Source organism: Nocardia sp. XZ_19_231 (assembly GCF_015355705.1).
In the GTDB taxonomy this organism is placed as follows: Bacteria; Actinomycetota; Actinomycetes; order Mycobacteriales; family Mycobacteriaceae; genus Nocardia; species Nocardia salmonicida.
Genome location: NZ_JACUZI010000005.1, coordinates 340,741 through 397,639, shown reverse-complemented (window position 1 = coordinate 397,639; position 56,899 = coordinate 340,741). Strand labels below are relative to the sequence as shown.

Genomic DNA, 56,899 nt, shown 5'->3' with positions numbered 1-56,899 from the left:
CACCCCGACGGTCCGACGAACGCGACGATGTCGCCGGCTTCGATCTCGAGGTCGAGGCGCTCGACAGCGGGCGTGTCCTGGCCCTTGTACCGCTTGACGACCCCGTCCAAGGTGATGGAATCGCCGGTCACATCGCGCTGCCGTGCCGTCGGCGCGGGCTGGCTGGTCACATCGGTCATCACAGTCCCTTGGCAATCGTGAGGCGTCCGAGCAGGACGAGGAGCGCGTCGAAGACCAACGCGATGGCAACGATGAGAATGGTTCCGGTGAATGCCATTTCCAGGGCATTGGCGCCGCCGAGGCGGGACAGGCCGTTGAAGATCAGCGAGCCGAGGCCGGGCCCGAGAACGTAGGCCACGATCGCGGCGACCCCGACGATCATCTGGGTCGAGACCCTGATGCCGGTGAGAATCACCGGCCAGGCGATCGGGAGTTCGACGGTGAGCAGGATCCGCCACCGCGAAAGTCCGATGCCGCGCGCGGATTCGACGACCGTGGCGGGCACCGATCGCAGGCCGACGATCGCGTTGCCGATCACCGGTAGGGCCGCGAAGAACGCCAGCATGATGAACGACGGCACGACACCGAGACCGAACGGGACGAGCAGCAACGCCAGCAGTGCCAGCGAGGGAATCGTCAGCGCTACCCGGCTCGAGGTCAGGGTCAGTGCCGACCCCAGCGGCAACCGATACACCGCCACCGCGATCAGGATCGCGACAACGGTTCCGACCAGCACTGTCTGAATCGCCAGTGACGCGTGCTGATAGGTGAGGAAGGTCAGTTCCTCTCCCCTGCCCTGGACATAGCTCCACAAATTCACGGCATTCCCGTCGTCGGACTGGGCCAGTGGGTAGCTGTTCGCGCGTGCGCAACCGTCGGATATGCCGTCGAAGAATAGTTGATCTCGAGTGTTGTTCCCGGGACGCGCGCGAGGTGGTGGCGGTCGATGACGGCTATGCCGCGCGCTCGAGCGGAGCGGCGTAGGGCTCGGCGTCGCCCGCGATCACCGTGCTCGTTGAGCCGTCGACGCCCACGGGCACCGGCCCGCCCAGCGTGATGCGGGTGAGCCTGCGGTGCTCGCTGCCGTCGTAATCGTCGATGGCGTAGTGCTGGGTGGCCCGGTTGTCCCAGATCGCGACATCGCCCAGCGACCAGTTCCAGCGGGCGGTGTGCTCGAGACGCGTGACCCGGTCCTGGAACAGTCGGAACAGTGCCCGCGACTCGCTGCTCGACACCCCGACGAACTCCTTGACGAAGCAGCCGAGCAGCAGGGCTCGCTCGCCGGTCACGGGGTGCACCTCCACCACGGGATGCTCGGTCTCGAAATAGGTGGACTCGAACTCGCGACGGTAGGCGCGGTCGGTATCGGCCGATCGGTCCTCGATCTCGGCGGCGTAGTCATAGCGGTTCGAATGCCGCGCGCGCAGGCTCTCCGCGAGTCGCTTGAGCGGCTCGGGCAGCGCGTCGTACGCGGCGACGGTCGAGGCCCAGGTGGTCGAACCGCCGTAGCCGGGCAGCGCGACCGCACGCAGGATCGAGGCCTGCGGGACACGATCGACGAAGGTGACATCGGTGTGCCAGACATTGGAACGGGTCTGGTGCGAATCGATGGCCAGACTCTTCGCACCGGCGGAGGTCACCGTCGGGTGCGGAGTGGTCGGATCGCCGAGCAACTGCGCGAAGTCGTACTGCCCGTCCTCGGTCAGGTGGTGCTGGCCGCGGAAGAAGATCACCTTGTGCTCGTCGAGCGCGGCGCGGATGGCTGCCACCGACAGCGCGTCCAGGTCACCACCGAGCCGGACACCGTCGATCCGCGCGCCGATGTGGGCGCCGAGCTTCACCACCCGAACTCCTGGGGCGGCTGCGTCATCGACGGACATACGGTGGCCTTTCGCTCGAACCTGGACGATCTGGTCACACGAAACCACCAGGAACGGGCCGCGACCAGCATTGAACTCAGGCTGAGCGGAATCGACGAGCCGACCGCAGCGGGGATTACGGAATGCGCAACTCCGCCGTTTCGTGCTCAGGCGAGGCCCACTTGCTGAATCGCATTTCGGCGGCTTCCGCCGAAGGCTCGCCGATCACTCGGGCAACCGCTTCCCACGACGCTCCGGACGAGCGCACGAACCGGACGGCTTCGACGAGGCGCTGCTCTGCCGACGCCGTGTCCGCGAATGCCAACCGCACCGGGATCAGGGCCTGCATCTCGAGCTGGTGGTAGTCCCATTCCGCGAGCACCAATCGGGCCAGGTCCGTGTCGAGTCTGCCGGTCGAGCAATGCAGGACCCGCGCGGACGGCGCGTGGTCGGCGAAACGGTCGGCGCGTAGCCAGGTTCGCCCGTGCCAGCTGTCGCAGGAGCACAGCGCGCGCCACCCGATCACCTCTTCCGGTCGGCGCGGATACCGATCTTCGGACGACAGCGGTGGGGTGAAGATTTCGGCAACCCATCCGCGATGGTTTTCGAGCAAGCTGTTCATCCTGACTCCGATGTCGAATCCGAAAAGCTCGATCCCGAACCGGCCTGTCATGAAGCGCTTACCAGCGGTTCGGTGTGTGGGACGAATACTCCCACATACTCACGATCGACCTTGTCGACGCCATCGGCAATCACTTCGCCGCATTGTTGTACCTAGTCACATATTGCCTGATCGTGGCCTGTGCCCCGCGAGCGATCGGAGCGAGTCGCGAGGTAGATCGTCGCGCCGGATTGCCCACGGGTCAGCGGGTTGTCGAACACGATCGACTGCGCGTCGACGTCGATGAAGGCGGATTCGAGTGTCGCGCAGAACTCGTCATCCGGTGCGTCGTCGGACCACATGGCGAAGGTGCCGCCGTCGACGAGGTGGTTCGCGACCGCGCGCAGGCCCGCACCGGTGTAGAAGGCGGCGTTCGAGCCGTGCAGGACGTGGCGTGGCGAGTGGTCGATATCGAGCAGGAGGGCGTCGTACTTGCGGCCGGGGCGGGTCGGATCGAAGCCCACCGGACCCGCGGCCGCGGCGAAGAAGTCCGCGCAGACGAGCTCGACCCTGCGGTCGGCGGCCAACCCGGCGGTGTCGGGCAGCAGATCACGTCGATGCCAGTCGACGACCGCGTCGGAATACTCGACAACGGTGAGCTCACGAATTCTCGGGTCCACCAATGCTTCTCGCGCGGTGTATCCCAATCCCAGGCCGCCGACGACCACATCGAGCCGATCGCCCGAGGTCCTGGCCAGCCCCAGCCGCGACAGCTCTCGCTCGGCGACGGTGAACAAGCTCGACATCAGGTACTCGTCGCCGAGTTTCACTTCGTAGACATCGGCACGCACCGTCGGATCGAACCGTCGACGCAAACTGATCTCGCCGATCGGGGTCTGCCGCCAGCCGAGTTCTTCGAAGCGTGCGCTCATCGCCGTCACGGTAGTCCTGCGATCACCAGAACCCGGCCGACAACGTGCCCGCGCCGCCGTCAGATTTGCTATGGGCGTGGCTTTTACGGCATGTTTACGGGTCGACGAGTCGGGAAGTCTGGTCGACAACCGGCTCGAGCCCGATCGAGTGGGTTCTACCGGTAACGGGTACGCACCCGTTCAGCCAGGAGTACCGCATGACACACGCACTCACTCACCTCAGCATGGGCCTCGGTTGGGACCCCGCCCACGGTTACGGAACGCACCCCCGCCGTGAGGACATCGATCTCAACGCCGCGGCGCTGGCGTTCGCCGGTGACAACTTCGTCGATGTCGTCTTCCACGAGCAACTGACCTCGCGTGACGGCGCACTGCACCACCTCGGCGACAGTGTCACCGGCGACGGACACGGCGACAACGAAGTCATCGTGGTCGACGTGTCCCGCCTCGATCCCGCCGTCACCACGATCGTCTTCCTCGTCACCTGCTACACCGGCCAACGATTCGACCAGATCGTCAATGGTTTCTGCCGTATCGTCGACAACGTCACCGGCATCGAATTGATCCGCCTCGACCTCGATAGCGTCGGCGCCCACACCGGCATCGTCGTCGGCAAACTGCACCGCCCCCACCAGGATTGGGCCTTCACCATGATCAGCCAACCGATCATCGCTCAGCACGTGGTCGACGCGGTCCCCCTCCTCGCCGTCTACCTCGACTGAGGTCGACGATCTGTTCGTCCTCACTCCGACAATCGGTCGCGGGCTCGTAGTCGGGTCTCGAGCGCGTCGAGTACGTGCGTCACGTCCGCGTCGAACTCCTCGGCCAGCATCTCCAGTAGTGCCGCGCCGATCAGCAGCAGTGTGGTGAAGACAACGGGGGCGATGGGTTCGGTTGCCTCGAGCAGAGGTCGGGTCCGGGGCGCTCCGCCGCGATGCCAGGCGTCGAGAAGTGCCAGTGCGCCCTGGAGATAGATCGGCGGGTCCGGTCGAGCGCTCAGTGCGGGGATCGCCCGGTCGGCCGCTCGGCGCAGGATATCGTTGGTAGCCTCGATGCCCGGCGCCATGGCCTCCACCGCGCAGCAGGCCAAACGCAGGGCACCGTCCAGATGTCGCGGGGTATAGCGGGCCGATTCCGGAATCTGATCCCAGGGCAGACGCAGTACATGCAGCAGCTCGGCGGTGATCGCGGTCGATGACGGTGCCTGCACTGTCGTCGGGGCAGAACCCGACGTGTAATCGACTCCGAGCATGATTTCCAGCCCGATCGCCGATGCCATGAGATCGCTTCGGCTGCTGCGGGATTCGCGGCGATGGCGGCGATCCTCGACCAGCAACCAGCCGACCGTCTGCGCGTCGTCGGTCCGCAACAGTTTCGCGTCGGCCTGCCAGCCGTTCGCGGTATCGCACCGCGACAGCGCGCAGACGAGATCGGCCATGACGTGATTGCCGGTGACCAGCGTCGGCTGATGCTGCGGACGGCGCGACACCACCGGAAGATCACCCAGCCTGGCCGACGAGGACACGAACGACATCGCGGTGAGCGCCGCCGCCGCCATGCGCGCGGCGGACACGGCATCGGCGGCGTTGGTGCGCAGCAGCGCGCGATGGATCGAGTCCGCCAGTGGCGCGATGCCGAACTCCGCGTAGTGCAGCAACAGCCAGGCCAGCGGCATCTCGCCGAGGACGGGGGCGAGCCGTTCGTTCAGCTCGTAGAGCAACGCGGCCGACTGCTCAGGTCGACGAGATCGCGGCGCTTCCCCGGTGAGGTCACGCCATTCCAGCAACGCCAGATAATTGGGGAGCAGCAAGCTATCGACCAGCTCACTCACCTGAGCGATCACGAATTCGAAATCCAGCTCCGTCATCGTGCCCGGGCCGACCGAATTCTGGACGGGATTACCGTCGAACGGGTCGAAACCCGTATCGCCGAGGGCGAGATCGAACAACAACTCCGCGTGCCCGAGCCTGCCGACAACCCGGCCGACAAACGGCACCACCCCACCGTCTTCTACGGCTGTCGCCGCACCGAGGAGGCAATTCACCATTGCGCCTTCAGCTTTCGCGTGCGCGCAGAATCTCCGCAGCCGCTGGTGCACGGTATCTTCGGCATCGAAACCCGTCCGCACGATTTCCTCGGCAATCGTCACGATCGCCGCGTCGACGACATATTCGGGTCTACCTCCGACGCCCTCGGAGGCCGACGCGGGGCCCGCGAAATAAAGCCGATCACCGAATGCGTCGCCCATTCGTCGCCTCACCACAACCTCCACTCGGATGCGCAGTATGCCGTCCCCCTTGACAGCCTTCCAGCAAATTGTTCGCAAGTCGCGGCTCACACCTCACAAGGCGATAACGGGATGAGCTCCACGCGCCTCGGCTTGGCCATCTGCGTGCACGACGCGGCGAGCCGAGGCCCTGTCGGGACACTATTTGCCCGAATTCGGGCAGGGATGTTGGAGAACCCGGTCGGGCGAGGCAAGATCGTGCGAGTGAATGACGGGGTACCCACCGAGCTGGTCCGCTACGTCGTGGCTTCCACCGGCCTACCCGAACGCGTGGCCGCCCGGGTCGTCGCCGACATCGTCGGGTACTTCGACGAGACGGCCGAGCAGTTCGTCCGGCGCAGGCACGCCGAGCTGCAGTCTCGGGAGATGCGCAACGCCGAGATCTGGCGGCGGCTCGAAACCGAACTCGCCGAGCGTCCGGTCGCGGCGCCGTCATTCACCGAACGGCAACTTCGTCGCATCGTCTACGGGTAAGGGGTTCACGCCATGTGTGGAATCGTCGGATACATCGGTCACCGGCAAGCTGTTCCCGTGCTGCTCGAGGGCCTGCATCGACTCGAGTACCGCGGCTACGACTCGGCCGGGTTGGCTCTGCCGCATCGCGGGAAGGCGCGTGTCTGCAAAACCAAGGGGCGGGTGCAGGATCTTCGCGACAAGGCCGATGCCACTGCCCTGCGCGGCACCGTCGGGATCGCACACACCCGCTGGGCCACCCACGGCGAGCCCAGTGATGCCAACGCACATCCGCACACCGATGTCAGTGGGCGAATCGCCGTGGTACACAACGGCATCGTCGAGAACGCCGAGCAGCTGAGGGCCGAGCTCACCGCGCTCGGCATCGAACTGGTCTCCGATACCGATACCGAGGTGATCGCCCACCTCGTCGCCCGCGAACTCGAGGACGCCGAATCGCTCGAGGACGCCGTTCGCCTCGCGCTGCACCGGGTCCGAGGCACCTACGGACTGCTGGTGCTCGACGCGCGCCGCCCGACCGAACTGGTGGTGGCCCGCAACGGCAGCCCCATCGTGCTCGGCGTCGGCGACGGCGAGATGTTCGTGGCCTCCGACGTCGCGGCCCTTGTCCACCACACCCAGCGCGTGGTGTTCCTCGACGACGGCGAACTCGCCACAGTCCGTGACGGCGAATTCCGCACCAGCACACTGGGAGTCGAGTCCGAGCAGACCGACAAGATCCCGACCACCATCGACATGGTGGCCGAGGACTACGCGCTCGGCGGATTCCCCGACTTCATGCGCAAGGAAATGGCCGAACAGGGCGAGGCGGTCCGCAGAGCACTCCGTGGCCGCCTCGACGACCGCTTCGCCACTGCTCACCTCGGCGGGTTGAACATGGACGCGCGTGAACTGCGCAGCATCAGCAAGGTCGTTTTCCTCGGTTGCGGTTCGGCCTACTACGCCGGTCAGCTCGGCGCCCAGCTGATCGAAGAACTGGCTCGCATCCCGGCGACCGCGGAGCCCGCTTCGGAGTTCCGCTACCGCAATCCGGTCGTGGACCCCGACGCGCTGTATGTGGCGATCAGCCAGTCCGGCGAAACCCTCGACACTCTCGCCGCGGTGCAGGAGCTACAGCGCAAGGGCGGCCGCGTGATCGGTGCCGTCAACGCGGTGGGCAGCGCGATCGCTCGCCAGTGCGGGGCAGGTGTGTTCCTGCACGCGGGTCCGGAGATCTCCGTCGCCTCGACCAAGGCGTTGACCAACATGACCGTGTCGTTCACGATGCTGGCCCTGCTGCTCGGCCGGGTACGCGACCTCTCGGCAGCCGACGGCAACCGGATCGTCGACGGGCTGCGCGCCCTGCCCGAGGCCATCGACCAGGTCCTCACCGACGAAGACGCCATCGCCGAGATCGCACACCGCTACGCCAAGGCCCGCAGCATGTTCTTCATCGGCCGGGTTCGGGCGTGGCCGGTCGCCCGCGAAGGCGCACAGAAGCTCAAGGAGGTCTCCTATGTGCATGCCGAGGCATACCAGGCCTCCGAGCTCAAACACGGTCCGCTCGCCCTGATCGACCCGGAGATGCCGAGCGTGGTGATCGTCCCCGACGACGAACTGCTCGCCAAGAACATCAGCACCATCGAACAGATCAAGGCCCGTGGCGGCCCGGTCATCGCCGTCACGAACGCGGACCTGCCACCGAATGTGGCCGACGACGTGATCCGGGTCCCCAGGGTCGCACCGGAATTGGACCCCATGCTGCTGACGATCCCGCTCCAGCTGCTGGCCTATCACACAGCGCTGGCCCTCGGTCGCGATGTCGACAAGCCACGCAACCTGGCCAAGAGCGTCACCGTGGAATAGACACTCCCGCAGCCGGCGGTTCGGCTGGCAGGATCCAGGTATGAACACCGCGAACCTGACCCGCTCCGAGACCGCCGCGCGATCGGCGGTGGTCACCGTCCGCGACTACCACGTGGAACTCGACCTGTCGGAGGCCACGGACCAGACCCGGACCGATTTCGCCACGACGACGACCGTCACGTTCGATGCCACGGTCGAGCAGACGTGGCTCGACTTCATCGGCCCTGCAGTGGAGTCGGTGACGGTAAACGGTGCGGACGTGGCGGTCGACTACGACGGGGCTCGGCTCACCATCGGTGGCTTGACCGAGACCAATGTCGTCGTCGTACGCGGCACCGGTGCCTACAGTCGTTCGGGCGAGGGACTGCACCGGTTCCTCGATCCGGTCGACGGCCTGACCTACCTCTACACCCAGTACGAGCCCGCGGACGCGCGCCGCGTTTTCGCGTGCTTCGAACAGCCGGACATGAAGGCGCCGTTCACGTTCGCGGTGACGGCCCCGGCCGACTGGCAGGTGGTGTCGAATCGGCCGTATGCGGCGATCCAGAACAACGGTGTGATTCAGAACGTCGTCTTCTCCCCTACGCTGCCGATCTCGACCTATATCACCGCGGTGGCGGCCGGGCCGTACCATCGTGTCGAATCCTCCTGGACGCGAGGCGAACTCACGATTCCACTCGGAATCTACTGCCGCGCCTCGCTGGCCCGTTATCTGGACGCGGACACGATCTTCGAGGTGACTAAGCAGGGGCTGGACTTCTTCGCCGAACACTTCGACTATCCGTACCCGTGGGGCAAGTACGACCAGGTGTTCGTTCCCGAGTACAACCTGGGCGCGATGGAGAACCCCGGGCTGGTCACGTTCACCGAGGCCTATGTGTTCCGTGGTGCGGCCACCGCCGCGCAGTACGAGGGCAGGGCGAACACGATCCTGCACGAGATGGCGCACATGTGGTTCGGCGATCTGGTCACGATGGTGTGGTGGGACGACCTGTGGCTCAAGGAGTCCTTCGCCGACTACATGGGCGCGCTCGTGAGCTCGGAGGCCACCGAGTGGACCGACGCCTGGGTGGCGTTCGCGAACCGTCGCAAGGCCTGGGCGTACTTGCAGGACCAGCTGCCGACCACGCATCCGATCGTCGCCGACATCACCGATCTCGAGGCCGCCAAGCTCAATTTCGACGGCATCACCTACGCCAAGGGCGCCAGCGTGCTCAAGCAGTTGGTGGCCTATGTCGGCCGGGAGGAATTCTTCTCCGGTGTGCGCCGATACTTCCGGACGCACGCCTTCGGCAACACGACCCTCGACGATCTACTGACCGAATTGTCGGCGGATTCCGGCCGCGACCTGGCGGGCTGGGCGCGAGCCTGGTTGCAGACAACCGGGGTGTCCACCCTGACCCTCGAAGAGGGTGAGATCGTGCAAACCGATCCGCGTCCGCACCGGCTCGCTGTCGGGCTCTACGACTTCGATGCCGAAGGCGACCTGGTGATACGTGAACGCGTGGAGCTCGACATCGTCGACGAACGCACGCCGGTTGCCCTCGCATCCGCTCCGCTGCGCCTGCTCAACGACGGCGATCTCACCTACGCGAAAGTTCGTCTCGATACGGCTTCGCTTGCGACCGTGCAGAGTTCGCTGGATCGGGTGACCGACCCGCTGGCGCGCGGACTGATCTGGTCGGCGCTGTGGAACGCTACCCGCGACGGAGAACTCGACGCCGAACGCTACCTGTCCATGGCTCGCGATTTCGCGCCCACCGAAACCAACATGGCGCTGCTCACCGCTGTCCTGGCGAACGCGTCTTTCACGATCGGCCACTATCTGCCCGAGGCGACGCGGGATCGTTGGCGTGGCGAGTGGATCGAATCATGCTGGGCCACACTGCATTCGTCAGCACCGGGTTCCGGCGCGCAGCTGGCGTGGGCGCGTGCGACCGCGGCCGCTGCCACAGTGGACGGGCGCCGTGCCACCGACATTCGGGCGATGCTGCTCGACCGGGCGCCGCAAGGTCTGGCACTGGATCCCGATCTGCGCTGGGCGCTGTGGACGGCGCTGGCCGCCACCGGTGTGGGCAAGGTCGCCGAACTCGACGCCGAACTCGGACAGGACAACACAGCGTCGGGACGAACCGCCCACCTGCGCACGCTCGCGGCACGACCGGAACCTGAGGTCAAAGCCTCGGCATGGGATTCAGCGCTCGGCGACACCACCCTGACCAACGATCACCTCGACGCGACCATCGAGGGATTCCGTGCCGGGCAACGCCGTGACCTGACAGCGCGCTACGACGACGAGTACTTCGCGGCGTTGCGCGCGGTGTGGGATCAGCGCAGCATCGAGATCGCCCGCCGGATCGTGGTCGGGCTCTTTCCCGCGGCTGATTCACTCGATGGGGTCGACCGCTGGCTCGCGGCGAATGCGGACGCACCTGGGGCGTTGCGTCGCTTGGTCATCGAACAGCGCGACCATCTCGCTCGTGATTTGCGTGTGCGCGCCGTGAGGTGATACTTCCCCTTCAGCGGCGGGCTAAACATTCAAGTCCGCAAATATCGCCCTGTCAAGCCCTGTCGACCGATAACGGTTTAATAACCATCGCAACGGTGAACCCTTCATTCATGACCTACTCACGTAATCGCACAACGAGTACGCCGAGCATGGATCTGACCAGCACCACCATCATGTTGGCCACCTGCGTGTTCTTCCTCTTCGGCCTGACAGCACTCACCGGATCGCTACCCGCCGCGCTCTTGGGCGCCGTCAGCCTGGGCGCGGGAATGATGATGACCTCCAGGATGCTAGGCCTTTAGCTCACCTCCCCGCCGACCCGAAGCGCACTTGAAGGCCAGGAGCTGATCCGCATGTCAAAGACCACCGACCGCATCACCTACGAACACGCCGAACCGCTGTTCGTGCACTTGTCGCTGACCGATCCCCGCAGCCCCGAACACGACGCCCTGCGGGACCGGATCATCGAGGTCTGCCTGCCCCTGGCCGAGCACATCGCTCGCAAGTACGCCAACCGTGGCGAGATCTTCGACGACCTGCTCCAGACCGCGCGCCTCGGCATGGTCATGGCGGTCGACCGCTACGACGTGACCACCGGATCACCCTTCCTCGGCTTCGCAGTACCCACCATCATGGGTGAGGTGCGCCGCCACTTCCGCGACCACATCTGGCCGCTGCACGTTCCGCGTCGCGAGAAGGAACTCCAGGGCAAGGTACGGGCCGCGACCGAACAGATGAGCCGTCGTCTCCAGCGCTCGCCCACCGCCCACGAACTCGCCACCGAACTCGAGGTGCCGGTCACCGACATCGCTCGCACCCTGGTCGCGGCCAACGCGTTCCAGACCCGCAGCCTCGACACTCCCGCACGCGACAACGACGGCGATCCCAGCATGACCGTCGCCGACACCTTCGGCGCCGACGATCCCGCCTACCGTCTCGCCGAGGACACGATCACCGTCGCACCGCTGCTGGCGCAGCTGCCGCCCGAAGACCGGCAATTGCTGATCTGGCGGTTCTACGACACGCTTTCCCAAGGCGAGATCGCCGAACGACTCGGTGTCTCCCAGATGAGCGTGTCCCGCAAGCTCACCAAGCTGCTGGGCAATCTGCGGGCCGAAGCCGCCGACGAGCAACCGGTACCCGCCTGAACTTCGGCCCGCCTGCGCCGTGTCGGGGCGGTAACGGTGCATGCTTCCACCGGTACCGTCCATTGACTCTGCGTCTACCGGGCTGCACTGTTGATGAAACAGAATCTCGCGCGTGTCGTGGCGGCGCCACCTGGTCGGCGCTGTTCACATAGTTCAACAGTGTGGTGCTCGCCGGCGGGAAGGGTGCGATGACGATGCGCGGTCGACGGAATCGACGTGACCGAGAAATTCGTGAAGTACGAGAAATCCGGGCCAGCCCGGCTCACCAGACCGCCAAGTTCTTGTTGTCGGTGCTGATGCTGGTCTGGTTCGGGTCCGGGCTCGTGGCCGCGATGCAGCGCGACTATTTCACGAATACCCCGGTCAACTGCGGCGATCTGGGCACGATCGGACTCACGGTGCTCGCGGGCCCGCTCAACTACCTCGGCATGAACCCGAGGGTCACCGAGTGCCAGTTACCGGAACCGAGCCGATGAACGCGCCACCGTGCCTCAGATGAGCTCGGCGAGTTGGTCGCGGTCGGTGGCGTCGAGCTTGATGCAGGCTCGGTAGATGTGGCCTTCGACGGTGCGCACCGAGACGCAGAGACGTTCGGCGATCGCGCGGTTGGACAGGCCGCGGCCGATGAGCGCGGCGATCTCGCGTTCGCGTTCGGTGATCGGCAGGGGGCGAGCGGCCGCGGTGATGGCGGGCGTGCCCGCACCGTCACAGCGGGCGGCCAGGGCCGTGGCACGGGCGGCGGCCTGGGCGCTGGGTCGGCGCTGTCCGGCGCGGTCGTAGATCGGCACCGTTTGTGCCTCGGCGTCGGCGGCTGACAGCAGCAGCCCTGCGGATTCGAACTCGTGGCTGACCGCGGCGAGCGCGCACGGATCACCATCGGCGAGGGCCGCGGCGTGGCGGGCGTAGATCGCCGCGACCGGGCCCTGTACGCGATCGGCGACTGTGGCGAGCCGGGCGGCGAGGGTGCGGTCACCGAATCGGGTGGCGTGATGCAGCGCTTCGGCTTCCAGCGCGTACTGACCGGCGCTGTGGGCCAGGTCGGCGGCTTTGCGGGCCAGGTCGACCGCGGCGTGCGCGCTGTGTTCGGCGGCGGCCAGCCAGGCGCGCGCGATTATCCGCTGTGGCTCGTGCAGGGCCATGTGTGGCCCGCTGTGCTCGTCGGCGTCGTCGAGGACCCGTTCGGCTTGGTCGACCTCACCCAAGGCCGCGTAGGCGCGGGCAAGCAGCAGCCGCGCCGGCAGTTTCCACGGCAGCGAGGTTTCGGCGTTGAGCGCTGCCAGCGACTGCTCGAAGGCGGCGATCGCTTCGTGGAACCGACCGCGGTAGGTGGCGACGACTCCGTCGGCGATTCGCGCGATCGCCCAGCCGACGAACTGGCCGGCCGAGGAGAACTCGCGATATTCGGTGGCGCGCCGCTCGGCGAGATCGAGGTCACCGATGGTGGTCAGGGCGAGGACGTCGCCGTAGCGGACCATCACCCGGATGATCCCGTCGGTGGATTTCTGCTGAGCCCGGCTTCGTGCCGCGATCGGCGCGAAGTCGGCGCCGCGTCCGGCCACCGGCAGCGCCAAACCCAGGGCGAATGCGGCGAAATCGACGGCCTGCCGCGGCGAGTCGGGGTCGGCGATCACCCGCTCGGCCGCTTCGATGCCCACGGCGAGGTGGTTTTCGTGCACCGCCATCGCCGCCGCCGCGGCCTCCACGGTCAGCCGCAGTGCCGGATGCTCGACGCGGGCGCGCAGCATCTCGACCAGGTCGCGGGCATGTTCGACATCGCCCAGCGACCAGAACCGCAGGCTCGCCCGCACCACACCCCACTGGACCAGTTGCAGTGGATCGAGGCGGTCGGGATCGAAGCGGGCCAGGATCTCGTCGGCGTGCTGCGGCCTGCCCTGCCACAGCAGCGCACGGGAGAGCAGTTCGGCCGCGCGCAGCCCACCGCCCCGCTCGCACGCGGCGCGCGCGAGTCGCTCGCCCAGTGGCAGATTGGCCAGTGACACCGCGTCCTTGGCCGCGTCGATCAACAAGACGATGTCGATCGGCCGGTCGCTGTCGACGCACAGCCGCGCCAGCCGGATGCGATGTGCCGGTGTGCTGAGATCCCGATCCTGCAGCGTCTCGACGAGGCGTCCGCGCCGGGTGCGCGCGGCGGCGGTGCCGACCCGGCAGCGCACCACTTCACCGAGCAGCGGATGGCTGAACCGGACGTCGGCGACACCGTTGTGGCTCGTGACCCGGATCAGGCCGGTGACCTCGGCGGCGTCCACGGCGTCGGCGCCGACGAGCTCGCTGAGGATGTCGATGTCGAGCGGCTCGTGCACGGCCAGCGTCTCCAGCACGTCGAGCACGGGCGCGCCGGCCCTGCTCAATCGCTCGTCGAGCAGCTCGACCAGACCCGAGGGCACCGCGGTGGGCCCGCGCAACTGCCAGACGCCGTTGACGTCGGTCAGGGTGCTCGCCTCGACCCCGCCCTCGACCATATTGCGCAGGAACAGCGGGTTGCCGCCGGAGGATTCCCACATCACGTCGGCGCTGAGCCCCTCCAGGGTCCCGCCGAGCACGGTCTCGACGAGTTCGGTGCACTGGGACTTGGTGAACGGCGCCAGCTCGATTCGCTCGAGGTAGCCGTCCTTCCACAGTGAAGTAACCGCGTCGGGCAGCGGTTCCCCGGTGCGGACGGTGGCGATGATGCGAGCTCGATGGTCGACGGCGATCTGGTGCACCAGCGTCGCCGAGAGGATGTCGAGCAGGTGCGCGTCGTCGACGCCGATCACCGTGTCGGGGTGGGCGAGCACGTTTTCCCTGGCCGAGTGCAGCAGCGCGAGCGGGTCACGCGACGCCGACGCGGCGATCCAGGGCGCGAACGCACCGAGCGGAATGGCTTGCGAGGACGCCGTGCAGGCCACCCAGCGCACCGCATCGGAGAGCACCGCGGTGACCAGCCGGGCCAGCGTGGTCTTGCCCACGCCCGCGGCTCCGACCAAGATCACGCCGCCGGAATCGGGGTTGGTCAAAGCTTTACGGACGGCGTCGTATTCGGTGGGGCGATCGAGCAGCTGCCAGAGTCCGCCCATGCATGAAAAGTGTAGTTCTCCTGCGGCGACGTCACAACGAATCGGCCCGGCGACACGGTTGTCGCGCCGGTGGTCCGGCGCGGCGGACGGGCGCGCCGGACGTGCGAGCGGCGTGGGGGTCATGGCGGGAGCTCGGTGGCGTCGCGCGGCTCGACGCGCGGCGCGTTGTTGACGTCGTGGCGGTAGTTGCTCGATGCCTCGTACACCCGCTTCTTGAGTCGGTTGATCGATCCGAGCGGCCGGTGCGTGTCCAGGCCACGCCAGGAGTTGAACGAGAGCACGTCGTCGCCGTAGGCACGCCGCTGCGGGGTGTACGGATCCTGCACATCGAATCGGATGGTCGCGATGGTGCGGTGCGGCGACTCGTCCTCCGGCCACGGCACGGTCGCGTCCTCGATCGGCATGGTGGCCGCGTCCGTGCACAGTTGCGCGCGCAGTTCGTAGGTGGCGCTGTGCCCGGCGAAGAAGTCGACGATCAGATCCTGGTGCGCGTTGACGCCCGCGTCCGGGTCGACCGGTTGCCCTTGCAGCGCCGCGACTTCCGGTGACACCGGGGCGTAGAGCAGCTTGGCCACGTAGTCCCCGTATCGAAGGGGCGCCGAGGTGAAGAAGGTCTCGCCGAGGATGTGGGTATTGGGTGCGACGAAGACACCGAGATTCGGTGGCACGCTCCGCCCGATCCGGCGCAGGACGTGCGTGTTGAGCGCGGCGACGAGGTCGCTACCCGCACGCAGGGCCATGTCGGGCAGCCGGGCCAGCGCCCAGGCCGTCGGCATGCCCTTGGTGAGGTAGGTGTGCGCGTCGGCGAAGAGGAACTCGCGATGGGTGACCATGATGAAGTCCTGGGTGATCGCCTCGTCGTCGGGCATCGCGCGCGGCCCGTGTATGCCGAGCACCTTGATCCCGAGTCCGCGGACGCCGCGCAGTTGATCGCTGCGGATCACCCCGGACGTGCTCGACAACCTCGCGATCACCGGATAGGTGGCCGGGGTGGCGAACATGCCCTGCGCCAGTTCTGGCGCCAGGCCCGCGGGCACCGTCAGTTCGCCGCGCAGGATGCCGTGGCTCTTGGCGTGCGCGTCACGCAAGCCACGCTTGTACTTGCGGTAGGCGCGTTCGTTGTTGTGGCGCAGCACCGCGATGATCTTGTCGATGTCGCGTTCTTCGTCGAGGCGCGGTTTTTCCAGGTCGTCGCGGTAGCGCAGGTAGCTCATCGCGGACTCCTCCACGGGGCGAACGGATTCGCGACGCCGTCGAGCGCGGGCGCCAGGGTCGGGAAATGCCGCAGCAGCACACTGCGCATCGTGGTGTCGCGTACCCAGGCCATGCCCGCCTCGGTGTAGACCTCGGGCCGGAAGTCAGTGGTGAAGAACCGGTCGGCCGACAGCCGCCGCGACGCCATCAGCACGAAGACGCGAAAGGCGGTGTCGCTGAAGCCGAAACCGGGCGGCTTGGGTTCGGCGTAGAGGCCGATCATCAGATCGACGTCGTCCACGTCGCCGTAGACCTCTTCGAGTTCCCGCGCCCACCGCGGCTCGTCGGTGAGCTCGTCGAACGAGGTGATCGGTGGCAGCCGCAGTTGGCGGCGGAATTCGTTGTAGCGCGGCACACCGCGCTCGCGGACCCGCAGGATATCCACGGTCGCGAGATCGAGCACCGGCTGGCCGGGGCGCTCGAGCTGTTGCAGGTGTGCGGGGTAGTTGTGCAGCGTCAACGCGCCGGGGTTGGCTCGGCCGAAAGAGTAGAGCAGCGTGTCCATCGGTGTCTCGGCGAGGCGTTCGCGGATGTGGGCGACGCCGAGTGCGGGAAGCGGATGCTCGGCCAGCACGGTGTCGTCGCCGAGGCTGCGGACGACGAGCTCGTCGGGTATCAGTGGATGCATGCGGTATACCGCGACGAACTCCTCGGTGAGCGAGTACGGCACGCCGCTGTCATCGCGCTCGGAACCCGGTATGCCACAGAGCACTTCGTTGCCGATGAGATCGCCGAAGCGACGCGATACCCGCTCCCCCAGCACGCCGAACCAGTTGGCGCGCATGGCGGCGACGGTGGTGGGGTGGGCGATCACGGCCGGTGTCCAGTCGACGGTGTGGATCTTCGCGATCAGCGCGGAATTGACCAGTCGCGCGGTGTCGTAGAGCTGCTGGTCGTCCATGTCGGGGTAGCGCCGGGACAGGCGGGCACAGATCGCGTTGTGTTCGCGTAGGAACAGTGAGTGCAGCAGTGCGAGGCCGACCCACGCGTTGGCCGCCTCCGGCTCGAGCGCCACCAGCCGTTCGGCATCCAGTGGTGGCAGTCCCAGTTCGTCGATCACGAGCTGTCCGTGCTTGCCCGAGCGCAGGGATGCGGCGAATTCGGCTGTGCTGCCGTAGATCTGAGAGGCGTCCCACCAGTGGGTCTCGCCGGTGACGTAGGTCGGCGGGTCGGTCGGATCGGGCGCGGCCAGCTTAGCCGTTCGCGGGATCGTCATCGGAGGGTGTGGCCACTGATCGTCGTCGTCCAGGGTGACGGTGAAGGGGTCGCGTTCGGCGGGCTCGTGGACGAACCAGTCGTGCACCTCGAACTGGATCCAGGCCGCCGCCAGCAGATTCAGGGTGGTGGCGGGCTGGAATCGCTCGCGCGTGAGCAATTGCCTGCTGACCGTGCGCGGGTTGGGTTCCATGATCCGCGCCGGACCCTCGGGGTAGGTGTGATCCAGCGGGAAATTGCGTCCGAAGCGGCAGCCGATCGACCCCGCGCGAGGGTCGTCGGGGCTGTTGTAGGTGCCGTCGACCGTGCGCGCGCTCCGGTGCTCGCCGGTGACATCCGGCGGCAGCGGCCCGGCCGGGTGCGGGCCGGTGTCGAAGAGATTGCGCGACCGCAGTCTGCTGCGCAGGCCGACCAGGACGGCCAAACCCAACGGGGTCGGCAACCGGAACCAGCCGACGCGGCGGTCGAGCGCCTCGGCGGCGGCGACCAGTGCGCGGGTGACCAGTGTCTGCTGCTGTGGGTCGACCATCGAGAAACCTCCACGGGATGGCGCCTGCTCGGCGCCTACCGGACCGATCGATTCCAGTCTCCGACACCTGGTCAGGACTGTCACGAGTAGTCGACTACGTGCGGGCCGCGCGACGTCACCGATGCGGGGCTGTCGTCGTCGATGGTCGTCCCGCGCTCCGGACGCCCGACCTGATCGGGTAGCGCACTACGCGCGCGCCGCGGCCCGTCGATGGGCGAATCTGAGTTCCAGAGCCGCTCGCGCACCGCGGGCGGCATCCGTCACAGCGACAGAAGGGCGCTCGGGTGATCACACCGATCGAAATCAAAGTGAATCTCGACGGAGATGTCGCGGGCGCACTGCAACGCCTCCGATGTAGCGATGCCGGCGCGGCCTACCGCGACATCTGGTTCGCCGAACCGCTGCACCCCGGCTCCACGGGCGCGCCGACCCTGCTGTCGAGCCGCATCGTCATCCGGTTGCGCAGCGGCGACGAAGACGATCTCACCGTCAAGCTGCGACCGTGCCTGCGTTCCCAGTTGGCGGGCCGCTGGGCGGCGCCCTTCACCGAGTCCGGCGTTCGATACCGCATCGAAAGCGATTGGTCCGGCGGCCGGCGAATGCTGTCGGCCTCGGCGATCAGCCTGCGGTCCCCCGGTTCCCTGCGTGCTGCCGTGGCCCGAGGAATCGATGTCACCGACTCGCTGAACTCGGCCCAGCGGCAGTTCCTGGTGAGCTGCACACCTCCCGGCATCGCGGTCGATCATCTGTGCGCGATGGGCCCGGTCGCTTCGGCACGGTGGACAGGGGTGCCGGTGGGAAATCTGCGGGCCGACGTGGAACGGTGGACCGCCGCCGGTCTCGATCTGGTCGAGTTGTCGCTGACAGTTGTGCCCCGACAGGGCGATTCACCTGTCGACCTGCATCTGCGCGCGGTCGACGCCCAGCGCGAACTCGAAGTCGCTCTGCACGCGCTCGGGCTGACGATCGCGACGGGCGATACCAAAACCGAGCAGGTGCTCATCGCACTGGCGGCAGCACGTAGGCCCGGGTAAACACTCTCGGCAGGAGGTCGATGGCTGGTCCTGGTCGACTTCGTCGGCGACGCGGACCTGCCGTGGGGCTGTCACGCCGGATGGTCCGAATCGACCACGCTGTCGATCCCGGCTCAGTATCAGTCGGACGCCTGACACTGCCATCGCGGCTGTTCAATTGGCGATGATGAAATTGAACAGCACTCTGATATTGCTGTTCCAGCCGACGTGATACCGCACCGTCATGGTGCCGTCGGCGTGTGGAACCACGTTCAGGACCTGGATGGTGGCCGGCCCGAGAAATGGGGTGTTGTCGGTATCGATCTCGGTGAGGCTGACCGAGATCTGGCTGTCGGCGCGCACGTCGGCGCTCGGGAATCCGAATACCCAGGCACCCGTTCCGTGGGTGCGCAGAATCTTCTGGGCCCAGCAGACCGAGGTGATATTCGTCTGGCCGATCGCCCGCACAGCTGCCTCTTCGGCACCGTAGCCGATTTTCGCCGACTCGAACGTTTCTTCTTCGGTATCGGCGCTCGCTGCCACGACCGCGTCCTCCGTATCCATCTCCAACATTTCGTTGCCTTTCTCAGCGAAAACACTGTGTGGAGCTATCCTCGCGCGCGGACACGGCCGCGCGAACGCGTAATCCACTACGCGAATACGCGCGGGTTCGGTGCCGAGTAATTCGCATTCGGTAGTCAGCCACGCGATCGAGTTCCGCACGGCCGCAAAAGAATCGACGGGGTGTCGGGGTATGAATTGTCTTGTCGCTCAGGCGGACAGCACGTGTCCGATCGTGGCAGCCACCGCGGCATGGGCGAGGTATTCGGCGATGTCGTGGGCCCGTTCCTTCGGGTTCTCGACCGGAAGGTCGCGCAGATCCGGACCCCACGCCTGACGCAGTGGGCAGCCGATGGCGATCGGGTCACCGGCGTACCAGGTGTTGAGCCATTCGCCGACCCGTTCCGGCCTGCTCGCGCCGCCGCTGAGCAGCTTGCGATAGACCCCCTCCAACCCGAGCGGGCTGCCTGCCGTCACCAGCAGGCGCACGTTCAGTTCGCGGGGCAACTGGGTGAGCAGATCCATCGCGACCACGGTGCCGAGACTGTGGCTGACCAGGATCAGTTCGCCCTCGGCGGGCGTGTCGCTGAGCACCGTGTCGAGCACACTCTTGCGGACCCGTTCGTTGTCGAGATAGGCGGCGACATCTTTGAAGATGGCGCCGATGAGCGCGGAGTCGAGGCCGCTGCGGGCGGCGATCCAGCTGAGCTGGTCGCGCAGTCGCCCCAGGACCACCGCACCGAATCCGCCGAAGAGCTCCCGCGCTTGCGGGTCGGCGGGCAGTTCGTCGACGTTCGGCATCCCGACACGATGTGCCGCCTCGGCGACCAGGCTCTCGTACAGTGCCGGACCTGTCTCGACGGCCTCTCGGGTGTTCATGCTCTCGATGAGTTGGTCACCGTAGAAGGGAAAATGGACGTCGACGGGGTCGATGGGGCTCAGACCGGCGAGGGTGAGTCCCTTGTTCAAGCCGGCTGTCCAGTTGCGGCGCAGCTCGACCGGGTCGCGACCCTCTTGTCCGCGCCCGTGCAGGAACAGCACGCTGCGGTGACCGCCGAACGCGGTCGACTTGCCGCGAAGGCCGCGCACCAGGCTTTCGTCGGCCGAGATCGGTCGCGGCACCGGCATTGTCGCCGCCGCTTCACGCGATGGGATCGCCGCGAGCCCGAGTTCGTCGAGCAGGGCACGCTGTGCCGAATCGAACTGACGCGATCCCAGATCGTGCAGCAGCACGCTCACCCGCGCGCCCTCGTTAGCGATCCAGTCGATCGCGTCGTCGCCGTCTCCGGACTGCCACAGCTTGCCGTCCTTGCGCAGTACCCGGCCCTTGTCGTCCTTCTTCGGCACTCCGGCATGGTGCAGCGCGACGATCTCCCACTGGTCGTTGAAGACCGGCGAGCCCGAATTCCCCGGCTCGGTATCGGAGGCGTAATGCAGGAAATCATCGAGTTGCAGGTCGAGGCGGTTGTGCCGGATCGAGATCTCCTTGAGCCGCCCCGAGGGATGCCCGACGACGTTCATCGCCTCGCCGATCACAATCTTGCCCGGCTTGGCGATCAACGGGTTCCAGCCGAACGTCATGCCGGGCGCCACGCCGTCCGGACCCGGTGCCACACGGACCACGGTGTAGTCGAGGTGTTTGTCGGTGACGAAGAAGTCGGCAGGCGCGAGCCGGAAGCGCGTCGTCGGTCCCGGAACATTGTCGATATCGGCCTCCGCGCGGAACTCGATCACGACCGATTCGGCCGCCCCCGGCGTGGGCAGCACGTGATTGTTGGTCAGCAGCAGTTGTGGTGACACCAACGAACCGGTGCCCATCGGCACCTCACGCCCGTTGTCGGCCAACGAGATTCGCGCCACCGCGGCGGCGGCTCTGGCACCGCGAGTCAGGAAGTTCACCGCCTGTAGCTCGTTGGCGAAGCCGATGACCCGCTCGAGCGAGCGGATACTGCCCACCGGCTCCTGTCTGCCCAGTTCGATCACCGCCTGCGCGGGGACTTCACCGGTGACGAGCAGTCGGTCGGCGCGGGCGAGAATCTGTTCCTCGGTGTCGACGACATCGGACTCGCTCACCTCACGGCGGCGGGCCACCTCGTCGCGTTCGGCCTCGGTGTCGTCGAATCGCCGCGATGCGGCGTCCATCTGTTCGTGCCATGCGGCAGTGCGTGCTTCACTCTCGGTATCCATGGGTCACCTCGCCCGGAGAAATGTGTGCTGGGGTATTCAGCGTGGGCGCGGACACGGTGCCGGGCACGAGTAGTGGACCACTCGACTTCACCACGCGGCTACCTGCGCCGATGTCACGGGTAGATCGCGTGGACGGCGTTCACATCGCCGACCGAGAGCGCGGAGCGCTGGCCCATCGTCACGCCCGGCGGCACGGGAACGCGCGCGAGGATCGTCGGCTGCCCGGTGATGCTGAACGCCGTCGCGGGGTAATGCATGATCGAGCCGAAGTCGTACCGGCCGACGTCGTCGCCGTCGCTGATGTGCTGGTCGAAGTTGTGCCGGTGGGCCGGATCGACCCGGTCCAGCCGCACCGCGACGAAATTCCCGCGATCCTCCCTGCTCTGTTCGTGCCACAGTCCGAGCGCGTGCCCCATTTCGTGCACCACGGTGCCCACCGGCGCGGTGGCGGCGAGTTCGATCGTCTGGCGTCCACCCCGCCGCCCCACCGGCGACCGACTCGACATGCTCGGCACGAATCGCACGAAGTCGCCGTGGGCGCCGGTGCGCGCGACGAATCGGATCCTGGTGCGCGAGTTCCACTGCGCGATCGCGTCGAAAACCCGCTGTGGCGCGGGCAGGGCCGGGTCGACCTCGAAGGGGACCACGCCATTCGGCCAGCGGAATACCGCACCGGAGATCACCGCGCCCTCCTGTCGACGGCGGGCATCGATCTCCTCGACGGTGCCGAGCACGATGTCGCCTTCGAAGATCGCGAGATCGTCGACCACCGCGTAGCGCAGTTCGCGCACGCCGTGCGTGACGCTGCCGATCAATGCCGATCCCGCCTCCGGGCCGGAGTGGAATTCGCCGGTGTCGATGGTGTCGGTGGCCGACCGAACAGTGTCGTCGATGATCATGGGTCTCGCGCTTCCTGTGTCGGGTTCGACGACGGCGGATTCCGTCGCGCCTCTCCAGGAAGCGTGGTCCGAGGACCACCCCCACGCGCGAGTAGCGGGCTACCCGATCACGCGACCGTCATCGGGTCGGCACCAGCCACTGACTACGCTGACGGCAGCCACCGTACGAGTCCGACGGGGCATGTGCGCCGACCCGCGAGGAGAACTACCCATGTGGCCGTCCGATTGGCCCTCGTCAGCCCGCGCGATCGCGACCGCCGTCGAGGCCGCCGTCACCGCGGCGAAGGCGGCCGACGAATCCGGGTTCCGTGCGACCACCGCGGACCTGTCCGAACTCCCCGCCGATCAGGTCACCTCGGTGCTGGCGGCGATCGTCAGAGAACTGCTCGAGACCGCGCATCCGGACGGCCTCACCGGTGACGATGTGCGTGCCGTGCTGGAATCGGTGATCCGGCGATCGGCACCGTGGCTGTCCGGACTGGATGCCACCGCGGTCATCAGCGCGCTCACCGGGGCGCTCGGGGTCGACGAGTCCGCGGAACCGGACCACGCATGGACGAACCCCCAACCCGCAGCGGTACTGCTGATCGAATACCTCGCCGATCTTTCCCGCACATCGCCGCAGCAATCCGTTCAGCGCGCCATCAACGAGATCGCCAGGGCCGAAACAGTCGAAATGCCTTGATGGCATCGCGAGTTCAGCGGCCTGCGGCGATCAGTCGGTAATCGGCTTCGAGCAGCATCCATCCGCTCAGCTGCACCGACAGGTCGCGGCTCAGATTCGCCGACGACGCAGCGGACGTGTCCGCGAGCTGGAGGAAGATTCCCGGATGTTCCGGGACAACGACCGGACGGTTCCAGTCCGTACCGAACAGGGGCAGGCCGTCGACCTCGGCGCGATTCGCCCAGGCCGCCTGGGCGGAGGCGTGCACGATATTCGCGGCGGTCGTATTCCCCAGCGCCAGTGCGGTTTCGGCCAGATATCGCGCGAGGATTCCCATGAAGAGCCCGGAGTCGTTCCCGGCTGCCGCGGCGATCACTCCGGAGTCGGTGAGCCGGTGCTCGACTGCGGTCACGAGTGCTGCCGCACGGTAGCCGTGCCCGGATTCGCCGGTGCGCAAAGCCAATTCGGTTTCCAGCCCGATGGTCACGCCCTGGCAGTAGGTGTGAACGGTGCGATCCACCTGACCCCCTGGCTCGTGGACACCATCGTGGATCAGGCCGCTCTCGGTGTCACGCAATCGAATGTCCAGGAAATCGGCGAGTTCACCGGCGCGGGAAATATCGCCGAGGCGAGCCATCGCGAGACCGGTCGGACCGATCGCCGCGGTGTTGTAGAAATCGTCGCCGGACCGCCATGGCACCGCGCCCACGTCGGGGTTCCATCCACCGATCAAAGCGCCCCGCAGATCGCCTATCGCGTCGTCGAACCGGATATCGAGCAGCCGGTCGGCCCGTTCGAGCGTCAGCACCAGCCACGCCATATCGTCGTAATACCGATTGGTCCAACCGGTGACATTGCGGGTTCGGATTCCCCGCGCGAGTGCGACCACCCGATCGACGCGGTCGGGGGTAGGTGCGCGGTGGGTAGCATCGACCGCGCAGTCGAGCAGATGTGCCTGCCACCAGTAGCACCATCGCCCGAATGCCCGTTCCGCCAGATCCGCGGGCCACACCAGCGCACCCAACCGGCGCTGCGGCAGCCCCCAGAGCGAGCGCACATGTCGCGCCACGATCGCCTGTTCCGCCAGATCCGCCCGCTCCCCCGCACCGAGGTCGCGGGAACGGCCCCGGATGATCGTCCCCGCCGGTGTCGGCGGCGCCACCGCCGCCAGCGCGATCGCCGCCCCCGCCGCATACAGCACACTGCGCCGACTGAACTCGTGGTTGCGGCGATCCATCCGCTCGGGCTCCTCCTCGTGGACATCGGCGTCGGCGCCGATTCTCCAGGATCCCGTGTGGGGATTGCCAGAGCCTGAACTGCTCCGGTGAGCCGCGGAAACGTTTGCGCAACCAACCAGCCGAACCTGCCCGAGCCACTACCTGCCAGGCGGTTCCCGGGCTAGGACTCGCCGGTCTCGGTTCCCGGGGAATACGGCGAGCTGAAGCCGGAAATCCACTCGAAGGACGTCGCACCCGGTTCGGCGGCCCGCTCGGCAGCCGCGGCGAACGGAGCGTTGTTCTGCGTCAATCGGACGATGGCGCGTTCGAGTGCGGGCAGGATCTCGGTGATCGCGATATCCCCGTGCGCGAAACGTGCCAACAGGGCGTAGACCATGTTGGTCAGCACGAGGGCGAAATCGGCGGCGTAGTCCTCGTCGAGACTGGCGAACATCGCGCCGACTGCGGGCAACACCGCGGCGAAACCTTGGGCGTCGAGTCGTTGCCCGCCGGGACCGGAACGAGCATGCGAGTAGGCGGCCAGCATCCGGGGGTGACGCTCCCACGGTTCGAACACGTAGCGGGTCACCCGTATCAGCACATCGGCGAGTGATTCGCCGACTCGTGGCGGGTCGAGTTCGGTGTAGGTGTTGGTGGCCATCCAGTGGGCGACCGCCGTGAGGACGAGTTCGTCGCGGGTGGGGTACAGCTTGTAGACCGTGGTCAGCGATACCTGCGCGAGGCGAGCCACCCGGCGCAGCTGAACCGCGTCGTAACCTTCCGATTCCAGCAGCGACAAGGTGGTTTCGGTGATCTTGCGCGCGGGATCACCATCGCCCTTTCTGGCCACCATGTCACAGTAGACCATCCACTTGTGCTGCCACCGAAGCGATCCGCCCTCAGATCCGGGTGCCCACATCCTCGGCGACGAGATCGTCCATGGCCCGCTCCGCGACCGCCGCGATGGTCATCGACGGATTGCATGCGGCGGCGCTGCCCGGCAGCAACGCACCGTCGAGAACGTAGAGACCCGGCTGGTCATGGCCGCGCCCGTTCACGCACGCCGAGCCCATGCTCGCCCCACCGAGCGGATGCCAGGTCGGGGAACATCCCGCTCGCTGTTGCCACGGCAATCAGCATCCAGCGGCGGGAATGTTCCTCACACTCAGATCCTTGTTCAGGCGATACTGCAGCCGGAGACCGGCTTGTCCGCAAGGCGATCGAGAAGATAGGTGAACGCGTTGTCAGGACCGAAACCGTCGATGATCTCCGGCCCGAAGTGATTCGGGATGGTGGTTCCGGGCAGGATCGGCGGCAGGTCGTTCGTGCGGAAGGTGACCGTCGCGCCCTTGCCGCACCAGTCTTCGGCGAGTCGGCGAGCCTGCCCGTACGGGACGGTGTCGTCGTTGAGACCGCTCGTGATCAGGACCGGCGTGGCCGGGGTGGAGTTGCCGATGCGCAGTTCGGCCAGTACCGGTGCGGCTTCGGGCATTTCCCTGAGGTGCTCGGTGAGCGAGCGACCATCGTTGGTCAGCGAGTTGGTCTTCAGGAAGGGATAGGTGGTGATCAAGTCGACGATGCAGGCGTTGCTCAACGTATCGAGCATCGCGCGCCCGCCCGGGCTCATGACCTTGTCGACCGCACGCTGCAGCTCGGGGTAGCGCGCGAGCATGCCGTTGACAGCGAACCCGATCGCACCGCCGATCAGCGCGCCATCGATCTTTTCCAGGATCGCGGGCAGGTCGGCTACCGGCCCACCGGCCCAGGTACCTTTGAGGTTCAGTTCCGGCGCGTAGCTGGGCTGCATCTCCGCGGCGGCCGCGGTAGCGCCACCGCCCTGGGAGTAGCCCCAGAGCACGACCGGTGTCTCCGGTCCGACCCCGCCCAGGTTGTTGGCCGCCCGAACTCCGTCGAGAATGGCGTGTCCGCTCTCGAACCGATTGGCGTAGGTGTGGATGCCGGGTGTGCCGAGGCCGACGTAATCGGTCACCAGCACTCGCGCGCCCAGCCCGCTCCACACCACCGACGACGGCAGCTCTTGGTTCGCCGAGAGCCCCAACGGCTCGGTGGATACCGTCATCCCTGTCGAGAACGCCATCGACATCGCGCAACGGTCGCCCTGACCCGAGGTACCGGGACCGATCACCACCGTCGGCCGTGGGCCCGCTCCCTGCCACGGAACGGTCGGTTCGATGTAGGTCCCGCTCACGGCGACGGGGGACCCGTCCTGCAGCTTCGTCGTGTACATCACGTGCTGCGCCCGGCCCGGCCATCCCTGCTCGGTCGGGGGAGTCAGAACCAAGGTCATCGGCGCGGTCTTGATGATCGCGCCCGGTTCCTGCGGAATCTGGTCCGGCGGCGTGTAGAACGAGTTCATCGGCTCGGCCGAGACCTCACCCGCATCCGTCACCACGCCGGCCACCGCCGTGGCGCAAGCCAAGACCAACACCGCGACGATGCGCCCAGCCTGCGGCCGCACCCGTCGAAGATCCTGTCGCTTCATCGAGAACCTCTCAGTCGACACCACTGACCGGCATCGTCGCCGCAGTGACTCAGGTCGCCGGAGAATCAGATCATGATGCCTGTCACACCAGCGCCGACAGAGAGTAACATTGTTACTGCGAGCCGATTCAACCGAGGGTTCCACGGTCGATGGCCCGCTTGAGGATCTTGCCCGTGGCACCCTTGGGCAAGGCGTCGACGAACTGGATAACGCGCGGGATCTTGTACGCGGAGAGCCGTTCTCGCGCCCACACCGACACATCCGCGGCATCGAGCACTGATTCCGCGCGGCGCACGACGACCGCGGCGACCTCCTCGCCGTAGTAATCGTCCGGGACACCGATCACGGCCACCTCGACGACGTCGGGATGCGCGAACAGGATCTCCTCGACCTCGCTCGGATAGACGTTGTAACCGCCACGAATGATGAGGTCCTTGGCCCGGTCGACGATGCGCAGGTCACCGTCGGCGTCGACGGCACCGAGGTCTCCGGTGCGCAACCAGCCCTCGTGATCGAGAACGTCGGCGGTATCCGACGGTCGCTCCCAGTAACCCTTCATCACCGTCGCGCCGCGGAGGAATATCTCGCCGACGGTCGACGGCGGGCACGGGTTGCCCGCCTCGTCACGGACCTCGATCCGGGTGAACGGTGTCGCGCCGCCGACATACCCGACCTTCGCACCCCGCTCGATGTCGGTGAAGGTGCCCATCGCCGTGGTCTCGGTGAGTCCGTACCCCTCGAGCAGGGTGCAGCCGAAGCGTGCCTGGAATTCCCGAGTCACCGCGGCGGGCAGTGACGCGCCACCGGAGACGGCGATCCGCAGTTGGGCGAAGTCGGCGGGGTCGGCGTCGCCCGCGGTGTGCAACATCGCGTTCCACATGGTCGGTACGCCGACCATGACGGTGAGCCGATCGCGGCGCAACATCGCCGTCATGGCCTGTGCGTCGAATCGCGAGAGCAACGACAGCGACCCACCGGCGGTGAAGGTTGTCATCATCACCGAGGCCTGGCCGAAGACGTGGAACAGCGGCAGAGCTGTACCCGTGCGGTCCGACCGCGTCGAACGGCTGCACGCGACGCCGATCTCGCCCGCGGACAGCAGATTCGACACGGTCAGTTGCGCGCCCTTGGGACGACCGGTGGTGCCCGATGTATAGAGGATCGCCGCAGTGTCGTCGGGGTCACGGTCACGAACCTCCGTCGACGCGAGACCTTCGTCCGCGCCGGGGCACAGGTTCCAGACGGGCACGCCACGCGCCTGTGCCGCCGACGAGGCGGCGAAACCGAGTGCGTGCCAAGCGATGACGAGCGCGCAGCCCGCGTCGTCGAGGACGTAGTCGACTTCGTGCTGGGTCGACATCGTGTTGATCGGGACCACCACGGCACCGGCCACCTGAATCCCCAGGTAGGCGACGACGAATTCGGGCACCGACGGTGCGACGAGCAGAACTCGATCACCGACCCGCAGCCCCGACGCGACCAGCGCCGCAGCGTAATTGATACTCCTCGAACGCAATTGATGATAGGTCCACGCGGCGAGTTCGCCGGGCACGGAGCTTTCACCGCGAATGGCCACCGTGTCGGGGTGGGTATCGGCATGACGTCGGACGGGATCGAAAAGATTTGCCATGGTCAGTCCTGTCGTCCTGGGTGGCGCGCCGCGTTTTCCTCGGCACGCGGATTGCCGACCAGTTCCGAGGAGGGCTCGTCGAAGGTCATAACCAGCTTGTCCTCGGCGTAGCGGGGCCAGCCCGGGTCACCATCGGTGGCGAAACCGATCCAGGCCGAGTGCATTTCGTCGGCGATCCGCTGTGGCGGATTCGGGCCGGTGAGCCTGGTTGCCGCGGCCAAGGTGTCGAAGACGAACGGCACCTCGAGTCCGTGTATCGCACCCAGATCCGCGCGCCGCCACCCGAACTCGTACAGGAACGCCGGGGTGTCGACAGCGCTCTGCGATTCGACGAGTTCTCTGGTGGGACCACGGAATACCGCGTCGGTCACCATCGCCGCGAACAGGTCGCCCGCGGTCGCCTCGGGACGGTTGGCGGCATACGGCCTGATCGATGAAGCGCCGATGCCGAACCGTGCGAGCGCGAACGGTAGTGCGTCGGCGGTGATCGCGTCCCCGAGTCCGGTCGGCACCCTGAACAGCCGGAACTCCTCGGTGGTGCAGCCCGCGAGCAGGGCGATTCCACGGGCGGATCCCGCCGCGATCGCCTCGACGGGTACCGCGGGAAGAACATCGCCGTCCACTACCGGAAAGAAGCTCATGCCGGCACCTGCCACCAGCACCGACTCGCCCCAGCGCGCCGGGTTCGGATCGCGGGCGAAGGCCGCACGGACCGCCTCCTGCGCGGCCAGCAGCGCCGAAGGTGACACTGCCGCGAAGGCTTCCGCGGTCGCGGGCACACCCAACGCCTCAGCGAGTTCGCCACTCAGCGAACGAGCATCGTCGACGGTCGCCGCGACGCCGCCGTTGCCGCTCTGCATGATCGCCCGTGCGAACAGCCCGGTGGCGGCGGGCGAACTCAGCAGCGAGGCGACGCTCATCGCACCCGCTGATTCGCCGAAGACCGTGACATTGTCGGGATCTCCGCCGAACGCCCGCACGTTCTCACGCACCCATGCCAGCGCGAACAGCTGATCGAGCAGGCCGCGATTGGCCGGTGCCCCGTCGAGCACGGCGAAGCCCGCAGCGCCGAGCCGGTAATTGATCGCCACGAGCACCACCCCGTCGCGGGCGAAGGCGGTGCCGTCGTACGCGGGTACCGCGTTGGACCCGTGCACGAACGCACCACCGTGGATCCACACCATGACCGGCAGGCCGCCTCCGCCGGGGTCGGGCGTCCAGATGTTCACGTTCAAGCATTCCGTGCCCGCCACCAGGTATGTGCCCAATATCTGTTCGATAGCGGGCGGGTAAGCGCCTTGCAGGCACGTCGGCCCGAGCGCGTCCGCCTCTCGAATCCCCGTCCAGCCCACGACTGGCGCCGGTGCCCGGAAGCGAGCCCGCCCCACCGGGGCAGCTGCGAAAGGCACACCGAGAAACGCGCTGACACCGTCGACAGTCCGGCCTCGCACCTTGCCGCCGGTGACCGCGACGACCGGTCGCCCGGTGACCGCGGGCTTCACAGGTCGACCATGTCGTACTCGGCGACGCGGTCCATCAGGAATCGCAGATGGTCATCGGAGTTTCCGAGCGTCTGTTCGATGGCGGTGAGCCGCGCGAAGTAACGCGATATCGGGTGTTCCTCGGTCATTCCGATGCCGCCGTGCAGTTGGACAGCCTCTTGGCCGACGAACCGGGCCGATCGCCCGACACGCAGTTTCGCCCGCGAGGCCACCGTCTGGTCGATCAGGCCGTCGGCCAACGCCGTCGAGGCGTAGACGGACATGCCATGGGCGAGCGCAACCGCGATGTGCATGTCGGCCGCACGGTGGGTGAGCGCCTGGAAGCTACGCAAGGGAACGCCGAACTGTCTTCGGGTGCACAGATATTCGGCAGTGATACGCAAGGCCTCGGTCATCGCGCCCACCGCCTCGGCGCACAGCGCGGCCTGGGCCGCGACCTGGGCGGCTTCGATGGCCGAGTCGGCGCCCAGCGCAGCCAACGGCTCGGCGGCGGCCTGTTCGAAGACGATGTCGGCCACGCGCATACCGTCATGGGTGGCACTTCCACGCCTGGTCACGCCCGCGTCGGCGGGGTCGACGAGGAACAGGCCGATACCGTCGGGCCCGGTCGCGCTGACAACGAGTAGGTCCGCTTCGGCGCCGTAGAGAACGGGCGACTTACGCCCGCGCACTCGCCACGAAGTGCCCCGCCGAACCGCAGCCGTAGACAAGCTTCGCAGCGGCCAGCGCGAGCACAGCTCCTCGTGTGCGAACGCGAGCCGCAGGTCCCCCGCCGCGACTTTCGGCAGCAGTTCGCGGCGCTGGGCAGGACTGGCCGCCTCGACCAGCAGACTCCCCGGCAGGTAGGCACAGTCGAGCACCGGGATCCGGGCCGGGCAGGCGCCGAGTTCCGACATCACGATCATCGCCTCGATCGGCCCCGCACCCTGGCCACCGTCGGATTCGGGAAAGGTCAGCCCGAGCAGCCCGAGGTCGGCGAAGGTGGCCCACAGATCATCCGATGCCGCGGGCGCAGGGTCGGCCAGGATGTCGCTCACAGTGTCGCGCAACATCGTTTGTTCCGCGGTCGGTTCGAAATTCATGGTCTGGGCTCACAATCCGAGAATCGTCGAGGCGATGATGCCGCGCTGCACCTCGGTCGATCCTCCGTAGATGGATGTCTTGCGGCAGTTGAGGTAGGCGGCGGTGCTGCGGCCCGCCCATCGGTTGTGGTCCGACAGGAGCGCGCTCGGGCCCGCGACCTCCATCATCAGTTCGGTGGCGGCCTGCTGGAGTTGGCTGCCACGGAGTTTCAGAATCGATGCCGTCTGCGCGGTCCGGTCTTCCTTCGCTCCGGCGATCGCTCCGATCTGGATCAATTCCAGTGCGAGCGTGTCGTTTTCGAGCTCGGTGAGACGCGCGGCGAACAGCGGGTCGTCGAGCAGTGTGCCCTTGCCTACCCTGGTGAGTCGGGCGCGCGCCTTGATCGTGGACAGCCGGACCTTGGTGCGTCCGATCGCGGCCATGCCGGTGCGCTCGTTGCCGAGCAGGTATTTCGCGTAGGTCCAGCCTTGATTCTCCTGTCCGACAAGATGTTCGGCCGGCACTCGGACGTCATCGAGGAACACCTCGTTCACCTCGCGGCTCCCACCGATGAGCTCGATCGGCCGCACCGTGACACCGGCCGCGTCCATCGGGATCAACAACAGCGAGATCCCCGCTTGCTTCTTGGCCGCACCAGGGTCGGTGCGGACGAGGCAGAACATCCAATCCGCGTACTGGGCCATGCTGGTCCAGATCTTCTGTCCGTTGACGACGTAGTCGTTGCCGTCGCGAGTCGCGGTGGTGCGCAGGGAGGCCAGGTCCGAGCCCGCTTCGGGCTCGGAAAACCCCTGGCACCACCAGATGTCGAGGTTGGCGGTGGGTGGCAGGAACCGGGCCTTCTGTTGCTCGGTTCCGAACCGGGCGATGACCGGGCCGATCATGTCGACATTGAAGGTCAGCGGTTCCGGTACCGACGCGAGCGCCATCTCGTCGTGCCAGAGATGGCGTTGAATCGGGGTCCAGTCCCGGCCACCCCACTGTTGCGGCCAGTTCGGCACCGCGATGCGGTTTGCGTCGAGGATGCGCTGGGTGGTGACGAGCGCCTCGCGGCTGAGCTCGCGCCCTTCCCGCACGCCATCGCGGATCTCGGGTGGGATTTCGTTGCGATACAGGGACCGCAGGTGATTGCGGAAGGCGATCTCGTCGCCGGTCAGAGCCAATTGCATTGTCGTTGTTCACTTTCTGCGCTGGTGGTCACATGCCGGTAGCGGTGGCCACCACGTCGGCGAGGTCGACGAGATGGTCGATCTGTTCGGTCGTCGGAGCCCCGGCATGGGTGCTGTTGTCCGGGTTGTCGAGGGTTCGGCGACGCACGCCTTCGGCGATGATCGCCAGCTTCCAGAGCCCGAGCGCGTGCCAGAAGGCCAGTGCCGCGGGATCACGTCCGGCGTGGTCGAGGTATTCGTCGACGAGTTCCTGTCTGCTGGGGAACCCGGGCAGCGTGGTCATCTCGAACCCCGCGACCCCGGGTTCGCCCGGTTCCGTCCAATAGGCGAGCAGACTGCCGAGGTCGGCGAGTGGGTCGCCGAGAGTGCACAACTCCCAGTCCAGGACCGCGGTGATCGAACCGTCGCCGGGCGCGATGATCATGTTGCGCAGGTGGAAGTCGCCGTGCACCAACGTCCGTTCCCGCTGTTCGGGGATCGCCGTGGTCAGCCGATCGGTGAGCTGATCCACCAGCGGGAGATCCCGGGTTCGGGACTGTTCCCATTGCCTGGACCAGCGGCGGATCTGGCGTTCGGCATAGGGGCGATGTCCGGCCAGGTCGGTCAGTCCGGTGGCGGTGAGGTCGACAGCGTGGACCTGCGCGAGTGCGCGGACCAACGCCAATGCGGTGGCACGGCGCTGATGGGGCGTGAGCTCCAGCGCGACGGCCATGTTCTCGATGACCTGACCCTCGACATGCTCGAGCAAGACCATCGGGACACCGTCCTGAGCACCCACCGCGAGAATCTGCGGCACCGGCACATCGGTATCGAACAAGGCACCCATGATCCGCGCCTCGCGGACAACGTCGTGGGCCGAGGCGAGCAGCTCGCCCAGCGGCGGTCGGCGCAGCACCCAGCGGCGGTCGGCGGTGTCGGTGACCAGGAACGTCAAGTTGGAATTGCCCACACCGATGCGAGCGACCTTCACCGGGCCCGCACACCGCAGACCGAGCGAGATCAGCCACTCGCGCAAGTGGACGCGGTCGATGGTCAGTTCGGCAGCACTGCCGATGTTGTGCGTGGATGCCGGGCACACGTCAGACGACTCCTCAAGTGGAACGAATATGAATAGACGTTCCATCAGACCCGCCGTCATGTCAACCGATTTGAAGCAATTACGAGAGTTTTGCTCGATCTGGCTTTACTTGCAGTAACGCAGTGCTAGAACTTGTGGCAGTACAACGATGTCCTAGGAGTGCTCATGTCTTCTCCCGCCCGAACCACCGACCGCCGACGCCCCGGCGTCATGAAACGGCTGATCCTGGCCGCGACACTGGCCGGCGTCGCCGCTGCCGGTGCGCCCGCCACCGCCCAGGCCGCCCCGCAGTACCCCGTCCCGTACGGGCTGATTCCCGGAATCGTCCACTTCGTCGACCGGGCTTCCCCGCCCGGAGCCAACGATTGGAACTGCCGCCCGAGCGCCGAACATCCGGAACCGGTGGTGCTGGTGCACGGCCTCACCGCGACGATGGCCGCCAACTGGACGACCATCGCGCCGCTGCTGGCGAACAACGGCTACTGCGTGTTCGCCCTGAACTACGGCCTCGACCCGGCCGCACCGGCGCCGTTGAACCTGATTCCGGGCACCAAGTCGATGCGGGAATCCTCAGCCCAGGAGCTCGCGCCGTTCGTGGATCGCGTGCTGGCCGCTACCGGGGCGCAGAAGGTCGACCTCGTCGGCCACTCGGAAGGCACCGTGATGCCGCGGTGGTACATCAAGTACCTGGGCGGAGCGGCCAAGGTCGCCAAGTCGGTGAACCTGACCCCGCTCAACGACGGCACCAGAGCCGGCGGTCAGGCGCTGATCGCCCGCGCTCTCGACCTGCTCGGAGTATGGGATGACCTCCAACTCCGTTCCGAGGCATTCGGATTCGGCGCGAGCCTGCAGATGACGAGCGGCTCCGACTACCTCGACGCGGTGAACTCCGGTGACGCCTACCCCGCCGACATCGACTACACCTTCATCATGACCCGCTGGGATCAGGTGGTCGCTCCGCATACCAGCGGCATGGGACCGATCGCCCCGAACGTCACCAATATCGTCGTGCAGGACCAGTGCCCACTGGCGATCTTCGAACATGCCGGCGCCGCCTCGGATCCGGTTGTGGCGCAGCACATTCTCAACGCGCTGGATCCGGCCAACCGCGTGCCGGTCAACTGCTTCGCCCACCCGCGCAACGGCTGACGGTAGTCTGCTGCATCATGACCAGGCCCGATTCGGAGTCGGCCGTCGACCGGCCGCGCCGCCGTTCCACGGCGGTGCGGCCATCCGACGACACGCTGCTCGACGGAGTGCTCTCGGTATTCGCCGCGCACGGCTTCGACAACGTCACCATGGAGCAACTGGCCACCGCGGCCGAAACCTCCAAACCGACGCTGTACGCGCACTTCGGAACCAAGGAGCAGCTCTTCGACGCGTGTGTGCGCCGTGAGGCGGCGAGCCTGCTGGAGTGGATGCGGGAAAGCTACCGGCGCGCACAGGGTTTCGATCTCGACCGGCACATCGCGACGACAACGCGCGCGCTGTTCGACTTCGCCGCCACCCGCGCCGAGGGCTTCCACATCCTCTTCGGCGCTCCGACGGCGGGACGGTCACACGAAGTGCGGACCGCCACGATCCAGTCGGTCGCCGACACCGTCGCCGAACTGATCCGGCACGAATACGGTGGCGCCGACCTGCAATGGGGTGCCAGTGCCGATTTCTGTGCGGCGGCGATCGCCGACATCGGGGTGCGCGGAGTCCAGCAAGCGCTGGCCCAGCACCTCGATTTCACCGCGGCCGCGAACCTGACGGTCTCGATCATCGTCGCGGCGATGCGCCATCTCGATCCGGCCGCCGTGCGCGGGGTCGATGCAGGCTCAGCGCCCCACGCAGAACCATTCCTGCCCGATGAGCCGACCGCGCCTGGCGATGCAGCGCGGCCCCGCGATACCCAGTCAGCTCCGCTCCTGTCCCCCACCGCGCCCCCCAATGATGTGCTCGACACCGCGATCCGCATCTTCCTTCGCGGTGAACGTCTGGAATTACACGCCGTAGCAACGGAACTCGGAATCAGCCGCACCACCATCTACCGCCGATTCGGCACCAGAGAAGACCTGCTCGGCATCGCCATAGCCCGTCAGTTCGAACGCCTGCTCACCGCGATCGACAGCGACTGCGACAGCCGAGGCGCCCACCGCATCTCCGAAGTCTTCGATCGAATACTGCGCCGCCTGGCAGCCGACCCGGCACTGCGCACCTACCTCCAGAACGAATCACCGGCGGCCCTTCGCCTGGTCACGCAGGCCGACGGACCGGTGCACCGCGGCAGCGTCGCACTGGTCGAGCGACTCATCCAGCGCGCCCAAGAACAGGACGGATACCGCCCCCCGATCGACCGAACGACCCTGGCCTTCGCCCTGGTCCGCCTCGGCGAGAGCTTCCTCTACAGCAACGCCGTCGCCGACACCGAAGGCGACATCGACCACCTCCTACAGGTGCAAACGACCCTGCTCGGAGTAGCCGGCCCGGTCGGCGGATCGTGAGTTCGACGCTTCACACCACGCGGAGTCGCTAGCCTTGGTCGGGCGGCCACTGTGAAAGCGCAAGCGGCCGAACAGGATCAACGACCATCGGTTCGCTGTGAGGTCAGATGCCGTATCAAGCCGCTCCGGTCCTTCGCCGACTGGCCGCGAGACTCATCGACCTCGCGGTCTGCTTGGCGCTCACCTTTCTCATCGCCGTGCCGATGAGCCTGCCATTGGTCCTCACTGCGATGGCGATCGGCGAGACGCACGAAAACCTTGTTTACAGCGTCGGTGCCTGGTTGTGCTATTTCGCCGCCTACATCGGGCTCGAGGTCTTCCTCCTGGTTCGCCGCGACGGACAGACGCTCGGCAAAGGCTTACTCGGGCTACAGGTCGTGCCCGCCGATACCTGGGCTCGACCTGGACTCGGCCTGCGTCAGGCAGTCGTCCGGATGCTGATCATCTTCCTGCCGTTCTTCCTCATGTCGGTCTCGGGCGGCAACCCTGACTCGTCGGTGTTGAATGCGTTGGCGCTGAGCGGATTCGGCATATTCGCGGTCAGCTGCGTGCTCGCGATGGTGACCGCGAACGGTCGTCGAGCCGTCCACGATCTGGCGACGGGAACACGGGTGGTTCGGGCCGCGACGCGCAGGGTCGAGGTCAAGAAGGATCTACTGATGGTCCTGCCCGGCCGCGTCGATCTGTCCAAACGACGCCTGGACGGCCCCGCCCGGTAGCACGCGCGAGCCGCGGCGAAAGCTGTTCCAGCAAATCATATTTCAGACCGCTTCGTCTGTGGGATGGTGCCGGAATGCTGATCGAATACGGAGTGTGGGGTTCGCGATTGGTACTGGCTGGGGCCTTCGGACTGTCGACGTGGGGGAAGTTGGCGGACGGGCCCGCGACACGGAAGGCGGTGGCGGATTTCGGGATACCCATCAGGTGGGTTCCCATCGTGGCGATCGGATTACCGGTAGCCGAAGGACTGGTGGCAGCCGGGGTGCTGTTGCCGTGGACGGCGGGGGTAGCGGGTGGCGTGGCGTTGTTGCTGCTCGCCGGATTCACTGCGGCGATCGTGCGGTTGCTGCTGCGGGGTGAGCATCCGAACTGCTCCTGCTTCGGTGCGGCGAGCGCGGGGCCGATCGGGACCGCGACACTGGTGCGCAACGGACTGTTGATGGCACTCGCCGCCCTGGTCACCGTGGGGGCGCTGCGGTATCCGCAGGTCCCGGCGGGTTTGCCCGCCGAGGCCACTGCAGGGCTGGCACTGATCGTGATCTTGGCGGTGGTGCTGCTCTGGACGCTCGGGGAGTTGCGCACGCTAGGTCGGCGGGTCGACGAACAGGCGCTGTCGACGCTCGGGGCCGAGGGTCTGCCGGTCGGTGCGGTGGCACCCGAGTTCGAGTTGCTGGCTGTCGAGGGTGGGCGGATCAGCTTGGAGTCGCTCCTGGCGCCCGGCAAGGCAGTACTGCTGGTGTTCGTCCATCCCGGCTGCGAGATGTGCGCGGCGCTGGCTCGTGAGTTGCCGCGGTGGCAATCGCGGGTCCGGGAGATTCTGACGGTCGTACTGGTCGGCAACGGTGATCTCACCGAACATGCCGCCTGGGGCCGCGCGCAGGAAGTGGGCGACATCGCGGTGCTGGTGCAGCAGGGCAATGAGGCGGCCCTGCGCTACCGGGTTCGGGGTACGCCGTCGGCCGTGTTGATCGGCGCGGACGGGCGGGTCGCGGGCGCTGTCGCGCGCGGTGCGATGGCGGTCCGGGAGTTGATCACCTCGGCGAAGGCGGATTCGGGGCGGCAGTCACCGCGTCGAGACGAACTCGCCTCAGGGACGCGCCGATGAGCACTCCCCCGTTGCCCCGTTTCGCGGACAGAAACCGACTGCTTCCCTAAACCTGTTGTTTGCCAACAGCTTTCATCCGCAAATGCGCTCACGCGCGCTCGATTCGGCCGATACACTCGGCGTCGCAACACGCTCGACTCCCGCTCTCTCGAACGTATCGACAAAGGGGAAATGTCATGGCGCTCTTTGCATTCACCGACTACAGCGGAAAAGAATTCATTTTCCAGCTCAACAACGAACAGCGGATCTCCGAGGCACGTCGGATCCTCTCCGGCGAGGAAACGATGTCCACCCACGTCATGGGCAAGCTCCGCAAGACCAAGCAGAGCTACAACCCGGAGTGGAACTTCCACCTCGACCCCGACACCATCACGTTCTTCACCATGGCGATCGAGGTCTGCGATTCGAGCATCCAGTACACCGAGGACTACCTCGACGAGGCGTGCGGCGCCTTCCTTCCCGGATGTTTCTGGTGCCCCTGGTCCTCACGACTGACTCGTGAAGTGACAGCCTCGGTCAGCGCCTGAAGCTGGTTCCGGCCGACGCACTGAGCGTCGGCCGGAACCGCTCGGAACAGCCTCTGCGGGTAGGCAATTCGTGCCGATGAATCAGGTGATGTCCGCACGGTGACGTGCCGCGTCGATGGCGGTGAATGCCGCGGCGGCGAGAATCATCAGCGCCGAAACGAGCAGCGCCACGTCGAGTCCGTGATGGAAGGCCGCCTTGCCCGCGTTGAGCACCTCGGAAACCTTCGACAGGTACTTCAGGTACGGGCCGATGTCGACGCCCTCAGGAATCTTCCCGAGTTCCACCGCTTGGATGGCGTCGGGCTGCAGCGAGGTCGGCAAACCCAGTTCGTTCATCCGCGCCTTCAGGTCCGAGGACAGGAATCCGCTCACCAGCGCGCCGAGGACCGCGACACCGAACGCCGAGCCGACCTGGCGCATCGTATTGGTCACCGCGGCAGCCATTCCCGAGTGTTCGGCCGGAACGCCCGACATCACGGCCGACGTCAACGGCACCACCGCGATCCCGAAGCCGAAGCCCGCCACCGCCATCGCGGCCGACAGCGACGGATCGTGGATTTCCCCGGACAGCATGTGGCGAGTCAGCAAGATCCCGCCCGCGCCGATCACACAGCCGAGAATCATCGGGGTCAGCGCACCTCGCCTCGCTACCCAAAGTCCCGCGAGCAGCGAACCGATCACAATCGCGGCGGCCATCGGCGCGAAGACCGTGGCCGTGCGCGCACCCGAATACGACTGCATCACTTGCAGATACAGCGCGGTGAAGAAGAAGATCGAGAAGATGCCGAAATAGACGGCGAAGGCCACGAGCAATGCGCTGCGCACGGCAGGAAAGCGCAGGTAGTGCAGGTCGAGCATGGGTGCGCGCGCTCGTGTTTCGACGGCGATGAACCCGACGAACGCGAGCGCACCTATCGCGAAGAACGCGAGCACCGACGGCGAGGTGTAGCCCCGATCCTGACCGGAGATCGCGGCGTAGATCACCGACCCGAACGCTGTCGCGCCGAGCACCGCGCCGGCCCAGTCGATGGGATCCGGACTCGGGTCGGCGCTTTCCGGCACCGACCACAACGCGACGACGAGCGCCACCGCCGCGATCACGAGGTTGAACCAGAAGATCGAGCGCCACCCGTAGGCGTGGACCAGCACGCCGCCCAGCACCGGTCCCGCCGCCAACGCCAGCCCCGATACCGCCGCCCACACACCGATCGCCTTGGCGCGAGCCCGATCGTCCGGAAAGACATGGCGGAGCACCGACAGCGTTCCCGGTTCCGACGCCGCGGCGCCCAGTCCCATGATCGCGCGGCCCGCGATGAGCACCGCGACACTGCTCGCGAGCGCGGAGACCACCGAACCGGCGCAGAAGATCACCAAACCGACGATCATCACCCGCTTGCGTCCCCACCGGTCCCCCAGCGAGCCACCCGCCAACATCAACCCGGCGAACACCACGGTGTAGGCGTTGACCACCCACTGCAACATCGTCACGTCGGCACTCAGATCGCGCCGGATGTCCCCCAGCGCCACACTCACGACCGTGGTGTCGAGGAACGTCACGAACACCACTACAGCGACTGCGGTCAGAGCGATGCGTGGTCGCGCCGCCCCGCCCGGCGCTTTGCCCATCGGTATCACGGGCCACAGGTTACTGGCGGGTTCCTCCGCATGCGAGCCGGACGTCGGTCACGTCCTCGGCAGGACCGATCACGATCACGAACCGAGTTTGCCGCGACGCCAGAAGAATCCCCTATGCCACCTGCCGACTTCTCGTCTTCGTCCCGCGCACTTTCCGGACCTACCGTGCGGCAGTTCGATGAGGTACGCACCGCGATTTCCCCCAGAGTTCGCGCCATGAACACGTCGGCCGTCGAGCGGAGCACGACCGCACAAGAACGCAGTCGCTGTCGCGGACAATGGTCGACTCGCCCAGCGCGTGGGTGTGCGAGACTGGGACGGTGAGCGATGCCGATGCGGGCACCTACGTCGAGGCGGGCGAGTTTCGTCGCGACACCAACTACATCACCACGCGGATCACCGCCGACGGAGGTGATGGATACCCCGTCGAAGCAGGCCGCTATCGACTCGTGGCGGCCAGGGCCTGTCCGTGGGCAAATCGCACGCTGATCGTGCGGCGGCTGCTCGGGCTCGAACCGGTGCTGTCACTGGGCCTGTGTGGGCCCACCCACGACAAGCTCAGCTGGACCTTCGATCTGGATCCGGGCGAAATCGATCCGGTCCTCGGGATCCACCACCTGCGCGACGCCTATCTGGCCCGGTTCCCGGACTATCCGCGTGGGATCACCGTGCCCGCCGTCGTCGAGATCGCGACCGGGCAGGTCGTCACCAACGACTACGCACAGATGACCCTCGACTTCTCCACCGAATGGACCGCGTATCACCGGCCGGGCGCACCGCAATTGTATCCCGAACCGCTGCGCGCGCAGATCGACGAGATCAACCGGGACGTGTTCCGCGACATCAACAATGGCGTCTACCGCTGTGGCTTCGCCGGCGATCAGGACGCCTACGACGCCGCCTACGCTCGACTCTTCGCCGCCCTCGACCGGATTGCCGATCGACTGAGCACTCAGCGCTACCTGGTCGGTGACACGATCACCGAGGCCGACGTGCGACTGTTCACCACGCTGGCCCGTTTCGATCCCGTCTATCACGGCCATTTCAAGTGCAACCGCACCAAACTCAGCGAGATGCCGGTGCTGTGGGCGTATGCCCGCGACCTGTTCCAGACCCCCGGCTTCGGTGACACCATCGACTTCGGGCAGATCAAGGAGCACTACTACGTGGTGCACCGCGATATCAATCCCACCGGAATCGTCCCCGCGGGACCGGACCTGTCGAACTGGCTCACCCCGCACCATCGCGAGGAGCTGGGTGGGCGCCCCTTCGGTGACGGCACCCCGCCGCCTGCGCCGGTGCCCGCTGAGCAGGTACCCGCGATCGGCTGAGACCTTCACCGGCAGAAGGTCCGGATAGTCAAGCGCGGCAACAGCTTCCGAAGGCCGATGCGCAATCTTCGGGACGGCTTCGTGTCGGTGGTCATCGTTAACGTGCTCGGGTATGGACACCATGCCCGATGGACGTTTCGCCGACTTGCTGACGCAGTTGCGTGCGAGCGACTTCCGCACGTTCGTCCGAGCCGACGTCGAACACGTGTGCCGCACCGCGGGATGGACGCTGCTCAGCGACGGCGCGGTCGACATCCCGCACACGCCCTCCGGTGGCCGAATCCGCGACGACCACGATCCGTATGGCGAGAGCGAGCAGCGGATGCAGCTGTCCATCGCTGTCGCGACGATCGAGGCAGAACAGTTCCGCCGCTACCTGGACCTCGCGGTGGCGACGTGGGGTCCGCCCACCTGGTTCGGCGGTCTGTCGGATCTCGATGTCGGCTGGGTCGACGGCGAAAGCCTGCGCACGCTCGAGCTCTCCGATTGGGGAGGCTTGTCCGTGCGGGTCGAGTCCACCGACTCCGACGCCAACAGCAGGTGGTGGCACTGGAAGACCCAGTACCACTACCCCGAATTCGTCGACGCGGACGACCGGATTCCGACCGACGAGCACGATATCGAGTACAACAGCGCCGACGATTACGAGGTCAGCTCCACGTGGTCCGCCTCGCCGACCGGTTCGGGCGGCCGCGGCGCCGAGATCTGGAGCGTCTACACCCTCGGCCACTTGCGTGGCCTACTGACCGATTTGCTGCGCAGCGTTCACCTCGCCATGCGCGCACTCGGCCCCGGCCCCGAACCCCTCGTGCTGCACTTCTTCGACCGCGACAAGACACCGGACCGCTACGCCCAACTCGAGTTGTCCCCGACCGAGATCCGCCTCCGCGCCTTCACCACCGAATCCACCCGCCCACACCTCGACGAGCTCGGCTTCGTGGACTGTGGCGACGGCAGCTCCACGCGGATGTGGCCGACCGAACGCGACCAGGCACGAGCCGCCGCCACCGTCACCACGGTCTTCCTGCACCGAATCGGCCTCGGCACCGAGAAGCTGACGATGACCGAGTCGGGCAATCCACTGTCTATCGGCAACTTCTCGGTGGATCTGCAGGTCGATCTCGAAGACGACGACGAAGATCTGAGTTGACTGTCAGCTGTCCTGCACGCGCTCGAATGGCCCGTCCGATCGGTCGGGTCGGTGCCCGAGGCGGCCGAGCAGCGCGGTGAGCAGGAGCAGGGCTCCCAAGATCACGACGTGTGCGGCGAAGAGCACCAGCATCGGTAGTGCGAAGCCCTCGTCGGTGAGGACGCCGCGGTCACTGACGCAGTACAGCGTGTAGTTGGTCGAGGTTCCTTCGGAGTCGTGGAAGGTGTCGGACACGACCACGGGCTCGGTGGCCGGAGACGAACAGAACAGCGGTGCGGTGAGTTTCGCTTCGCCCGGCCAGACGGCGACGGCAACAATAATCGTCAGAAAAGCGGCGGCGCTGACGAGGGAAATCGCTGCTACCAGTATGCGTCGCATGCGCTACACCTGCTGTGCTCGGAGGAAGGTGCCGGTGCGGTCGAATTCGACGACCATCTCCGAGCGCGGCGACAAGACGTTGGCGACGATGCGGATCTCGCGGCCGAAACGACACACCACGATGATGGTGACCTGGCCGTCGGGCAGCTCGCTGCGGGCGAGGGCAGTGTCGACGATCTCTTCTACGCGCGACAGCCCGGGCACCTCGGTGACGGTGAAATCCTCGCCGTCGAGGTCGTCGAAGGCGGAAACCCGGACCGGGCGTGGTGCGCTCAATTCCCCGAGGGTGAAGGAATAGTCGTCGAGTTGCCGCGAACGATCAGGTGGCCGAACACGCAGGCGGACGGTGGGCGCCCGGGCGGCCAGCACTACGTCGTCGGCCATGAACCGCGATATCTGGGCGGGTTGATCGTTCAAGGTCAGGCGGAACTGGGTCGAGTTCGGCGGAGTGAGGATGATGAGGTTCGCTTCGACGTCGGTGGCGCCGGTTCGCTGGATGAGCGCCGCGATGGCCTCCTGCGGCAACGCACTCACCAAACCGCCGCCGCGCGATCGGAGCTGATCCTCGAAATCGGCCCGGTCCACCGCGCCCACGCAGCCACTGGTACTGCCGAGCACGATCAGGCAAACGAGGACCCGAAACCATCTGCCACCGCGCACATCCCGAATGCTAGGCGTTGCGCTCGGATCGCGCCGGTTGTCAGCCTCCGATCGGCTGCAGAACTCGCAGGATCGGGTCGTAGGCCCAGTTCAGCATGCGCTCGGCGTCCTGCCTGGCCGCTGCGCTGCTGTGGTCCGAGCTGTGCAGCACCACACCGATCAGCGGGATGCCCGCACGAACCGTCTCGAACATCAAGCAGTGACCCGCGGCGTCGGTGTTGCCGGTCTTGATCCCGATGGTGCCGGGATATTCGTCGAGCATGCGGTTCGTGGTTTCCCAGTGGTGCTCACGGTTGGCAGGACCGGCCGGAACGTGAAAGTTCCTCGCACCGACGATCTCCCGGAACAGCGGCAGGTTCATCGCCCGCACACCCAGCGCCACGAGATTTGCCGGTGTCGAATAGGTGGAGTGGTCAGTGGGATACGGCATGCCGGCCGGGTCGCTGAAATGTGTTCCCGCCAAACCCATGACCCGCGCGGTGTCGTTCATCCTGGCCAGGAAACCGCCCTGACCGGGCCCGAACGACTCGGCGACGGTGTAGGCCGCGTCGCAGCCGGACGGCAGCAGCAGCGCGTACAGCAGTTGGCGCGCGGTGAGCACCTCGCCGGCAACCAACCCCGCGGTGCTGCCGTTCTCCCTGGCGCAGTAGGCCCCGGCTTCCTGCGGCACCGTCACCGGCCGTTCCAGGTCACCGCTGAGGATCACGACCACCGCCGTCATCACCTTCGCGATACTGGCGATCGGGACCGGGGTGTTCGCCTCGCGCGACCACACCACCATCCCGGTGAGCCCTTCCGCCAACGCCGCACCCGACGCGTGCACACCGTCCGGCCCCGCGGCCGGCCACGGCAGCAGACTGTCAGCACTCCCGGAGGGTGCGGCATCGGCAACACCGTGACCAGCCACGACGATCAGAACTCCGGCAGTGACGGCGTGCACCATCTTGGCGAATGTCCGCATAGCGACATTCTGGCGTACATCTACGCCGACCTGCGGGATTTACCGCCTCGATTCGAGAACTACGCCTCGAACGCCTGCACAAAGGCCGTATCGACGCCGAGGACACCGACCGATGTCGCGCCGCCCGGCTGACCGAGTGGCTCGACTCTCCCGGGCAGCGGTTCGTGGAAGAAGCGGGCGTTTTCGGTGATGAACTGTTCTTGGCCCGGCGGCAGATCGTCTTCGTAGTAGATGGCTTCGACCGGGCAGGCAGGTTCGCACGCGCCGCAGTCGATGCACTCGTCGGGTTGGATGTAGGCCATCCGATCGCCGATGAAGATGCAGTCGATCGGGCACTCCTCGATGCAGGCCCGATCCAGGATGTCCACGCAGGCGGCGCCGATCACAAACGTCACGTTGTTCTCCTCAGCTGTGCTGAACCGCGACTTGCGGTACTGCTGATCCTCGTGCGAGCGCCCACCGCCGAGTAGCCCCCGATTTCCACCACCTCGTAAGGTTTCCTTATGAGCTTGCCGCCGGGGACTCCTGATCTGGAGGTCCTCGATCTGCTGGTGTCGGTGGCCGAACTGGGCAGCCTCGGCGCCGCCGCGCGCCGACACGGCATCAGCCAACCCGCGGTCGGCATGCGCATCAGCGCGTTGGAACGGCGACTGCATCTGCGGCTGCTCGATCGCGGACCCACCGGTTCGGCCTTGACCGATGCCGGTTCGGCCGTGGTCGAACTGGGTCGGCCGGTGCTGGCCGCGAGCCGTGCCTTGATGGACGGCGTCGCGAACCTGCACCGCGAGCTGTCACCGCAACTGCATGTGATCGCCTCGAAGACCATTGCCGACCACCGGATCCCGCAGTGGCTGGCGGCCTTGCGCAAGCTTCGACCCGAGCTCGCCGTCGAACTGGATGTGGCGAATTCTCACCAGGTGACCACGGCGGTTCGCGATCGCGAAGTCGCGCTCGGGTTCGTCGAGGGACCGCAGGCGCCCTCGGGATTGGGTAGCCGGGTACTCGTGGCCGACGAGCTCGTTGTCGTTGTCGCGCCGACCCAACCGTGGGCTACTCGCGGTAGGCCGGTGAGCCCACGCGAGCTCGCCGATACGCCACTGGTGTGGCGCGAGAAGGGTTCCGGAACCAGGGACACGGTCTGGGCGGCACTCGAGATTCACGGCACCCCCGCACGACCCGCCGCCGAACTCGGTTCCGCCGCGGCGATTCTCGCGACCACCCGCAGCGGCCTCGCTCCCGCGGTCGTCAGCCGTCTGATCGTTGCCCACGAACTACGTGCGGGCACCCTGCACGAGGTGGACCTGGCCGACTCGATAGTCCTGACGCGGAAATTCCGCGCCATCTGGCACCGCCGCACCCCACCCACCGGCCCCGCGGCCGATCTGGTCGAGCTCGCCGCCCGCATCGAATCAGCCCGCCCGACAGCACGACGATCGCCGAGCAACTGATCGCTGCCACACCGCGTTCACCATCCTTCCAAGGTCCCAGCAATCGATATGTCGGCCGTCGGCCCGGCCCGAAACCGTTGACTACGGCTGCGACAGGATCTCGACGTAGCCGTCGGTGCCGTTCACCCGGATACGCTGCCCGTCGCGGATCAGCTCGGTGGCATGTTCCACGCCGACCACGGCGGGCAGGCCGTATTCGCGGGCGATCACGGCACCGTGGGTCATCAGGCCGCCCACCTCGGTGACCAGCCCTGCGATCCCGACGAACAGTGGGGTCCAGCTCGGATCGGTGTAGGCGGTGACCAGGATGTCGCCCGAATCGAGGTCGGCCTGCGCGATGTCGGAGATCACGCGGGCGCGGCCTTCGATCGTCCCGGCCGAGACCGCCAAGCCGGGCAGCGCGTCGGTGGGCAGGTCCTCGCGTCGATACGCGCCGGTGAGCGCTTCTCCGTCGGAGGTGAGCACGCGCGGCGCGGTGAGCGACTGGTAGGAGCGAAACGCGTCTTTTCGTGCGTCGACGAGTTTCTGATCGGCTCGGTGCGTGCGAACCACCTCGTGCAGCTCGTCGAATCTCAGGAAGAAGATGTCGTCGGACTCGCGAACCACACCGGACTCCACCAGCTGTTCGGCCTCGCGCAGCAGTGCCTGCTTGTAGACGAAGTAGCGACTGACCATGCCGTACTTCGGGTACTCCCGATAGCCGGAGAAGGTGCGCACGCGCTCGATCATCTGCTCGGTCTCGACGGCTTTCTGCTCCCCATCGGGGAGAGCCCGTAGTCGTTGCAGAATCTGTTGTTGCTTCTGCTGCGCATCGCGTAGGCCGTCCTCGAAGCGCTGCCTACCCGCGCCGGGCCCGAAGTTTTTGATATTGCCGAGGATTGTCGACACCAACGTGGCAGGGCTCTCGCTCCATCGCGGCCTGGTGATGTCGATTTCGCCGGCGCAGCGCATGCCGTACTCGACGAGGAAGTCCTCGATCGTGGCTCTCGTTTCGTCGCCGCCCGGGTAATCGGCCAGACCGACCAGGAAGTCGTCGTCCTCGATCCGCTCCAGGTACGCCACTACCTCCGGGTGCGGTCGGATCACATCGGCGACGTCCAGCAGCGCCAGACCCATTTCCGATGTCACGTTCCCGGGAACCGACTGGGTGAGGGCATCGGCGGCGTTCTTCTCGCCCAGCCATTCTCGCAGCCGATCGTTGAGCCACTCCGTGGCGTCCATCGCGGCCATGATCACCTGTAAACCTTGGGGCGCGAACAGGACCCGGCGCAGTTCCGCCTGGATATCGGATCGGATGAAGTCGAGCAGCGCCGGTCCGGACAGGTTTCCGATCTCGCCTTTCAACGCCGTGAGAGAAGCCTCGCTCTCCGCGATCAGTTCGGTGACGATGTCAGGATCGGTCTCGACCGGGTCGGCAGCGATGCCGAACGGGGCGGCTGGTGCGCCGGAATCCTCCTCTGGCACTTGACGAACGAAATCACCGCGCTCCAGCACTGTCCGCAGCGCGTCGCCCATCAACGGGTCGGATTTACCGAGGCCCGCTACCAAGGCGGCGCCTTTCGTGGGTGCGGACATCATCGCGGTGACGTCGACGAACAAGCGGCCGCCCGCGTCGCGCATCGGCGCATTGCTCGTCAGCTGCCACACCGAGATCCCCAGCGGCTTCATCGCATCGGTCATCATCTGCTGATGGCCGACCGACACATAGACGTGGTTCTCCCCGTCGGCGGCGACGGGGATCGGGAACAGGGTGGTGATCGGCCTGCTCTGCACGATCCGAAAACCATCACCGTCCGAACACCATTCGATGTCCTGGGGGCTGCCGAAATGTGCTTCGACGCGGCGGCCGAGATGTGCGAGGCGCAGCACCTCGTCATCGGAGAGCACCGGCTCGTTTCGGCGCTCCCGCGCGATCTCGCTGACCTGTGTTCCGCCCGTCGGCACCGGCTCTACGGCGATCTTCTTGGTGGCGATCGCCTTGCCGGTGATGCGGTCGTCGCGAATTTGGTAGACGTCGGCGTTGACGAGACCTGATACGAGAGCCTCGCCGAGACCGAAACCGGCGTCGATGGACACCACGGTCCGGTCGGAGGTGACAGGATCGGCCGTCATCAGAATGCCGGCGGCCCGCGCGAACACCATCCGCTGCACGACGACGCTCATCTGAATCTTCTTCTGGTCGAAGCCGTTTCGGAGTCGATAGGTGACGGCCCGCTCGGTGAACAGCGAAGCCCAGCACCGGCGCACGTGCTCGAGGATCGCCTCCGCTCCCACGACATTGAGAAAGGTGTCCTGCTGACCGGCGAACGACGCGGTGGGCAGGTCCTCGGCCGTCGCACTGGACCGCACGGCATAGGCGCCGTCGATTCCGAGGCGAGCATGCGCGGCGAGGATCGCGTCCGCTATCTCCTCGGGAACGACCAACTCCTCGACCGTGCGTCGCAACTGTTCGCTCAGCACGGAAATCGTCGCCCGATCCCCCGGCTCGAGGCGCGACAACTCGTCGAGCCGATCGTCGAGCGACGACGCCCCCGCCACCATGCGCGCGAAGGCCTCCGTCGTCACACAGAAGCCGTCCGGTACCTCGACACCGTCGATTCGCGACAACTCACCGAGGTTCGCACCCTTACCGCCGACGATCGAGACCTGCGTCCGATCGACCTCGTCGAACCCGAGTACATAGGCCATCTCGCTACTCCTCACCTGGTGGTTTCGGTCTTTCGCGAGCGATTATGGACCAAGAATTAAGGCCTCATGAGGGCCCGGAATCGTGTATACAGTAGAAGGGGAAACAACGACGGGCGCTCGTACGCCTGGCTCCGGCTGCACATCCGCCGACCATCCCGACTTCGTCCTCTTCCTGTTGCCCATCGATTGCGGATGCCGAAATTTTCACCTCGAGCGCCGATCCGGGCCGTCTGCGACCTCGAATACCTGACAGATCAGCGAGTACGCAGCATTCCGTCATCGGACGCACACGACGCGGTGTCGACCGCTCCAGCCGCAATACCGGCTTTGCCCGTGAGGACAACATGGTCAACGAGAACCCGCTCGACGCCCCGCCTACCCAGGCCACGGCCGATTCCGGCGCTCCAGCCGAGTCCGGCCCACCGTCGTGGGCAGCGCCCGCCCTGCTCGTCTCGATACTGATGCTCGGCCTCGACCTGCTGGCTCTGATTCCGCTCGGCGCCTGGATGCGCGACTACGGCATCGGCCTGATCGGCACGATCTATCTGGTCCACGTGCTGGCATCGACCGCAGTGGCCGCATGGACCCTCAGCTGGTTCCCGCTCCTGCTGGATATCGAACCCGATCAGCAGAGCTCCTAGCACTCCGGTGACGCCGGTGCATCCGCGCTGAATTGTGGGCGAACACCAGGTTCGCGGGCCTGTCACGCATCCGGTGGGTGACAGGATGAGGGCGGAGTTTGCCTGATCTACCCGAAGCGACGCTGCAGCATGACTCGAACTCGCACCCCGCGCCCCTCCGATCTGCCGCGAACGGTCGGCGGCGACCTGGTGAATGTCGGACTCCTCGTGCTGGCGTTGACAATCGGCGCCACCCAGCTGTTCGTCCTCCCGCTGGTACTGCTTCCGCGAAACCCCGCGTGGGGCTGGATCTTGGTACCGCTCACGCTGACCACCACCCCGTTCTGGTCACTGATCCACGAGTCCATTCACGGGTCGCTGCTGAGTAGCCGGACACGCAACGACCGGATGGGACGAATTCTGGCGGTGGTGTACGGGTCGCCGTTCGCGATGCTGAAAGTCGGCCACCTGCTGCACCATCGCTACAGCCGGGTCCGTGAACGCAGCGAGGTCTACGATCCGACGAAATCCAGCAGACAGGCTGCGGTGCTGCTGTTCTATCTGAAGTTGTTCGGGGGTCTGTATTTGTTGGAAGTGATGGCGTTGCTCCTCGCGCCGATGCCCGAGCGTGCCATTCGGGCGCTGGGACGCTGGGTTGATGCACCGGATTCGGTCGGCGGTCTTGTGCTCGAACGCATCGCTCAGCCGGTGGTTCTGGGACGGCTGCGCACCGACGCCGCCGCGATCGTCGTCGTCCACACCGCCGCATTCCTCGCCTACGGTGCACACGGCTGGATGCTGCTCGCCGCGATCGGATGTCGCGCGCTGATCATCTCGCTGTCGGACAACGCCTACCACTACGGTACCGATCTCGAATTACCCAGAGCCGCAATGAATCTGCGGCTCCCCCGTGGGCTCGAATGTTTCGCGCTCAGCTTCAACCTGCACGACGTGCACCATCGGCACCCCGGGCTGCGCTGGTACGAACTGCGCTCCCGGTTCGACGTCGAGGGCGGGCGCTACCACCTCGGCTGGTTCAGCGCCGTGGCCCGCCAACTTCGCGGGCCGATCGAACTGACCTGAATTCGCGCGACCCCGCCGGGCCGGGTGAGGCACCATGGCATCGCGGTCTATATGGAACCCGATGTGTGGATTCGACACCCGACTACGACGGTCAACGCAGGTCGAGTTCGGTGACGGTCTCGGTGGCGAGGGCGATCCGGGCGTGCCAAGTCGGCGGCTCCCACGGATCGGGAGCCATGCCCTCGTAGCGCGCCTCGAGGTCGAGATAGCGGGCGCCGTCCACTTCGGCGGCCACGAATCGGTAGTCGTACCAGGAGAGGTCCGATCCGGTCGGCACGCGGAACTCGGTGCTGTCGCTGGTGGCGTTCGCGTCCTCGACTGCTTGCCTGGTCTGGAGTTCGCGGACCAGGATCGGCACCGCCGCATAGAGTTCCAGGCGGGCCGCGGTAGTGAACCGTTCGGCCGGGTAGCGGCCTTTCCAGGCTGCCGGATCGGCGAGTACTACGTCCTGGAGTGGCTCTACGACAACGTGAGTCGACGTTGCCGGGGCGGGTCCTGCCGTGCTGCAACCGGATCGACCGCGTAACAGCGCGTTCGCCGTCACCAAGACCGAGGTGGGTTGTCCGGATCCCGGTGTCGCCCCGGTCGACCAATGGGGTGGGGCGTCCTCGTCGTGTCCGGCCATGAGTTCGATGATCGTGGCTGCTTCCGTGCCGTCGACCGTGGCGCACAGCACCGTCCCGTAGCCGCCGACACCAAGAGCGCGTTGCGTCAGCGGGATCGCGAACGGCCATCTGATCGGCGCGGGCAACTGCTTGTCCTCCTCTGGCACCGCGGGCTGGAAAGAGAGATCGAGGGCGGCCGGGGTGTACGGCGCGCGGCGCTGCACGGTGAGCTGCTCGTCGGCGGGCAGAGCTCGCAAACGATCGATCACGCCGGCCAATCTGCGGACCTCGCGATTAGCCGAGTGCGCACCGGACTCGGTATCCAAGCCGTAAACCGACACGCCGACCGGGCGACCGAAGTTCGCGTACACCGTCGTCGTCGGCTGGTCCGTGGGCGGTGATGACTCCCGGTAATGGGCATCGTTGAAGGAGAGGTCGTCGAACCACCTACGAACCTGCTCGATGCCTTCTTCGGTGAGCCGAGCCCAGTACACGCCGAACATGCTTTCCTCGGCGCCATCGTCGGCTGTGGTGAAAACCGTACCGTCACGCCGCAATTCGAAAAAAGGCAGCCGTTGACTCCCGATTCGTTCGGTCTGTAGGAACCACGACGACTCCACGATCGACACCAACACATCCGCGTCACGCGCGGCGGGCGGATCGTTTTCCTCCCGGCCGAACACACTGCACGCGCTGAGCAACGACATCACGATGAGCATCGCACCGAGAACAATGGAACGGTGGGCCATATCCGAGCCTAACCGCACCGATTTCGACGTGCCGACGAGCGCACACTTCACCTCTGTGATCTTCCCCAGCCGAGTGGCCGCCCACTTTCGACCGAGGCATCATTGATCCATCGCCGACTCTCAGATCTGGGGCATCTGTCGGTCGCGTGCCACCGATGCCGCGCATCAGGCGAGACTGCCCGAGTCCAAGGAGTCCGCCGGTGAGCCATGCATTCTTTCGCGCACAATCCGATCCGACCGATCGCACGGAAATCCTTCACCCCGAACCCGAGGCGAGCAGTGGGTGGATCGGTGGGCAGTTGCGCGGTATGGCCGTCGGAGCGGTGCTGGCGCGCGCGGTGGAACGGGAACCGATCGTTCACGAGCGGACCGACTTGCGACCGGCGCGGTGGACGCTCGACCTGTTTCGCCCAGTGTTCATGCGTCCCTGCACAACTCGCGTCGAGGTGGTGCGAGACGGCCGCCGGTTGTCCTTGTTCGACGCGATTCTGATCCAAGACGACCGACCCGTCGCGCGTGCCAGCGCGCTGTACCTGCGCCCCGGACCGACACCGGATGGCATCTGCTGGTCGCCGGATACCATCGCGGACCCTCCGCCGACCGACCGGGAACCTTCACCCGATCAGGATCGGGTGTACTTCAGCGAGGAACGGGGGTGGACCCCTGATGCTCGCACCCATCACAACACCGCACGCACGGGAATATGGCACCGTCCGATCGCGGTCGTCGTCGGCGAGCAACCGACTCCTTTCCAGTTCGTCGCGGGGTTGGCCGATGTGACGAATGTGGTCACCAATCTCGGCAGCAACGGCCTGGAATACATCAATGCCGATGCCACGCTGACCTTGACCCGGCTTCCGGAAGGGGAGGAAGCGGGGCTGGTCGGGCTGGACCGGATGACCCAGGACGGGATCGCGGTCGGGACCGCGGCGATGTATGACCGCAAGGGCGTATTCGCTACCGCGACAGTCAGTTCCATCGCCAATGCCCGAGGTCCCGCGGACCTGGGCGCTATCGGGACTTAGACGTCCTCCCTTGCTGTCGGGTAGACCCGCATCGATCACAGCGGCGCCGTCGTGGCGACTTCGCGAGCAGGGCTCGTAGGCTTGCACTATGGCACACGACACCGAACAGCCCGTCGACATCAAGCCGCGCTCCCGCGATGTCACCGACGGGCTAGAGAAAACTGCCGCCCGCGGCATGCTTCGCGCTGTCGGCATGGGTGACGAGGACTGGGTCAAACCGCAGATCGGTGTGGCCTCGAGCTGGAACGAGATCACCCCGTGCAATCTGTCGCTCGACAGACTGGCCAAGGCGGTCAAGCGCGGCGTCCACGCCGGGGGCGGCTACCCGCTCGAGTTCGGCACGATCTCGGTGTCCGACGGCATCTCGATGGGGCACGAGGGGATGCATTTCTCACTGGTCAGCCGCGAGATCATCGCCGACTCCGTCGAGACCGTGATGATGGCAGAGCGCCTCGACGGTTCGGTTCTGCTCGCGGGCTGCGACAAGAGCCTGCCGGGCATGCTGATGGCCGCCGCGCGTCTGGACCTGGCGAGCGTGTTCCTCTACGCGGGTTCGACCTTGCCCGGCAATATCGACGGCAAGGACGTCACGATCATCGACGCTTTCGAGGCGGTCGGCGCCTGCATCAAGGGGCTGATCACCCCGGCGGAGGTCGATCGCATCGAGCGCGCGATCTGTCCGGGCGAAGGCGCGTGCGGCGGCATGTACACGGCCAACACGATGGCCTCGGCAGCCGAGGCACTCGGGATGAGCCTGCCCGGTTCGGCCGCACCGCCCGCCCCCGACCGTCGCCGTGACGACTACGCGGAGAAGTCCGGTGAGGCCGTCGTCGGGTTGCTGCGCAAGGGAATCACGGCCCGCGACATCATGACGATGGAGGCGTTCGAGAACGCCATCACGGTCGTCATGGCGCTCGGCGGGTCGACCAACGCGGTGCTGCATCTACTGGCCATCGCCCGTGAGGCCGGTGTGGGCCTCACGCTCGCCGACTTCAACCGAGTCGGTGACAAGGTGCCGCACCTGGGCGATCTCAAGCCCTTCGGTCGCTATGTCATGAACGACGTCGACAAAGTCGGCGGCATCCCCGTCGTGATGAAAGCCCTGTTGGACGCCGGTCTCATGCACGGCGACGTCATGACGGTCACGGGCGCGACCATGGCCGAGAACCTCGCCCATATCGAACTCGGCCTCGACGGCGACGTGATCCGGCGGCTCGATCGGCCGATCCACCGGACGGGCGGACTCACCATCCTGCACGGCTCGCTCGCACCCGAAGGCGCCGTGGTGAAGAGCGCCGGTTTCGATTCCGATGTCTTCCGCGGCACCGCTCGGGTGTTCGACGGGGAACGTAGTGCGATGAACGCCCTCGAGGACGGCACGATCGTGGCCGGTGACGTGGTCGTCATCCGCAACGAGGGACCCAAGGGCGGGCCCGGCATGCGCGAGATGCTCGCCATCACCGGCGCGATCAAAGGCGCCGGCCTCGGCAAGGACGTGCTGCTGCTCACCGATGGCCGATTCTCCGGCGGCACGACCGGATTGTGCGTGGGCCATGTCGCACCCGAAGCCGTGGACGGCGGGCCCATCGCCTTCGTCCGCGACGGCGACCCGATCGTCCTCGACGTCGCCAACCGCATTCTCGACGTCGAAATCGACGAGAGCGAACTCGCCGCGCGCAAGGTCGGCTGGGAACCGCTCCCACCCAGGTACACCTCGGGGGTGCTGTCCAAGTACCGCAAGCTCGTCAGCTCGGCTGCGCACGGCGCCGTCACAGGCTGACGGCACCGCCGCGCGCGGCTCGACGTCGAGTCGCTCAGCTGAGAGTCTTCAGCGCCGCACCGTTGTACGGCTTCACCTCGTCGATCCGCCCCGCCAGGACCTTGGACGCCCACTCCGGGTCCTGGAGAAGGGCGCGGCCGACGGCGACCATGTCGAATTCGTCGCGCTCCATGCGGTCGAGGAGGTTGTCCAGGCTGCCGAGCTCGGCGCCCTGGCCCGAGAACGCGCGCAGGAAGTCACCGTCGAGGCCGACCGAACCGACGGTGATAGTCGGCTTGCCGGTGAGCTTCTTGGTCCAGCCCGCCAGGTTCAGGTCCGAGCCGTCGAACTCCGGGAGCCAGTAGCGGCGGGTGGAGGCGTGGAAGGCGTCTACACCGGCCGCGGCGAGCGGGGCCAGGATCGCCTCCAGCTCCTGCGGGGACTCGACGAGCCGCGCGTCGTAGGCCTCCTGCTTCCACTGCGAGTAGCGGAAGATCACCGGGAACTCGGGCGAGACGACCGACCGGACTGCTGCCACGATCTCGGCGGCGAACCGTGTCCGGGCCACCGCGTCGCCGCCGTAGGCGTCCTCGCGGCGGTTCGTCCGTGCCCACAGGAACTGGTCGAGGAGGTAGCCGTGCGCGCCGTGCAGTTCGACGCCGTCGAAGCCGATGCGCTCGGCCGCCGCGGCAGCCTCGGCGAAGGCGCTGATGACGTCGTCCAGGTCACGCTGGGTCATCGCCTTGCCCAGGCCCTCGGTGCCGTCGACGCGGATGCCGGAAGGGCCGACGGCGGGCGCGTCGGCATAGGGCTCGTCACCCTGGTTGCGGACCATGCCGATGTGCCACAGCTGCGGCACGATGGTGCCGCCCGCCGCGTGGACGTCCTCGACAACCTTCGCCCACCCCGCCAACTGCTCCTCGCCGTGGAACCGCGGCACACGATCGCTCTGCCCGGCCGACTGGTGGCCGACGTAGGTTCCCTCGGTGACGATCAGGCCGACACCGGCGGCGGCGCGACGGGCGTAGTACGACCGCACATCGTCACCGGGAACACCGCCCGGCGAGAACATGCGTGTCATCGGCGCCATCACGATGCGGTTCGGGACGGTCAGACCGTTCAGCGTGACGGGCCGCGACAGGATTTCGGCCGTGCGGGTGGTCTCGGACGGGGTGACGATCACTGCATACTCCTCAGAGCTACTTGACAACATCGATGGTTGAGAACTTCAAGCAATACCCACACGCTAGAGGCAGATATTTGAGATAGTCAAGTTTCTACGGATAAGCTGGTTCGTATGGAAGAAGCTCCACGCATCGATAGAGCCCAGCTCATGGAGCTGCTCTCGGTGGCGCTCGGCGTCTATTACGGGGACTTCACCGCCGCCGCGGCGAGTGAGAACCTCACCGCCAGCCAGGGCAAGACACTGACCGTGCTGCGCCGAGGGCCTGTCACGATGCGCGCCCTGGCCGAGAACTTGGCCTGCGACGCTTCCAACGTCACCGGGATCATCAACCGGCTGGAGAAGCGTGACCTCGTGCGCCGCGAGACCAGCGCATCCGACCGGCGCGTCACCAATCTCGTCATCACGCCCGAGGGCGAGCGTGTCACCGACACGATCCGGGCGAGGATGCACGCCACGCAAGACGGCCTGAAGAAGCTCAGCGACCGAGACCGGGACTGCCTCTACGCCCTCTTGGAACGCGTTTTCGTCGATGCGCCCAGCAACCGAGCTGTTCGCATACCGGCCGAAACGTCAGAAGCCTGATCCGAGAAGGGTCTGCACGAACGCGTCTGTCGAGTTGGTCAGCTCCGCGGTCGTCCCCGAGGCGACGACCCGCCCGGCGTGCAGAATCACCGTGTGGTCGGCGAAGCCGGGGCGGAGCGGGCACCAGCGCGGGCGGCGAGTGCGGCTCGCTGGATCTGACCTCCTGAATGTTGATGTGGGAGCAGGTCCAAGGCCTCGATGGGCCTCGCCGTTGATCAAGACGCGCCCCTGGTACTGCGCCGTGGCGGGCAATCGTCCCGTGAGCGCCGAGCCGACCATCGTCTTTCCGGCGCCGGGCCCGCCGAGCACGGCGGTGATCCGACCGGCAGGCACGACGAGATCGACCTCAGTGAGCACGGTTTCGCTCCATCGACCGGTGTCCACACGGACCGTGAGGCGGCACAGTTCTGCGGTCATGAGCCAGCTTTCTCGATGACGGGCAAGCTCCATTTGTAACGACCTTGCCGCTAGTTTCCGAATCCGCCCACCATTGTTGCGCTGGTGACGGAGGCTTTCGCCACCAGCGCGGAACTGGTAGAACCGGATCAAACACGAGGTGCCGATCTCGAAGCGACAAACGTTCGACGGACTCTCCCCGTCGGGCAATGTCTGCAGCTGATGAAGCCGCGACCGCTCGCAGATCGGCATGCTGCCCCGAGGAGACGTCATGGCTACCGATCAGAGTTTGCTGCACCGTTTCGTCATTTCCCAGTTCGGCGCAGCCGGGCTGGATCGTGCGCAGCTGATTCGCGACACCGGGGTCCCGGATTGGTCGATGACCGGCAATGACGTGCACCTTCCCAGTGCGACGTTCTCCCGGCTGTGGGAGGTCGGCGAATATCGTCTCGGCGCGGATGTCGCCCTGCAGGTCGCCCAGCGCTACGAGCTGTCCAGCCTGGGCTTATACGACTACCTGTTCGCGTCCGCCCCGACGCTGGGCTCCGGGTTGGCCACCTGCGGTCCCTACA

General features: G+C 66.5%; 52 protein-coding genes and 1 pseudogene (2 of these 53 running past the window's edge). 23 read left to right on the top strand and 30 right to left on the bottom strand.

Features of this window, described 5'->3' with window-relative positions; genetic code table 11:
* The 5 genes from IBJ82_RS23860 to IBJ82_RS23840 form a co-directional block, all read right to left on the bottom strand.
* On the bottom strand, positions 1-179 hold the beginning of the coding sequence (locus IBJ82_RS23860) for an ATP-binding cassette domain-containing protein (RefSeq protein ID WP_194828191.1). 1,102 nt of this gene lie to the left of the window's left edge; the window shows 179 of its 1,281 coding nt (coding positions 1-179); its start codon is at positions 177-179; the stop codon falls past the left edge of the window.
* Complete coding sequence (locus tag IBJ82_RS23855; RefSeq protein WP_194828190.1) at positions 179-820, bottom strand: ABC transporter permease; 642 nt, start codon at positions 818-820, stop codon at positions 179-181. Before IBJ82_RS23855 ends, IBJ82_RS23860 begins: the two co-directional genes overlap by 1 nt.
* 133 nt (positions 821-953) lie before the next feature.
* Positions 954-1,880 (bottom strand): TauD/TfdA family dioxygenase, encoded by a 927-nt coding sequence (locus IBJ82_RS23850; RefSeq protein ID WP_194828189.1) that lies wholly within the window; start codon positions 1,878-1,880, stop codon positions 954-956.
* Between the two features lie 115 nt (positions 1,881-1,995).
* Complete coding sequence (locus IBJ82_RS23845; protein ID WP_194828188.1) at positions 1,996-2,481, bottom strand: hypothetical protein; 486 nt, start codon at positions 2,479-2,481, stop codon at positions 1,996-1,998.
* Positions 2,482-2,633: 152 nt separating this feature from the next.
* Positions 2,634-3,392: a spermidine synthase gene (locus IBJ82_RS23840; RefSeq protein WP_194828187.1), complete on the bottom strand. Its 759-nt coding sequence runs from the start codon at positions 3,390-3,392 to the stop codon at positions 2,634-2,636.
* A 197-nt stretch (positions 3,393-3,589) separates the two neighbouring features.
* Here IBJ82_RS23840 and IBJ82_RS23835 point away from each other — a divergent pair, with 197 nt between their 5' ends.
* Positions 3,590-4,114 (top strand): TerD family protein, encoded by a 525-nt coding sequence (locus IBJ82_RS23835; protein WP_194828186.1) that lies wholly within the window; start codon positions 3,590-3,592, stop codon positions 4,112-4,114.
* Positions 4,115-4,134: 20 nt separating this feature from the next.
* Here the strand turns inward: IBJ82_RS23835 and IBJ82_RS23830 are convergent, their stop codons facing one another.
* The gene (locus tag IBJ82_RS23830) at positions 4,135-5,640 is read right to left on the bottom strand and encodes a hypothetical protein (protein WP_194828185.1); all 1,506 of its coding nucleotides are present in this window, start codon (positions 5,638-5,640) and stop codon (positions 4,135-4,137) included.
* Positions 5,641-5,751: 111 nt separating this feature from the next.
* Between IBJ82_RS23830 and IBJ82_RS23825 the strand changes: the two genes are divergently transcribed.
* From IBJ82_RS23825 to IBJ82_RS34795, 6 genes are all read left to right on the top strand, one after another.
* Entirely contained in the window at positions 5,752-6,153 is a 402-nt protein-coding gene (locus IBJ82_RS23825) for a hypothetical protein (protein ID WP_228537568.1), read from the top strand.
* Between the two features lie 12 nt (positions 6,154-6,165).
* Entirely contained in the window at positions 6,166-7,998 is a 1,833-nt protein-coding gene (glmS, locus tag IBJ82_RS23820) for a glutamine--fructose-6-phosphate transaminase (isomerizing) (RefSeq protein WP_194828184.1), read from the top strand.
* 40 nt (positions 7,999-8,038) lie between these two features.
* The gene (pepN, locus tag IBJ82_RS23815) at positions 8,039-10,507 is read left to right on the top strand and encodes an aminopeptidase N (protein ID WP_194828183.1); all 2,469 of its coding nucleotides are present in this window, start codon (positions 8,039-8,041) and stop codon (positions 10,505-10,507) included.
* Between the two features lie 110 nt (positions 10,508-10,617).
* Entirely contained in the window at positions 10,618-10,809 is a 192-nt protein-coding gene (locus IBJ82_RS23810) for a hypothetical protein (protein ID WP_194828182.1), read from the top strand.
* A gap of 51 nt (positions 10,810-10,860) precedes the next feature.
* Complete coding sequence (locus IBJ82_RS23805) at positions 10,861-11,655, top strand: SigB/SigF/SigG family RNA polymerase sigma factor (RefSeq protein WP_194828181.1); 795 nt, start codon at positions 10,861-10,863, stop codon at positions 11,653-11,655.
* A 194-nt stretch (positions 11,656-11,849) separates the two neighbouring features.
* On the top strand, positions 11,850-12,131 hold the full coding sequence (locus tag IBJ82_RS34795) for a hypothetical protein (protein WP_228537667.1): 282 nt from the start codon (positions 11,850-11,852) through the stop codon (positions 12,129-12,131).
* Positions 12,132-12,146: 15 nt separating this feature from the next.
* Here IBJ82_RS34795 and IBJ82_RS23795 read toward each other — a convergent pair whose 3' ends face one another.
* From IBJ82_RS23795 to IBJ82_RS23785, 3 genes are all read right to left on the bottom strand, one after another.
* On the bottom strand, positions 12,147-14,729 hold the full coding sequence (locus IBJ82_RS23795; RefSeq protein WP_194828180.1) for a LuxR family transcriptional regulator: 2,583 nt from the start codon (positions 14,727-14,729) through the stop codon (positions 12,147-12,149).
* A 119-nt stretch (positions 14,730-14,848) separates the two neighbouring features.
* On the bottom strand, positions 14,849-15,943 hold the full coding sequence (locus tag IBJ82_RS23790) for a catalase family protein (protein WP_194828179.1): 1,095 nt from the start codon (positions 15,941-15,943) through the stop codon (positions 14,849-14,851).
* Positions 15,940-17,727 carry a peroxidase family protein gene (locus tag IBJ82_RS23785; RefSeq protein ID WP_194828178.1) on the bottom strand — a complete coding sequence of 596 codons (1,788 nt, stop codon included), beginning with the start codon at positions 17,725-17,727 and terminating at the stop codon, positions 15,940-15,942. The genes IBJ82_RS23790 and IBJ82_RS23785 overlap by 4 nt, the downstream gene beginning before the upstream one ends.
* A 284-nt stretch (positions 17,728-18,011) precedes the next feature.
* Here IBJ82_RS23785 and IBJ82_RS23780 point away from each other — a divergent pair, with 284 nt between their 5' ends.
* Positions 18,012-18,761: a hypothetical protein gene (locus IBJ82_RS23780; RefSeq protein ID WP_194828177.1), complete on the top strand. Its 750-nt coding sequence runs from the start codon at positions 18,012-18,014 to the stop codon at positions 18,759-18,761.
* 153 nt (positions 18,762-18,914) lie between these two features.
* Here the strand turns inward: IBJ82_RS23780 and IBJ82_RS23775 are convergent, their stop codons facing one another.
* The 3 genes from IBJ82_RS23775 to legP all read right to left on the bottom strand — a co-directional run bounded on the left by IBJ82_RS23775 (position 18,915) and on the right by legP (position 22,387).
* Entirely contained in the window at positions 18,915-19,313 is a 399-nt protein-coding gene (locus tag IBJ82_RS23775) for a hypothetical protein (RefSeq protein ID WP_194828176.1), read from the bottom strand.
* 198 nt (positions 19,314-19,511) lie between these two features.
* Positions 19,512-21,488, bottom strand: a complete 1,977-nt coding sequence (locus tag IBJ82_RS23770; RefSeq protein ID WP_228537567.1) for a serine protease — start codon at positions 21,486-21,488, stop codon at positions 19,512-19,514.
* Between the two features lie 113 nt (positions 21,489-21,601).
* The gene (gene legP / locus IBJ82_RS23765) at positions 21,602-22,387 is read right to left on the bottom strand and encodes a Dot/Icm T4SS effector Zinc-dependent metalloprotease LegP (RefSeq protein ID WP_194828175.1); all 786 of its coding nucleotides are present in this window, start codon (positions 22,385-22,387) and stop codon (positions 21,602-21,604) included.
* A 211-nt stretch (positions 22,388-22,598) separates the two neighbouring features.
* On the opposite strand from legP, the gene IBJ82_RS23760 reads away from it, so the two are divergent.
* Positions 22,599-23,072, top strand: a complete 474-nt coding sequence (locus IBJ82_RS23760; protein ID WP_194828174.1) for a hypothetical protein — start codon at positions 22,599-22,601, stop codon at positions 23,070-23,072.
* Between the two features lie 13 nt (positions 23,073-23,085).
* On the opposite strand, the gene IBJ82_RS23755 is transcribed toward IBJ82_RS23760, so the two are convergent.
* From IBJ82_RS23755 to IBJ82_RS23715, 9 genes and pseudogenes are all read right to left on the bottom strand, one after another.
* A complete protein-coding gene (locus tag IBJ82_RS23755) occupies positions 23,086-24,288 on the bottom strand; it encodes a glycoside hydrolase family 76 protein (protein ID WP_194828173.1) in 1,203 nt (400 codons plus the stop codon).
* 161 nt (positions 24,289-24,449) lie between these two features.
* Entirely contained in the window at positions 24,450-25,118 is a 669-nt protein-coding gene (locus tag IBJ82_RS23750) for a TetR family transcriptional regulator (protein WP_370585446.1), read from the bottom strand.
* A gap of 49 nt (positions 25,119-25,167) precedes the next feature.
* Positions 25,168-25,380: pseudogene (locus tag IBJ82_RS23745) on the bottom strand (GMC oxidoreductase); the annotation flags it as partial.
* Between the two features lie 65 nt (positions 25,381-25,445).
* Positions 25,446-26,771, bottom strand: a complete 1,326-nt coding sequence (locus IBJ82_RS23740) for a lipase family protein (protein WP_194828171.1) — start codon at positions 26,769-26,771, stop codon at positions 25,446-25,448.
* Positions 26,772-26,898: 127 nt separating this feature from the next.
* Positions 26,899-28,401: a class I adenylate-forming enzyme family protein gene (locus tag IBJ82_RS23735; RefSeq protein ID WP_194828170.1), complete on the bottom strand. Its 1,503-nt coding sequence runs from the start codon at positions 28,399-28,401 to the stop codon at positions 26,899-26,901.
* Positions 28,402-28,403: 2 nt separating this feature from the next.
* Complete coding sequence (locus IBJ82_RS23730) at positions 28,404-29,903, bottom strand: carboxylesterase family protein (protein WP_194828169.1); 1,500 nt, start codon at positions 29,901-29,903, stop codon at positions 28,404-28,406.
* A complete protein-coding gene (locus IBJ82_RS23725) occupies positions 29,900-30,985 on the bottom strand; it encodes an acyl-CoA dehydrogenase family protein (protein WP_194828168.1) in 1,086 nt (361 codons plus the stop codon). The genes IBJ82_RS23730 and IBJ82_RS23725 overlap by 4 nt, the downstream gene beginning before the upstream one ends.
* 9 nt (positions 30,986-30,994) lie before the next feature.
* A complete protein-coding gene (locus tag IBJ82_RS23720) occupies positions 30,995-32,152 on the bottom strand; it encodes an acyl-CoA dehydrogenase family protein (protein WP_194828167.1) in 1,158 nt (385 codons plus the stop codon).
* Positions 32,153-32,180: 28 nt separating this feature from the next.
* Complete coding sequence (locus tag IBJ82_RS23715; protein ID WP_370585472.1) at positions 32,181-33,206, bottom strand: phosphotransferase family protein; 1,026 nt, start codon at positions 33,204-33,206, stop codon at positions 32,181-32,183.
* Positions 33,207-33,395: 189 nt separating this feature from the next.
* Here IBJ82_RS23715 and IBJ82_RS23710 point away from each other — a divergent pair, with 189 nt between their 5' ends.
* From IBJ82_RS23710 to IBJ82_RS23690, 5 genes are all read left to right on the top strand, one after another.
* Complete coding sequence (locus IBJ82_RS23710) at positions 33,396-34,379, top strand: alpha/beta fold hydrolase (RefSeq protein WP_228537566.1); 984 nt, start codon at positions 33,396-33,398, stop codon at positions 34,377-34,379.
* 17 nt (positions 34,380-34,396) lie between these two features.
* Complete coding sequence (locus IBJ82_RS23705) at positions 34,397-35,719, top strand: QsdR family transcriptional regulator (protein ID WP_194828165.1); 1,323 nt, start codon at positions 34,397-34,399, stop codon at positions 35,717-35,719.
* 107 nt (positions 35,720-35,826) lie between these two features.
* Positions 35,827-36,438 carry an RDD family protein gene (locus IBJ82_RS23700; RefSeq protein WP_194828164.1) on the top strand — a complete coding sequence of 204 codons (612 nt, stop codon included), beginning with the start codon at positions 35,827-35,829 and terminating at the stop codon, positions 36,436-36,438.
* A gap of 74 nt (positions 36,439-36,512) precedes the next feature.
* Positions 36,513-37,544, top strand: a complete 1,032-nt coding sequence (locus IBJ82_RS23695) for a MauE/DoxX family redox-associated membrane protein (protein ID WP_228537565.1) — start codon at positions 36,513-36,515, stop codon at positions 37,542-37,544.
* Positions 37,545-37,720: 176 nt separating this feature from the next.
* Positions 37,721-38,071 (top strand): calmodulin, encoded by a 351-nt coding sequence (locus tag IBJ82_RS23690; protein WP_194828162.1) that lies wholly within the window; start codon positions 37,721-37,723, stop codon positions 38,069-38,071.
* Between the two features lie 81 nt (positions 38,072-38,152).
* Here IBJ82_RS23690 and IBJ82_RS23685 read toward each other — a convergent pair whose 3' ends face one another.
* A complete protein-coding gene (locus IBJ82_RS23685) occupies positions 38,153-39,697 on the bottom strand; it encodes an MFS transporter (protein ID WP_194828161.1) in 1,545 nt (514 codons plus the stop codon).
* 287 nt (positions 39,698-39,984) lie between these two features.
* Between IBJ82_RS23685 and IBJ82_RS23680 the strand changes: the two genes are divergently transcribed.
* A complete protein-coding gene (locus tag IBJ82_RS23680; protein ID WP_228537564.1) occupies positions 39,985-41,037 on the top strand; it encodes a glutathione S-transferase family protein in 1,053 nt (350 codons plus the stop codon).
* Between the two features lie 112 nt (positions 41,038-41,149).
* Positions 41,150-42,187: a hypothetical protein gene (locus tag IBJ82_RS23675; protein WP_194828159.1), complete on the top strand. Its 1,038-nt coding sequence runs from the start codon at positions 41,150-41,152 to the stop codon at positions 42,185-42,187.
* 3 nt (positions 42,188-42,190) lie between these two features.
* Here IBJ82_RS23675 and IBJ82_RS23670 read toward each other — a convergent pair whose 3' ends face one another.
* Genes IBJ82_RS23670 through fdxA form a run of 4 tightly spaced genes read right to left on the bottom strand, consistent with a single transcriptional unit; the run spans position 42,191 to position 44,581 of the window.
* A complete protein-coding gene (locus IBJ82_RS23670; protein ID WP_194828158.1) occupies positions 42,191-42,565 on the bottom strand; it encodes a hypothetical protein in 375 nt (124 codons plus the stop codon).
* A gap of 3 nt (positions 42,566-42,568) precedes the next feature.
* Positions 42,569-43,225, bottom strand: a complete 657-nt coding sequence (locus IBJ82_RS23665; protein WP_194828157.1) for a hypothetical protein — start codon at positions 43,223-43,225, stop codon at positions 42,569-42,571.
* Between the two features lie 40 nt (positions 43,226-43,265).
* Positions 43,266-44,186, bottom strand: a complete 921-nt coding sequence (locus IBJ82_RS23660) for a D-alanyl-D-alanine carboxypeptidase family protein (protein WP_228537563.1) — start codon at positions 44,184-44,186, stop codon at positions 43,266-43,268.
* A gap of 59 nt (positions 44,187-44,245) precedes the next feature.
* Positions 44,246-44,581, bottom strand: coding sequence for a ferredoxin (gene fdxA / locus IBJ82_RS23655; RefSeq protein ID WP_194828156.1), 336 nt, complete (start codon positions 44,579-44,581; stop codon positions 44,246-44,248).
* Positions 44,582-44,689: 108 nt separating this feature from the next.
* Here fdxA and IBJ82_RS23650 point away from each other — a divergent pair, with 108 nt between their 5' ends.
* Positions 44,690-45,634 (top strand): LysR family transcriptional regulator, encoded by a 945-nt coding sequence (locus tag IBJ82_RS23650; RefSeq protein WP_194828155.1) that lies wholly within the window; start codon positions 44,690-44,692, stop codon positions 45,632-45,634.
* A gap of 81 nt (positions 45,635-45,715) precedes the next feature.
* On the opposite strand, the gene rph is transcribed toward IBJ82_RS23650, so the two are convergent.
* The gene (gene rph / locus IBJ82_RS23645) at positions 45,716-48,322 is read right to left on the bottom strand and encodes a rifamycin-inactivating phosphotransferase (RefSeq protein WP_194828154.1); all 2,607 of its coding nucleotides are present in this window, start codon (positions 48,320-48,322) and stop codon (positions 45,716-45,718) included.
* Positions 48,323-48,666: 344 nt separating this feature from the next.
* Here rph and IBJ82_RS23640 point away from each other — a divergent pair, with 344 nt between their 5' ends.
* Positions 48,667-48,963, top strand: a complete 297-nt coding sequence (locus IBJ82_RS23640; protein WP_194828153.1) for a hypothetical protein — start codon at positions 48,667-48,669, stop codon at positions 48,961-48,963.
* 129 nt (positions 48,964-49,092) lie between these two features.
* Positions 49,093-50,025 carry a fatty acid desaturase gene (locus IBJ82_RS23635; RefSeq protein ID WP_194828152.1) on the top strand — a complete coding sequence of 311 codons (933 nt, stop codon included), beginning with the start codon at positions 49,093-49,095 and terminating at the stop codon, positions 50,023-50,025.
* A gap of 91 nt (positions 50,026-50,116) precedes the next feature.
* Here the strand turns inward: IBJ82_RS23635 and IBJ82_RS23630 are convergent, their stop codons facing one another.
* On the bottom strand, positions 50,117-51,379 hold the full coding sequence (locus tag IBJ82_RS23630) for a hypothetical protein (protein ID WP_194828151.1): 1,263 nt from the start codon (positions 51,377-51,379) through the stop codon (positions 50,117-50,119).
* 200 nt (positions 51,380-51,579) lie between these two features.
* On the opposite strand from IBJ82_RS23630, the gene IBJ82_RS23625 reads away from it, so the two are divergent.
* A complete protein-coding gene (locus IBJ82_RS23625; RefSeq protein ID WP_194828150.1) occupies positions 51,580-52,404 on the top strand; it encodes an acyl-CoA thioesterase domain-containing protein in 825 nt (274 codons plus the stop codon).
* A gap of 88 nt (positions 52,405-52,492) precedes the next feature.
* Positions 52,493-54,184 (top strand): dihydroxy-acid dehydratase, encoded by a 1,692-nt coding sequence (gene ilvD, locus IBJ82_RS23620; protein ID WP_194828149.1) that lies wholly within the window; start codon positions 52,493-52,495, stop codon positions 54,182-54,184.
* 34 nt (positions 54,185-54,218) lie between these two features.
* Here the strand turns inward: ilvD and IBJ82_RS23615 are convergent, their stop codons facing one another.
* Positions 54,219-55,346: an NADH:flavin oxidoreductase gene (locus IBJ82_RS23615; protein ID WP_194828148.1), complete on the bottom strand. Its 1,128-nt coding sequence runs from the start codon at positions 55,344-55,346 to the stop codon at positions 54,219-54,221.
* A gap of 150 nt (positions 55,347-55,496) precedes the next feature.
* Between IBJ82_RS23615 and IBJ82_RS23610 the strand changes: the two genes are divergently transcribed.
* A complete protein-coding gene (locus tag IBJ82_RS23610; RefSeq protein WP_194828147.1) occupies positions 55,497-55,931 on the top strand; it encodes a MarR family winged helix-turn-helix transcriptional regulator in 435 nt (144 codons plus the stop codon).
* On the opposite strand, the gene IBJ82_RS23605 is transcribed toward IBJ82_RS23610, so the two are convergent.
* Entirely contained in the window at positions 55,920-56,579 is a 660-nt protein-coding gene (locus IBJ82_RS23605; RefSeq protein WP_194828146.1) for an ATP-binding cassette domain-containing protein, read from the bottom strand. The two genes, IBJ82_RS23610 and IBJ82_RS23605, sit on opposite strands and share 12 nt — an antisense overlap.
* A gap of 19 nt (positions 56,580-56,598) precedes the next feature.
* Between IBJ82_RS23605 and IBJ82_RS23600 the strand changes: the two genes are divergently transcribed.
* Positions 56,599-56,899: the beginning of an AraC family transcriptional regulator ligand-binding domain-containing protein gene (locus IBJ82_RS23600; RefSeq protein ID WP_194828145.1), read on the top strand. The gene runs 701 nt beyond the window's last position; 301 of the gene's 1,002 nt are visible here — the first part of the coding sequence; the start codon lies at positions 56,599-56,601; its stop codon lies beyond the right edge, outside the window.

Excerpts from the sequence above, each read along its gene's own strand:
- IBJ82_RS23850 (WP_194828189.1), bottom strand. The coding sequence starts at position 1,880 with ATGTCCGTCGATGACGCAGCCGCCCCAGGAGTTCGGGTGGTGAAGCTC.
- IBJ82_RS23845 (WP_194828188.1), bottom strand. The coding sequence starts at position 2,481 with ATGAACAGCTTGCTCGAAAACCATCGCGGATGGGTTGCCGAAATCTTC.
- IBJ82_RS23840 (WP_194828187.1), bottom strand. The coding sequence starts at position 3,392 with ATGAGCGCACGCTTCGAAGAACTCGGCTGGCGGCAGACCCCGATCGGC.
- IBJ82_RS23835 (WP_194828186.1), top strand. The coding sequence starts at position 3,590 with ATGACACACGCACTCACTCACCTCAGCATGGGCCTCGGTTGGGACCCC.
- IBJ82_RS23830 (WP_194828185.1), bottom strand. The coding sequence starts at position 5,640 with ATGGGCGACGCATTCGGTGATCGGCTTTATTTCGCGGGCCCCGCGTCG.
- IBJ82_RS23825 (WP_228537568.1), top strand. The coding sequence starts at position 5,752 with ATGAGCTCCACGCGCCTCGGCTTGGCCATCTGCGTGCACGACGCGGCG.
- glmS (WP_194828184.1), top strand. The coding sequence starts at position 6,166 with ATGTGTGGAATCGTCGGATACATCGGTCACCGGCAAGCTGTTCCCGTG.
- pepN (WP_194828183.1), top strand. The coding sequence starts at position 8,039 with ATGAACACCGCGAACCTGACCCGCTCCGAGACCGCCGCGCGATCGGCG.
- IBJ82_RS23810 (WP_194828182.1), top strand. The coding sequence starts at position 10,618 with ATGACCTACTCACGTAATCGCACAACGAGTACGCCGAGCATGGATCTG.
- IBJ82_RS23805 (WP_194828181.1), top strand. The coding sequence starts at position 10,861 with ATGTCAAAGACCACCGACCGCATCACCTACGAACACGCCGAACCGCTG.
- IBJ82_RS34795 (WP_228537667.1), top strand. The coding sequence starts at position 11,850 with ATGCGCGGTCGACGGAATCGACGTGACCGAGAAATTCGTGAAGTACGA.
- IBJ82_RS23795 (WP_194828180.1), bottom strand. The coding sequence starts at position 14,729 with ATGGGCGGACTCTGGCAGCTGCTCGATCGCCCCACCGAATACGACGCC.
- IBJ82_RS23790 (WP_194828179.1), bottom strand. The coding sequence starts at position 15,943 with ATGAGCTACCTGCGCTACCGCGACGACCTGGAAAAACCGCGCCTCGAC.
- IBJ82_RS23785 (WP_194828178.1), bottom strand. The coding sequence starts at position 17,727 with ATGGTCGACCCACAGCAGCAGACACTGGTCACCCGCGCACTGGTCGCC.
- IBJ82_RS23775 (WP_194828176.1), bottom strand. The coding sequence starts at position 19,313 with ATGTTGGAGATGGATACGGAGGACGCGGTCGTGGCAGCGAGCGCCGAT.
- IBJ82_RS23770 (WP_228537567.1), bottom strand. The coding sequence starts at position 21,488 with ATGGATACCGAGAGTGAAGCACGCACTGCCGCATGGCACGAACAGATG.
- legP (WP_194828175.1), bottom strand. The coding sequence starts at position 22,387 with ATGATCATCGACGACACTGTTCGGTCGGCCACCGACACCATCGACACC.
- IBJ82_RS23760 (WP_194828174.1), top strand. The coding sequence starts at position 22,599 with ATGTGGCCGTCCGATTGGCCCTCGTCAGCCCGCGCGATCGCGACCGCC.
- IBJ82_RS23755 (WP_194828173.1), bottom strand. The coding sequence starts at position 24,288 with ATGGATCGCCGCAACCACGAGTTCAGTCGGCGCAGTGTGCTGTATGCG.
- IBJ82_RS23740 (WP_194828171.1), bottom strand. The coding sequence starts at position 26,771 with ATGAAGCGACAGGATCTTCGACGGGTGCGGCCGCAGGCTGGGCGCATC.
- IBJ82_RS23735 (WP_194828170.1), bottom strand. The coding sequence starts at position 28,401 with ATGGCAAATCTTTTCGATCCCGTCCGACGTCATGCCGATACCCACCCC.
- IBJ82_RS23725 (WP_194828168.1), bottom strand. The coding sequence starts at position 30,985 with ATGAATTTCGAACCGACCGCGGAACAAACGATGTTGCGCGACACTGTG.
- IBJ82_RS23720 (WP_194828167.1), bottom strand. The coding sequence starts at position 32,152 with ATGCAATTGGCTCTGACCGGCGACGAGATCGCCTTCCGCAATCACCTG.
- IBJ82_RS23710 (WP_228537566.1), top strand. The coding sequence starts at position 33,396 with ATGTCTTCTCCCGCCCGAACCACCGACCGCCGACGCCCCGGCGTCATG.
- IBJ82_RS23705 (WP_194828165.1), top strand. The coding sequence starts at position 34,397 with ATGACCAGGCCCGATTCGGAGTCGGCCGTCGACCGGCCGCGCCGCCGT.
- IBJ82_RS23700 (WP_194828164.1), top strand. The coding sequence starts at position 35,827 with ATGCCGTATCAAGCCGCTCCGGTCCTTCGCCGACTGGCCGCGAGACTC.
- IBJ82_RS23695 (WP_228537565.1), top strand. The coding sequence starts at position 36,513 with ATGCTGATCGAATACGGAGTGTGGGGTTCGCGATTGGTACTGGCTGGG.
- IBJ82_RS23690 (WP_194828162.1), top strand. The coding sequence starts at position 37,721 with ATGGCGCTCTTTGCATTCACCGACTACAGCGGAAAAGAATTCATTTTC.
- IBJ82_RS23685 (WP_194828161.1), bottom strand. The coding sequence starts at position 39,697 with ATGGGCAAAGCGCCGGGCGGGGCGGCGCGACCACGCATCGCTCTGACC.
- IBJ82_RS23680 (WP_228537564.1), top strand. The coding sequence starts at position 39,985 with ATGGTCGACTCGCCCAGCGCGTGGGTGTGCGAGACTGGGACGGTGAGC.
- IBJ82_RS23675 (WP_194828159.1), top strand. The coding sequence starts at position 41,150 with ATGGACACCATGCCCGATGGACGTTTCGCCGACTTGCTGACGCAGTTG.
- IBJ82_RS23670 (WP_194828158.1), bottom strand. The coding sequence starts at position 42,565 with ATGCGACGCATACTGGTAGCAGCGATTTCCCTCGTCAGCGCCGCCGCT.
- IBJ82_RS23660 (WP_228537563.1), bottom strand. The coding sequence starts at position 44,186 with ATGCGGACATTCGCCAAGATGGTGCACGCCGTCACTGCCGGAGTTCTG.
- IBJ82_RS23650 (WP_194828155.1), top strand. The coding sequence starts at position 44,690 with ATGAGCTTGCCGCCGGGGACTCCTGATCTGGAGGTCCTCGATCTGCTG.
- rph (WP_194828154.1), bottom strand. The coding sequence starts at position 48,322 with ATGGCCTATGTACTCGGGTTCGACGAGGTCGATCGGACGCAGGTCTCG.
- IBJ82_RS23640 (WP_194828153.1), top strand. The coding sequence starts at position 48,667 with ATGGTCAACGAGAACCCGCTCGACGCCCCGCCTACCCAGGCCACGGCC.
- IBJ82_RS23635 (WP_194828152.1), top strand. The coding sequence starts at position 49,093 with ATGACTCGAACTCGCACCCCGCGCCCCTCCGATCTGCCGCGAACGGTC.
- IBJ82_RS23630 (WP_194828151.1), bottom strand. The coding sequence starts at position 51,379 with ATGGCCCACCGTTCCATTGTTCTCGGTGCGATGCTCATCGTGATGTCG.
- ilvD (WP_194828149.1), top strand. The coding sequence starts at position 52,493 with ATGGCACACGACACCGAACAGCCCGTCGACATCAAGCCGCGCTCCCGC.
- IBJ82_RS23610 (WP_194828147.1), top strand. The coding sequence starts at position 55,497 with ATGGAGCTGCTCTCGGTGGCGCTCGGCGTCTATTACGGGGACTTCACC.
- IBJ82_RS23605 (WP_194828146.1), bottom strand. The coding sequence starts at position 56,579 with ATGCCGATCTGCGAGCGGTCGCGGCTTCATCAGCTGCAGACATTGCCC.